52 protein-coding genes and 1 tRNA gene (1 of these 53 cut by a window edge) are annotated in these 57,671 nt (G+C 34.0%); 19 read left to right on the top strand and 34 right to left on the bottom strand.

Annotated features, from left to right (window positions below; translation table 11 throughout):
• Both B8963_RS00785 and B8963_RS00780 read left to right on the top strand, forming a co-directional pair.
• Positions 1-91, top strand: partial view of a GatB/YqeY domain-containing protein gene (locus tag B8963_RS00785; RefSeq protein WP_084059406.1) — the end only. 359 nt of this gene lie to the left of the window's left edge; the window shows 91 of its 450 coding nt (coding positions 360-450); the start codon falls outside the window, past its left edge; it ends in the stop codon at positions 89-91.
• 12 nt (positions 92-103) lie between these two features.
• Positions 104-177, top strand: a tRNA-Arg gene (locus B8963_RS00780).
• Positions 178-476: 299 nt separating this feature from the next.
• On the opposite strand, the gene B8963_RS00775 is transcribed toward B8963_RS00780, so the two are convergent.
• Positions 477-1,430, bottom strand: coding sequence for a hypothetical protein (locus B8963_RS00775; protein WP_084059405.1), 954 nt, complete (start codon positions 1,428-1,430; stop codon positions 477-479).
• Between the two features lie 79 nt (positions 1,431-1,509).
• On the opposite strand from B8963_RS00775, the gene B8963_RS00770 reads away from it, so the two are divergent.
• From B8963_RS00770 to B8963_RS00755, 4 genes are all read left to right on the top strand, one after another.
• Positions 1,510-1,950: a hypothetical protein gene (locus B8963_RS00770; protein ID WP_143312431.1), complete on the top strand. Its 441-nt coding sequence runs from the start codon at positions 1,510-1,512 to the stop codon at positions 1,948-1,950.
• A 242-nt stretch (positions 1,951-2,192) separates the two neighbouring features.
• Positions 2,193-2,576 carry a hypothetical protein gene (locus tag B8963_RS00765; RefSeq protein WP_143312429.1) on the top strand — a complete coding sequence of 128 codons (384 nt, stop codon included), beginning with the start codon at positions 2,193-2,195 and terminating at the stop codon, positions 2,574-2,576.
• Positions 2,577-2,608: 32 nt separating this feature from the next.
• Complete coding sequence (locus tag B8963_RS00760) at positions 2,609-4,102, top strand: APC family permease (protein ID WP_084059402.1); 1,494 nt, start codon at positions 2,609-2,611, stop codon at positions 4,100-4,102.
• A gap of 275 nt (positions 4,103-4,377) precedes the next feature.
• The gene (locus B8963_RS00755; protein WP_234989592.1) at positions 4,378-6,630 is read left to right on the top strand and encodes a transglycosylase domain-containing protein; all 2,253 of its coding nucleotides are present in this window, start codon (positions 4,378-4,380) and stop codon (positions 6,628-6,630) included.
• Positions 6,631-6,638: 8 nt separating this feature from the next.
• Here the strand turns inward: B8963_RS00755 and B8963_RS00750 are convergent, their stop codons facing one another.
• The 13 genes from B8963_RS00750 to tamL form a co-directional block, all read right to left on the bottom strand.
• A complete protein-coding gene (locus B8963_RS00750; RefSeq protein ID WP_084059400.1) occupies positions 6,639-7,055 on the bottom strand; it encodes a hypothetical protein in 417 nt (138 codons plus the stop codon).
• 127 nt (positions 7,056-7,182) lie between these two features.
• A complete protein-coding gene (locus tag B8963_RS00745) occupies positions 7,183-7,827 on the bottom strand; it encodes a response regulator (protein WP_084059399.1) in 645 nt (214 codons plus the stop codon).
• Positions 7,828-7,838: 11 nt separating this feature from the next.
• A complete protein-coding gene (locus B8963_RS00740; protein ID WP_084059398.1) occupies positions 7,839-9,794 on the bottom strand; it encodes a tetratricopeptide repeat-containing sensor histidine kinase in 1,956 nt (651 codons plus the stop codon).
• Positions 9,795-9,914: 120 nt separating this feature from the next.
• The gene (locus tag B8963_RS00735; RefSeq protein ID WP_084059397.1) at positions 9,915-10,883 is read right to left on the bottom strand and encodes a YpdA family putative bacillithiol disulfide reductase; all 969 of its coding nucleotides are present in this window, start codon (positions 10,881-10,883) and stop codon (positions 9,915-9,917) included.
• The gene (rpe, locus tag B8963_RS00730; RefSeq protein ID WP_084059396.1) at positions 10,883-11,542 is read right to left on the bottom strand and encodes a ribulose-phosphate 3-epimerase; all 660 of its coding nucleotides are present in this window, start codon (positions 11,540-11,542) and stop codon (positions 10,883-10,885) included. Before rpe ends, B8963_RS00735 begins: the two co-directional genes overlap by 1 nt.
• 94 nt (positions 11,543-11,636) lie before the next feature.
• Positions 11,637-12,092, bottom strand: a complete 456-nt coding sequence (locus B8963_RS00725; protein ID WP_084059395.1) for a tRNA (cytidine(34)-2'-O)-methyltransferase — start codon at positions 12,090-12,092, stop codon at positions 11,637-11,639.
• Positions 12,092-12,325, bottom strand: a complete 234-nt coding sequence (locus tag B8963_RS00720) for a VF530 family protein (protein ID WP_084059394.1) — start codon at positions 12,323-12,325, stop codon at positions 12,092-12,094. The genes B8963_RS00725 and B8963_RS00720 overlap by 1 nt, the downstream gene beginning before the upstream one ends.
• A gap of 185 nt (positions 12,326-12,510) precedes the next feature.
• Positions 12,511-13,374, bottom strand: a complete 864-nt coding sequence (locus B8963_RS00715) for a sigma-70 family RNA polymerase sigma factor (RefSeq protein WP_013551006.1) — start codon at positions 13,372-13,374, stop codon at positions 12,511-12,513.
• 175 nt (positions 13,375-13,549) lie between these two features.
• Positions 13,550-15,775, bottom strand: coding sequence for a polyribonucleotide nucleotidyltransferase (locus B8963_RS00710; RefSeq protein WP_084059393.1), 2,226 nt, complete (start codon positions 15,773-15,775; stop codon positions 13,550-13,552).
• 229 nt (positions 15,776-16,004) lie between these two features.
• A complete protein-coding gene (rpsO, locus tag B8963_RS00705; RefSeq protein WP_084059392.1) occupies positions 16,005-16,274 on the bottom strand; it encodes a 30S ribosomal protein S15 in 270 nt (89 codons plus the stop codon).
• Between the two features lie 62 nt (positions 16,275-16,336).
• Positions 16,337-17,209 (bottom strand): acetyl-CoA carboxylase, carboxyltransferase subunit beta, encoded by an 873-nt coding sequence (gene accD / locus B8963_RS00700; protein WP_084059391.1) that lies wholly within the window; start codon positions 17,207-17,209, stop codon positions 16,337-16,339.
• Between the two features lie 33 nt (positions 17,210-17,242).
• Positions 17,243-18,310, bottom strand: coding sequence for a class II fructose-bisphosphate aldolase (fbaA, locus tag B8963_RS00695; protein WP_084059390.1), 1,068 nt, complete (start codon positions 18,308-18,310; stop codon positions 17,243-17,245).
• Between the two features lie 143 nt (positions 18,311-18,453).
• A complete protein-coding gene (tamL, locus tag B8963_RS00690) occupies positions 18,454-21,018 on the bottom strand; it encodes a translocation and assembly module lipoprotein TamL (RefSeq protein ID WP_084059389.1) in 2,565 nt (854 codons plus the stop codon).
• A gap of 43 nt (positions 21,019-21,061) precedes the next feature.
• On the opposite strand from tamL, the gene B8963_RS00685 reads away from it, so the two are divergent.
• Positions 21,062-21,784, top strand: a complete 723-nt coding sequence (locus B8963_RS00685; RefSeq protein ID WP_084059388.1) for a TrmH family RNA methyltransferase — start codon at positions 21,062-21,064, stop codon at positions 21,782-21,784.
• Between the two features lie 6 nt (positions 21,785-21,790).
• On the opposite strand, the gene porT is transcribed toward B8963_RS00685, so the two are convergent.
• Both porT and ubiE read right to left on the bottom strand, forming a co-directional pair.
• Positions 21,791-22,489, bottom strand: coding sequence for a type IX secretion/gliding motility protein PorT/SprT (gene porT / locus B8963_RS00680; protein ID WP_084059387.1), 699 nt, complete (start codon positions 22,487-22,489; stop codon positions 21,791-21,793).
• Positions 22,490-22,492: 3 nt separating this feature from the next.
• Entirely contained in the window at positions 22,493-23,221 is a 729-nt protein-coding gene (ubiE, locus tag B8963_RS00675) for a bifunctional demethylmenaquinone methyltransferase/2-methoxy-6-polyprenyl-1,4-benzoquinol methylase UbiE (RefSeq protein ID WP_084059386.1), read from the bottom strand.
• Between the two features lie 265 nt (positions 23,222-23,486).
• Between ubiE and trkA the strand changes: the two genes are divergently transcribed.
• Positions 23,487-24,836 (top strand): Trk system potassium transporter TrkA, encoded by a 1,350-nt coding sequence (gene trkA, locus B8963_RS00670; protein ID WP_084059385.1) that lies wholly within the window; start codon positions 23,487-23,489, stop codon positions 24,834-24,836.
• On the top strand, positions 24,836-26,326 hold the full coding sequence (locus B8963_RS00665) for a TrkH family potassium uptake protein (protein WP_084059384.1): 1,491 nt from the start codon (positions 24,836-24,838) through the stop codon (positions 26,324-26,326). The genes trkA and B8963_RS00665 overlap by 1 nt, the downstream gene beginning before the upstream one ends.
• Before the next feature lie 97 nt (positions 26,327-26,423).
• Here the strand turns inward: B8963_RS00665 and B8963_RS00660 are convergent, their stop codons facing one another.
• Complete coding sequence (locus B8963_RS00660; RefSeq protein WP_084059383.1) at positions 26,424-27,614, bottom strand: pyridoxal phosphate-dependent aminotransferase; 1,191 nt, start codon at positions 27,612-27,614, stop codon at positions 26,424-26,426.
• 18 nt (positions 27,615-27,632) lie between these two features.
• Positions 27,633-28,733 (bottom strand): fatty acid desaturase family protein, encoded by a 1,101-nt coding sequence (locus B8963_RS00655; RefSeq protein WP_084059382.1) that lies wholly within the window; start codon positions 28,731-28,733, stop codon positions 27,633-27,635.
• Between the two features lie 117 nt (positions 28,734-28,850).
• On the opposite strand from B8963_RS00655, the gene rsmG reads away from it, so the two are divergent.
• A complete protein-coding gene (gene rsmG / locus B8963_RS00650) occupies positions 28,851-29,489 on the top strand; it encodes a 16S rRNA (guanine(527)-N(7))-methyltransferase RsmG (protein ID WP_084059381.1) in 639 nt (212 codons plus the stop codon).
• Between the two features lie 386 nt (positions 29,490-29,875).
• On the opposite strand, the gene B8963_RS00645 is transcribed toward rsmG, so the two are convergent.
• The 4 genes from B8963_RS00645 to B8963_RS00630 all read right to left on the bottom strand — a co-directional run bounded on the left by B8963_RS00645 (position 29,876) and on the right by B8963_RS00630 (position 34,065).
• Positions 29,876-30,397: a DinB family protein gene (locus tag B8963_RS00645; protein WP_084059380.1), complete on the bottom strand. Its 522-nt coding sequence runs from the start codon at positions 30,395-30,397 to the stop codon at positions 29,876-29,878.
• A 66-nt stretch (positions 30,398-30,463) separates the two neighbouring features.
• Positions 30,464-32,092 carry an L-glutamate gamma-semialdehyde dehydrogenase gene (gene pruA / locus B8963_RS00640; protein ID WP_084059379.1) on the bottom strand — a complete coding sequence of 543 codons (1,629 nt, stop codon included), beginning with the start codon at positions 32,090-32,092 and terminating at the stop codon, positions 30,464-30,466.
• A gap of 83 nt (positions 32,093-32,175) precedes the next feature.
• Positions 32,176-32,562: a Co2+/Mg2+ efflux protein ApaG gene (gene apaG / locus B8963_RS00635; RefSeq protein ID WP_084059378.1), complete on the bottom strand. Its 387-nt coding sequence runs from the start codon at positions 32,560-32,562 to the stop codon at positions 32,176-32,178.
• A 258-nt stretch (positions 32,563-32,820) separates the two neighbouring features.
• Positions 32,821-34,065, bottom strand: coding sequence for a type IX secretion system plug protein (locus B8963_RS00630; RefSeq protein WP_084059377.1), 1,245 nt, complete (start codon positions 34,063-34,065; stop codon positions 32,821-32,823).
• Between the two features lie 152 nt (positions 34,066-34,217).
• Between B8963_RS00630 and B8963_RS00625 the strand changes: the two genes are divergently transcribed.
• The 6 genes from B8963_RS00625 to nqrF are packed head-to-tail and all read left to right on the top strand — an operon-like array spanning position 34,218 to position 40,307.
• On the top strand, positions 34,218-35,567 hold the full coding sequence (locus B8963_RS00625; protein ID WP_084059376.1) for a Na(+)-translocating NADH-quinone reductase subunit A: 1,350 nt from the start codon (positions 34,218-34,220) through the stop codon (positions 35,565-35,567).
• A 2-nt stretch (positions 35,568-35,569) separates the two neighbouring features.
• Positions 35,570-36,832, top strand: coding sequence for an NADH:ubiquinone reductase (Na(+)-transporting) subunit B (locus B8963_RS00620; RefSeq protein ID WP_084059375.1), 1,263 nt, complete (start codon positions 35,570-35,572; stop codon positions 36,830-36,832).
• 2 nt (positions 36,833-36,834) lie between these two features.
• The gene (locus tag B8963_RS00615; protein ID WP_084059374.1) at positions 36,835-37,584 is read left to right on the top strand and encodes a Na(+)-translocating NADH-quinone reductase subunit C; all 750 of its coding nucleotides are present in this window, start codon (positions 36,835-36,837) and stop codon (positions 37,582-37,584) included.
• Positions 37,585-37,586: 2 nt separating this feature from the next.
• On the top strand, positions 37,587-38,234 hold the full coding sequence (locus tag B8963_RS00610) for an NADH:ubiquinone reductase (Na(+)-transporting) subunit D (RefSeq protein WP_084059373.1): 648 nt from the start codon (positions 37,587-37,589) through the stop codon (positions 38,232-38,234).
• 25 nt (positions 38,235-38,259) lie between these two features.
• The gene (gene nqrE, locus B8963_RS00605; RefSeq protein WP_084059372.1) at positions 38,260-38,997 is read left to right on the top strand and encodes an NADH:ubiquinone reductase (Na(+)-transporting) subunit E; all 738 of its coding nucleotides are present in this window, start codon (positions 38,260-38,262) and stop codon (positions 38,995-38,997) included.
• Between the two features lie 2 nt (positions 38,998-38,999).
• Positions 39,000-40,307, top strand: coding sequence for an NADH:ubiquinone reductase (Na(+)-transporting) subunit F (gene nqrF, locus B8963_RS00600; RefSeq protein WP_084059371.1), 1,308 nt, complete (start codon positions 39,000-39,002; stop codon positions 40,305-40,307).
• Between the two features lie 65 nt (positions 40,308-40,372).
• Here the strand turns inward: nqrF and B8963_RS00595 are convergent, their stop codons facing one another.
• Positions 40,373-40,834 (bottom strand): Na(+)-translocating NADH-quinone reductase subunit F, encoded by a 462-nt coding sequence (locus tag B8963_RS00595; protein WP_084059370.1) that lies wholly within the window; start codon positions 40,832-40,834, stop codon positions 40,373-40,375.
• A gap of 252 nt (positions 40,835-41,086) precedes the next feature.
• On the opposite strand from B8963_RS00595, the gene B8963_RS00590 reads away from it, so the two are divergent.
• Both B8963_RS00590 and B8963_RS00585 read left to right on the top strand, forming a co-directional pair.
• Positions 41,087-41,446: a Na(+)-translocating NADH-quinone reductase subunit F gene (locus B8963_RS00590; protein WP_084059369.1), complete on the top strand. Its 360-nt coding sequence runs from the start codon at positions 41,087-41,089 to the stop codon at positions 41,444-41,446.
• A gap of 4 nt (positions 41,447-41,450) precedes the next feature.
• A complete protein-coding gene (locus B8963_RS00585; protein ID WP_317043666.1) occupies positions 41,451-42,449 on the top strand; it encodes an FAD:protein FMN transferase in 999 nt (332 codons plus the stop codon).
• A gap of 5 nt (positions 42,450-42,454) precedes the next feature.
• On the opposite strand, the gene B8963_RS00580 is transcribed toward B8963_RS00585, so the two are convergent.
• Genes B8963_RS00580 through gpmI form a run of 3 tightly spaced genes read right to left on the bottom strand, consistent with a single transcriptional unit; the run spans position 42,455 to position 45,626 of the window.
• Complete coding sequence (locus B8963_RS00580) at positions 42,455-43,219, bottom strand: class I SAM-dependent methyltransferase (RefSeq protein ID WP_084059367.1); 765 nt, start codon at positions 43,217-43,219, stop codon at positions 42,455-42,457.
• Between the two features lie 55 nt (positions 43,220-43,274).
• On the bottom strand, positions 43,275-44,078 hold the full coding sequence (map, locus tag B8963_RS00575; protein ID WP_084059366.1) for a type I methionyl aminopeptidase: 804 nt from the start codon (positions 44,076-44,078) through the stop codon (positions 43,275-43,277).
• Positions 44,079-44,108: 30 nt separating this feature from the next.
• A complete protein-coding gene (gpmI, locus tag B8963_RS00570) occupies positions 44,109-45,626 on the bottom strand; it encodes a 2,3-bisphosphoglycerate-independent phosphoglycerate mutase (RefSeq protein WP_084059365.1) in 1,518 nt (505 codons plus the stop codon).
• A gap of 225 nt (positions 45,627-45,851) precedes the next feature.
• Here gpmI and B8963_RS00565 point away from each other — a divergent pair, with 225 nt between their 5' ends.
• Positions 45,852-46,250 (top strand): ankyrin repeat domain-containing protein, encoded by a 399-nt coding sequence (locus tag B8963_RS00565; RefSeq protein ID WP_084059364.1) that lies wholly within the window; start codon positions 45,852-45,854, stop codon positions 46,248-46,250.
• A gap of 95 nt (positions 46,251-46,345) precedes the next feature.
• Here B8963_RS00565 and B8963_RS16165 read toward each other — a convergent pair whose 3' ends face one another.
• From B8963_RS16165 to B8963_RS00530, 8 genes are all read right to left on the bottom strand, one after another.
• On the bottom strand, positions 46,346-46,513 hold the full coding sequence (locus B8963_RS16165; protein WP_317043665.1) for a DUF6747 family protein: 168 nt from the start codon (positions 46,511-46,513) through the stop codon (positions 46,346-46,348).
• Between the two features lie 133 nt (positions 46,514-46,646).
• Positions 46,647-47,414 (bottom strand): M48 family metalloprotease, encoded by a 768-nt coding sequence (locus B8963_RS00560; protein WP_084059363.1) that lies wholly within the window; start codon positions 47,412-47,414, stop codon positions 46,647-46,649.
• A gap of 37 nt (positions 47,415-47,451) precedes the next feature.
• A complete protein-coding gene (locus tag B8963_RS00555; protein ID WP_084059362.1) occupies positions 47,452-48,189 on the bottom strand; it encodes a M15 family metallopeptidase in 738 nt (245 codons plus the stop codon).
• A 2-nt stretch (positions 48,190-48,191) separates the two neighbouring features.
• On the bottom strand, positions 48,192-48,650 hold the full coding sequence (locus tag B8963_RS00550) for a GNAT family N-acetyltransferase (protein WP_084059361.1): 459 nt from the start codon (positions 48,648-48,650) through the stop codon (positions 48,192-48,194).
• 55 nt (positions 48,651-48,705) lie between these two features.
• Complete coding sequence (locus B8963_RS00545) at positions 48,706-49,863, bottom strand: T9SS type B sorting domain-containing protein (RefSeq protein WP_084059360.1); 1,158 nt, start codon at positions 49,861-49,863, stop codon at positions 48,706-48,708.
• A gap of 9 nt (positions 49,864-49,872) precedes the next feature.
• Complete coding sequence (locus B8963_RS00540; RefSeq protein WP_143312427.1) at positions 49,873-54,825, bottom strand: beta strand repeat-containing protein; 4,953 nt, start codon at positions 54,823-54,825, stop codon at positions 49,873-49,875.
• A gap of 240 nt (positions 54,826-55,065) precedes the next feature.
• Positions 55,066-56,214 (bottom strand): T9SS type B sorting domain-containing protein, encoded by a 1,149-nt coding sequence (locus tag B8963_RS00535; protein WP_084059358.1) that lies wholly within the window; start codon positions 56,212-56,214, stop codon positions 55,066-55,068.
• Positions 56,215-56,220: 6 nt separating this feature from the next.
• A partial coding sequence (locus tag B8963_RS00530; RefSeq protein ID WP_084059357.1) for a hypothetical protein occupies positions 56,221-57,671 on the bottom strand: 1,451 nt, incomplete at its 5' end.

Genomic DNA, 57,671 nt, shown 5'->3' with positions numbered 1-57,671 from the left:
GGGTAAAGTAATGGGGATAGTGTCTAAAGAATTAGCAGGTCAGGCCGATGGTAAGACTATTTCTATGATTGTAAAAAAGAAATTAGCATAATTTAATAAATAAGGCTGCGTAGTTCAACTGGATAGAATATCAGATTTCGGCTCTGAGGGTTGGGGGTTCGAATCCCTTCGCGGTCACGAATAAATAAAAAGTCTATACGTCAAATCAAGCTTGCTTGAATTTGTAAGTATGGACTTTTTATTTTCAAAGCGGAGCTTTGAGGGATCAACGCAGTTAATCCAACGTTATGTAGAATCTGAATGTCTAGAGTTGCTTGCTTGAATTTGTAAGTATGGACTTTTTATTTTCAAAGCGGAGCTTTGAGGGATCAACGCAGTTAATCCAACGTTATGTAGAATCTGGATGTCTAGAGTTGCTTGCTTGAATTTGTAAGAATGGACTTTTTATATTCAAAGCGGCGCTACCTTGAATCGTATTACGACTTAAAAAAATGAATTAAATACGCAATTAGTATACTTACGATAAGACCAATATTTACTTTGGCTAAATCCTTAATTATAAGCGAATATGTTTTTTTTAGTTCTTTTTTCTCAAGAATATACTTAATTGCTATTTCACGTCCTGCAAGGATCCCTATAAAAGTCCATGTAGTGCTCATAGGTACATTATTAAGCATGGTAAACACATAGAGTAATACTCCATAGCATAAATCAATTATAGTAGCAGAACGTATGTGTTGCGTGTTGGATTTTTGATTCACGATTTTTTGAATGCTACCCCCTTTGGTTTTAAAAATATATGCCATTATTAATAAAATAATAGCCATAGAAATCAAAAGTTCTACTATGCTTAATTGTCTTGGCAAGAACACGAATATATTCGCAAAGTCTTGAATGAGCCATTGCGACCATAAAAAAGCAGTAGAAAACCATTGCGCTACTAGCCAATAGGGTTTTTGCTTTTTAAAATTCATTAATCGTAAAGATGCTCTTGTTTCAAACTGTTTAGCAATTAGTAAGTATAAAACCAGCGCACAAGCAAAAGCAAGCGTATAACCAAAAATAGATTTTAAGATCATTTTTTCAATAAGTTGGCCAGACGAGAATACACTTAATATCATGAATGTGGTGCTCACAGGAATTCCGTATCGAGTAATAACCATTAAACTTATCGGGGCTAGTAAATACCACCAAGGTAATGGGTCCGGTAGTGGAATTTGAGATAATCTTCCATAAGATACATCACCGCCATGAAAATGCCACCCAACTAAAAGCGTAATTGTTAATATAGATCCTGAAAACGCCCACAAATACCACCATTTAATTTTAGAATTAGAAGATATAAATGTGCCCAAGGTTTGGATAACGTCATTGGCTATAACCGAATAGGTCGCAATTAGAAATCCTAAATACAAAATAAGTATGTTCACAGAATATAGAAATAAAAATCAATATTAATTTAAAAAAATCGCGTAAAATTAGATTAATATTTGGCTGACTTATAGAAACTTGAAAAATATTTCTTTGCCAAGAAAATATATGATTGGAGTGTTGATTTTGTTTGTACTTTTATCCCACAATTTCGATTTAAAGAAAATGTCCATATTTAGGATTTTACTTTTTATACTATTTGTTGGAAACTACAATATTAATTTTGCTTCGGTACCTAGTAGTGTAACAAATGATACAACCACCATTCAAGAATCTGTAGATTCTGGTATTGGCAATAAATTTTTTACACTTTCCGAAACTGTAAATCTTTCTGTTGAAAGTAGTTTTTCAAATTATATAGGTAATCCTTCTAAAATTGTTCATCAAACGCTTAAGAATAAATATCAATTCTTATGTGCTCATAAAAATAGAATTGCTTTGCTTTATATTCAAGGCGATATTATTTTCATCAAGTTCAATTCTTGCAGTATTTCTTATCCTTTTCATTACTTCCCTTAGATAATAAATTGAAATATTTTTTGCCTTAATCTTCGATTTAGGGCAATCCTATTTTCTGTTTTATTAATCAATTTTTGTAATAATTGATTAATAAAGCATTGTATATCAATATATTAATCTAAATTAATTTTCTAATGAATACTTCATTAATAATAGTTTGCAGCATCATGGTGTGCGTAATTTTTTCACCATACTTTTTATTCAATATGTCTAAAAACAGTCATAAATCACAAATTAAAGATGTGTTATTAAAAAACAATCTAAAAATTGCTCAATCTGAAACTTGGGCTAGTTTTTATATTGGAATAGATGAAATTCAAAAAAAACTGATTTTTTTAATTTTTAAAGGTAAAGAAGTAGAAGAGCAAATCATTGATATTAAAAATGTCAAAGAATGCCAGATTGTTGAAAAGCGAAAGTTTTTCAAAATAAAAGATAAGCAAGACTCCGTATTGGAGCATTTGAATTTGCATTTAAATTTAAATAACGGAGAAGTATTAGATCTTGTTTTTTTTGATACTAATTTAAATTATAAAGAAGATTTTGAATTAAAGCGAATCGAAAAGTGGAAGTTTATAATCACCTCTTTAATAACTCAAGAGCGAAATGCTAAAAAAGCTGCGTAACATATAAGTATTTAATAAAGTATCTGAGTTATATGGCATATAATTTTTTTCGCAAGAAAACATTAGAGCAACTTCAGACGGAGTCTGAATCCTCTTCACTAAAAAGATCTCTTGGCGTGTTCGATTTAACCATGATGGGTATTGGAGCCATCATTGGCACGGGAATTTTTGTATTAACAGGAGAAGCAGCTGCGGGTACAGAACATGCACTCGGTGCTGGCCCAGCATTAACAGTATCCTTTGTTATTACAGGGTTAGCCTGTTTGTTTGCTGCATTATGTTATGCAGAATTTGCATCTATGATTCCAATATCGGGTAGTGCATACTCGTATTCTTACCACTCTTTTGGAGAATTAATTGCTTGGATAATTGGGTGGGATTTGGTTTTGGAATATGCTGTGGGTAATGTCGCGGTTGCCATTGGTTGGTCTGGTTATTTTAAAAATTTACTGGACGGCTTAGGGTGGCATCTTCCCGGTTGGATGTCGGCATCTACAGGTACTGAAATGGTGTTGTTGCCTAATGGAGCTTGGTCAGCACTTACACCTGCCATAGAATCTAAATATGCAGATATTATTACTACATTTCCGCATACCACGGCCTTAATTAATTTGCCAGCATTTGTAATTACACTTTTAATTACTGCTTTGCTGTATATAGGCATAAAAGAATCCGCTAGGGTAAATGCTACACTAGTAATTGTAAAATTAGTTTTAGTAGGTTTGTTTTTATGGTATGGGATACCACATTTCGACCCAGGTACAAATTGGGAACCTTTTGCTCCAAATGGTTGGAAAGGTATTATGACGGGCGCAGCATTAGTGTTTTTTGCCTATGTGGGTTTTGATGCGGTGAGTACCACTTCTGAAGAGGCTAAAAACCCTCAAAGAGATTTGCCAAGGGCAATGATTATTGCATTGGTGGTTTGTACTATACTTTATATTGTTGTTGCTGCAGTTCTAACAGGTATGGTGCCATTAAATATTCTGGCTAATGAAAAGCCTGTGGCGGATGCCTTAATTGCGGTTGGAGAAGACCAAGTTGCTTTATTAATTGCTATAGGCGTAACTCTGACAATGCCAACGGTTTTATTAGTTATGCAATTGGGTCAAATACGAATACTTTACGCCATGAGTAAAGATGGGTTAGTGGGTAGTAAACTGCATAAAGTGTCTCGTAAATTTTCTACACCTTCTTATGCTACTTTATTAGTAGGATTGTTTGTTGCAATTCTTGCTGGTACTATTGATATTGGTGTTGCTGCAGAGCTTACCAATATTGGAACTTTATTTGCATTTATTATTGTAGCCATAGGTATTTGGATTTTAAGAGTTAAAAGCCCTGAAGCCCCTCGTAAATTTAAAACCCCATACTTTAAAGTCGTTTGCTCTTTATGCGTAATTGTTTGTTTAGGATTAATGGTTGCCTTGCCATTAGTGACTTGGATAAGATTCTTTTTATGGATGTTTTTAGGAGTACTTATTTACTTAGCTTATGGGTATAAAAAAAGTAGATTAAATAATTAGTCAGCAATAATTCTTATATTTATGAAATCCATAGCTAAAACTATGGATTTTTTAATTAGACTATTAATTACATAGCGATAAAAAAATAGACTAATTTTGGCGAAATTTTTTTGCCAGTTGTAATTACTGATTATCATTAAATGAGCAACCAATCACGTTTGAAAAGTATTTTGTTGGGTAGGGTAAAAGGTTTTTTTAAATTTCTTAGAAAACATCCTTTTAAAAGTTTTTTTTATTTAATAGGGTTAGGTATATTTTCTTTAGGAGTTTTTATTTTGTTAATCTATTTCGGAGCTTTTGGAAAACTGCCAACTAAGGAGTATTTAAAGCAATTAGAAAATCCAATTACTTCAACAATTTATGCGTCGGACAATGAGCCTATTGGTTATTATTTTCTACAAAATAGATCCAATGCTGATAGTACTCAAATATCCAAATATTTAAAGGAAGCTTTAGTAGCAACTGAGGATAGTAGGTTCTATACCCATAGCGGAATAGATTATAAAAGCTACGGTCGTGTATTTATAAAATCTATTTTATTAGGTCAGAATGCAGGTGGTGGTAGTACGGTTACCCAACAGGTAGCTAAAAATATTTTTGGTAGGCAAAAGCAATTTTTTCTATCTACACCAATAAATAAAATAAAAGAGGTTTTTATTGCTAAGCGTATAGAGAGTATTTATAGCAAAGAAGAGGTGTTGTTGCTATATTTTAATACAGTTTCTTTTGGAGAAAATATTTATGGCATTGAAAAAGCCGCGTATAGATTTTTTAATAAACCACCAGAAGAACTAAGTTTATCTGAGAGTGCAACGCTAATTGGAGTATTAAAAGCACCATCTTATTATAATCCAAGAACCAATCCAGAGCGAGCAACAACCCGCAGAAATGTGGTGCTTAGTCAAATGGTAAAATACGGTTTTATTACTGAAGAAGAAATGCAGGCCGCTAAAATTCCTTTGGTTTTAGATTATCAGCAACCAAAAAAAGTTGCTTCGTCTTATTTTAAAGATATGGTTGCGGATGAGTTCACCAAATGGGCGGAAGCTAATCCAGCAGAAGATGGTCATATTTATAGCTTAGAGGCCGATGGTTTAAGTATTTATACCACAATAAATCCAACGATTCAGAAATATGCAGAAAAAGCCTTAAATAGGCAGGTAGAGAATCTGCAGATATTAATGGATCAGTATTGGGATGCTGCAACCACCGAAGGAGGTAAAGAAGCGCTATTAAATACATTGGTAGACCAGAATTTAAAAGTTAAAAGTCTACGAAGTCAAGGAAAAAAGGAAAGTGAAATAGAAGCCTTTATTCAACAAAAGAAAAAAAGAAAATATTGGGTTGTTGGTAAAGGATATGAAGGGAAATTACAATCTCTAAAAGACTCGATAGAGAAAAGTATAAATAGACTCCATGGCAGTGTTCTTGTCATGAGTAGTACATCTGGTAGAATTCTTGGATATGTAGGTGGTATAGATTACGGTTTTAGTCAAATAGATAATATTAAAACACCACGACAAGTGGGTTCTACATTCAAACCAATAACTTATTTGGCTGCTCTAGAGGCAGGGCAAGATGTTTGTAGTTACTACAACAATAATCTTGTGACTTATGAAGAATATGAAAATTGGCAACCTAGAAATGCAACTGGCGGTTACGGTGGTAGTTATAGTATGCATGGCGCCTTGGCGAATTCAATTAACACTGTATCTGTTAATATTCAGCTGAAAACAGGTATTGAACGAGTTTTGGCACAGGCAAAAAAAATGGGTATCGAATCTACTTTGCCAGAGGTGCCTTCTATAGTATTGGGCACTGCAGATATAAGCTTATTAGATATGGTTACAGCCTATGCAAGTATATCTAACGGAGGTAATAAAATTAAGCCTTATGCAATAGAACGAATTATTGATGAAGATGGTGTAGTTATTTATGAAGCCAAACCCAAATATGGAGATCGAGTTGCTGGATATACACATGTAAAACAACTTCAAAAAATGATGGAGGGTGTAATTAGAAGTGGTACAGGATTACGTTTAACGGGTTATGGAATACCGTACAATTTAATTGGCAAAACTGGTACTACTCAAAATAACGGTGATGGTTGGTTTATAGGTGCCTCTCCCGAAGTGGTTATTGGTGCTTGGGTTGGAACTTATGATAAAAGAGCGCAATTTTCCACAACAAAAATGGGTTCTGGATCTTACACTGCTTTACCTATTGTAGGTTCTGTTTTTCATGATTTAAGTACTTGGAAAAGACCTATTCTAACCAATTTTATATATGATTTTGATTATTTTCCTTGTCCTCCATATTTAGAAATGAATGCTAAAGAAGCCTTCGAATTTGCTAAATCCGATACCTTATATGTGCAAAACTTAAGAATTCAAGATTCACTTAGAGTATTATCTGAACTGCCGGTACCAATGGATTCTCTTTTAGGGAATAATCCTATTTTGATAAAATCAGATTCTATTTTAAAAGATAGCACGGCAGCAGATATTAATTCATTACTGAAGAATTAATTTAGTATTTAATTCACTATTTCAGCTTTGGCATAAGCGTCTTTTGTAAAATAATTTAAGTAGGAATCGTTTTTAAATAATTTAGAAACAGTTTCTCTAATTTGCACCTCTTGTAAAGAGGAATTTGCGGTTTTGTAATCTGAATGTAGCAATTGAATTGTAGGGATGGTATCGCTACTAATTTGCTTTCCATTAGCACTCGTTACCTTAAAAATGGCTTTACTTTTTAAAAGTGATTTACCATTGATTATTACGGTTAATGTATCTACATTACTTGGATTAGAGAAAAATTTGGTAGCGCTGTTTACCAATAACAAATCTGACTTAGTTTTGACAACTTCTTTAGGTTTTTCTGTAGTTTTTTTGTCGTTACTGCAAGAGATAAATAATGTAGTTAATGCGATTAAAATAATTTTGTATTTCATAGTTGTATTGTTGTTTGTTCAATACAAAAATGATATTATCTGTTCCTAAAAATGTCACCTAAAAAAGTGAAAATTATACTCCCTGAATTCAGGGATGTCAGGTTTTCTTATGCCAATTAGATAGGTTTTATTCGTCTAACAATCCCATCTTTAAGGCATGTTTGGTAAGCCCTGCCAGATTTTTTACATTAAGTTTTGAGATTAGATTTTTTCTATAGCTTTCAATGGTATGTTTACTTAAGAATAGTTCATCTGCAATTTCTTGTGTAGTATATTCTTCTGCAATTAGTTTTAAAACTTCTTTTTCTCTATCGGTTAAATTTATTTCTTCAACTTTCTTGTTGTCAAACATAGCATCTGTGTACGCTTTTTTTATTTCTGAAGAAAAGTATTTTTCACCTTTAATTATAGAGCGGATTGCGGTTAAGAGCTCGTCTTTTTCCGCATTTTTAGGCACATAACCATCAACATTATTTCTAATTAATTTGTCGATCATATTGCCATCAATATGCATACTAACCACTAGTGTTTTTAAACTAGGATAGGTTTCTTTTACAATTTTGTTTAACTCAATACCATCCATTTCAGGCATCGTTAAATCGGTTATTAATAAATGTATATTTTCCACTCCATTAATACCTAAATATTTTACCACTTGCGCGCCATTTTTGGCGGTAAGTATTACTGAAAACTCGGGCGCATCATTTAGTATGCTAATAAGCCCATCGATGAACATTTTATGATCATCGGCAATAATGAGATTGTATTTCATTTATTAATTTTTTAAGTCAGCGGAAATTCCATAGCAATAACAGTTCCTCTATTCTTAGAAGAATCAATATTAAAAGTTCCGTTTAATTTTTTAATCCTACTTTTTATATTTCCTAGTCCAATACCATCTACTAGTTCTAACGCATTAAATCCTTTCCCATTATCTTCAAATAATAAGGATAGTTCATTTTCTATAAGATTTAAATGGATGTTGACTTTTGTAGCCTCCGCATGCTTAAGAGTGTTAGTCATTAATTCTTGAAGAATTTTAAATAATTCCATTTGTAAATTTTCATCTATTTTGTTTATTTCATCCACTGGGTGAGGATAAAAATCTACCAGTATTTTGTCCGATTTTGTAATGGAGTTTGCAAATTCTTTCACTAAATCTGTGAAAGCATTTTGTTTAAATTTTTTCGGAATAAGTGTATGCGAAATGTCTCTAACTAATTGATAAGTTTCATCAATTTGATTATTTATAGTTTTTAAAGCAGGTGAATTTTGAGCAAGGCTGGATAATTGCAATTTTATACCTGCTAGATTGCCACCAATACTATCATGTAATTCTTGAGCAATTCGTTTGCGCTCTTCATCTTGACCATCCATAGAGGCCTTAATTAAGTTTAATTCTTGCTCTTGTAGCAACGATTTTACTTTTTCAGTGTTGTATTCTTCTTGCTTTTTAGCTAATTCGCTTTGCGTTTGTATTTTTTGGTAATACACAAAAAGTAGAGCAATAATCGGAATCAGAATAATTAGAAACCCAATTAGAAAGGCATTTTTTATCGTTTTTTGTCGCTTTAGTTCCGCTTCTTTTAAAAGTTTATCTTCTTCAAGCGTGTTTATTTCTTTCTCTTTTTCAAGAGTTTCATACTGTATTTCTAATTCCCTAATTATGGCTTGCTGTTGTTTAGTAGATATTTCTCTTATAATACCTATTAACTGAGTCATAGCAGCATACGCATTTTCGTAATCTTTTTGTTTAGCGAAACAATTTGCATTTAAAATTAGTGACTCTCTTTGAAAGTCTAAGTTATCACTATCCAGTGCATTTATATAAGCCGTAGATAAACCTAATATTGCCACATCATAAAATCCCTGATTGTAGTAATATTTTGCTAATAATAAAGAACCCTCGTAATAAATGGCATCAAGATCATTTTGCTTTGCTTCATTTCGGATGCTTTCATAAGCCTGAAATGCTTGACCTAAATTTCCATTGGCTTCGTCAAGTTTTGCTATTTCAAGTTTAGAGGTTAGCTTAATTTCTAGATCATCTAGTGTTTCTGCTATGGCAATAGCATGATTATAGTATTTTTGAGCATTTTCATAATCACTGTTAAAACGATAAGCCTTTCCCAATAGTAAATAATTTTCGGCAGTTAAAAGGGGAGATTCTGCAGAATATTCTACTAAGGTTTTGTCTAAAAACTCAATAGCTTTAGTTAAGTTATTTTGGAAAATATAGCATTTAGCAAGACCTAATTTGTTTTTAAATTCAAATTCGGTGTATTTTGTATTTTCTGCACCTTGTAATCCTTGAATATACCATTTAATGGCATTGTCTAAAAGGCCATTCATAGCATTGCCAACACCTAAATAATAATCGGCTTTAGCGGAATAACGTTCTTTTATTAAATCAGATTCATTCCAATTTCTAGTTTCTTTTAAGTATAAATTAGCATAATGCAGTACAGAATCTGTATTGCTTTTTTTAATATGATATTCTATTAATTGATCGAAAATTGAGAATCTTTGAGCTCCATATTTAGCAGATTTTAATTGATCAAAATAGGGTTTTAATGATGTGGAATTTGTTCTTTTGGACCATCCAAAATTAATTGTTTGCATTTTGGTCTTTACAGTATCTTTTTCAGGGTTCTGCGCAAAACCTATAGATAGATACAAACAAAATAAAAACGTGAAAAGTGTTTTGAGTATACTGATGGTCTGCTCCTTTAAATTCATTTCTGAAATATACTATTTTAATAGGTATTTTATAAGAGAATAAATTCTATTATTGTTTCGTCAAATCTATACAGTTTAAAGATGCAATGTATCCCTGAAAACCGTGTTTATAGGCTAGATTTACTTTCTTTTTTCAAGAATTGAGGCCACAATCATTTTTGCATGTATTCTAGAGTTTTCTATAAACCATTTGTGGGTTTCCATACCTCCGCAAATAACACCAGCTAAATACAAATTGGCAATATTTGTTTCCATGGTATTTGGGTCATAAGTTGGTAATTTTTTATCATCATCTGATAAGGTAATACCAAGTTGCTCTAAAAATTTAAAATTGGGTTTGTAGCCAATTAATGCCAGTACAAAATCATTTTTAATAGTGGTCAGGCCATCTGGAGTATTGATTATGATTTCTTGAGGCTTAATTTCATTTAATGTAGCATTATAGAATACCTTGATACTGCCTTCTTCAATACGGTTAATGATATCAGGGCGAACCCAATATTTTACACGTTGCCCCACTTCTGATCCACGAATGATAAGGCTAACTTCGGCTCCTTTCCTATAACATTCTAAAGCCGCATCTATAGCAGAATTACTAGCGCCAACAACTGCTATTTTCTGTTGGGCATAAAAATGTGGATCATTATAATAATGACTTACTTTTGCTAAGTTTTCGCCAGGAATGTTTAATTTGTTTGGTATATCATAAAAACCAGTTGCAATTATTACGTTGATACCTTTGTAGGTGTCTTTGCTTGTGGTAATTTCAAAAAGTGAATTTACTTTTTCTACATGAGTAACATTTTCAAAAAGATGCATGTTAAGCTTATTACTAGTAACTATTCTACGATAGTATTCCAAAGCCTCGCTTCTTTTTGGTTTAGCTTCATTACTAATAAAGGGAATCTCATCAATCTCTAATTTCTCTGAAGAAGAAAAAAATTGCATATTAGTAGGGTAGTTGTATAGCGAATTTACAATAGGACCTTTTTCTAAGATAACATAGCTAAGCCCTTTTTTCTGAGCCTCTAATCCGCAAGCAATGCCGATAGGACCTCCTCCAATAATAACAAGATCCAAAGTTTTCATTAATTGGCACAATTTTTAAGTTCTTTGATGGTTTCTGTAGGATTGGAACTTTTAAAAACAAAACTTCCAGCAACAAGTACATCAGCCCCAGCATCCTTTAGTGCTTTGGCGTTCGATGAGCTTACGCCGCCATCAATTTCAATTAAAGTAGAAGCTCCTTTTTTTACAATTAATTCTTTTAACGCTTTAATTTTAGTGTAGGTGTTTTCTATAAAAGATTGACCTCCAAAACCAGGATTTACACTCATAATAAGCACAACATCGATATCATTGATAACATCTTCCAATAAATTTATATTGGTATGTGGGTTTAAAGCAACTCCAGCCTTCATTCCTGCAGCCTTAATGGCTTGTAAAGTTCTATGAAGGTGTGTACAAGCCTCATAATGTACCGTTAAGATTTCAGCACCTAATTTGGCAAAGGTTTGTATGTATCTATCCGGATCAATGATCATTAAATGCACATCCAATGGTTTGGTTGCATGGGCTGCAATAGCTTTTACTACGGGCATACCATAAGATATATTGGGCACAAAAACCCCATCCATAACATCAATATGATGCCAATCTGCTACACTATTATTAACCATTTCTACATCGCGTTGAAGATTTCCAAAATCTGCTGCTAATAGTGAAGGCGCTATTTTAATGTTACTCATGTGTGGTACGGTATTTTTGTTTTTACAAAAATAGTGAATTAGATGGCTAACTGTAAACGAAAACTTTACAGAAACAAGATGCGTTTTAAATCTTTTATTTTGTTAACTGTCTTAAACCTTCGTACACCACAATGCCCACGGCATTAGATAAGTTAAGACTGCGAATATGATCACTATATAGTGGTATTTTATAAAGTTTAGAATTGTTGATTTCAGTAATTTCTTTGGATAGTCCGCTAGATTCTTTCCCAAAAATTAAAAACATATTGTCTTTAAAATCAATATCCCAATGCGTTTTAGAACCATGACTCGAAAAATAGATAAAGTTTTCTCCTATATTTTTGGCATAAAAATCGTCGATACTTTCGTAAATAGTTAATGAAATGTGCTGCCAATAGTCCAAGCCAGCACGTTTTACGCGTTTATCACTTAGTTCAAATCCAAATGGTTTTACAAGGTGTAAATGGCTATTGGTAGCCAAGCTTAATCTGCCAATATTTCCAGTGTTATTAGGAATTTCAGGCTCGAATAGCACAATATTTAACGGCATTATTTTTTTAAAGATTTTAAATATAAATGTTCTACTTTTTCTCTAGCCCAAGGTGTTTTTCTAAGAAAATTTAAACTAGATTTTATGGTTGGATTGCTTTTGAAACAGTTTATGTTTACCTGCAAGGACATTTCTTGCCAGCCATATTTTTCAACAAGAAACTCTAACATGTCAACCAGTTTTACGCCATGGAGTGGATTATTAGGTTGTTCTTGTTTTAAACTGTCGTGCATTAATCTTTAAAATTTTAGTGGTGTAAGGGGAACTTTTAAATTAAAAACTCCGGTAATCAGCCGGAGTTTATTCATCAATCAAAAAACGAACAGTCATGATAACTGTTGTTACAGTTCACAAATTACAATTTTTAGACCAAATTTCCAATACAGAAATTTTTTAACAGTAATTTATGCTTAGTTTATTAACCAAGATATGTTTTTAATATTTTACTTCTAGAAGTATGTTTAAGTCTACGAATAGCTTTTTCTTTTATTTGACGCACACGCTCTCTTGTTAAATCGAAAGTTTCACCAATTTCTTCAAGTGTCATTGAATGTTGACCAGCAAGACCAAAATACAAACGAATAACATCAGCTTCTCTAGGTGTTAATGTTTCTAAGGCTCTTTCAATTTCAGTTCTTAAAGATTCGTGTAACAACTCTCTATCTGGATTTGGAGATTCACCACTACGAAGTACATCATACAGGTTAGAATCTTCACCATCAATTAAAGGTGCATCCATTGATACGTGACGACCAGAGTTTTTTAATGATTGTTTTACATCTTCAACAGTCATATCTAATTCTTTTGCAATTTCTTCAGGAGATGGCTGACGTTCGTGAGCTTGCTCTAGGAAGGCAAAAGTTTTATTAATCTTGTTAATAGATCCAATTTTGTTCAAAGGTAAACGTACAATACGAGATTGTTCTGCTAAAGCTTGTAAGATAGACTGACGAATCCACCAAACGGCATAAGAAATGAATTTAAAACCACGAGTTTCGTCAAAACGTTGAGCAGCTTTAATAAGACCAAGATTACCTTCATTAATTAAATCTGGTAATGTAAGACCTTGGTTTTGATATTGTTTTGCAACAGATACCACGAATCTTAAGTTAGCTTTGGTTAATTTTTCCAAAGCTGCTTGATCACCTTTTTTTATTCGCTGAGCTAATTCTACTTCTTCATCGGCAGTAATTAAATCTACTTTACCAATTTCTTGTAAATATTTGTCTAACGAAGCGGTCTCCCTATTGGTTACCTGTTTTGTAATCTTTAGCTGTCTCATCTAAATATTCTTTCTAAATTATGTTGTTGTGCATAGACTGCATTAAATTATACGTTGAAAAAATTAAAATGTTACATTTAGGTTAAGTTATTTTACATTTTTTGGTTCAAATGCATAAAAAAAGCCCTAATCTTTAGAATTAGGGCCTTTAGTATTGAGTTAGAATGGACTTTTATTAGTCTCTTCTTGGTTTTCTATCTCTATTATCACGAGAATTATTACGATCATTTCTACCGCCACGATCATTATTTTCTCTTGGTGGTCTTGCTACGTAACCTTCTGGTTTTTCTAACAAAGCCTTACGAGAAACTTTTTCTTTACGTGTTTTTGGGTCTATACCAAAGTATTTTACTTCAAAAACATCGCCCATGTTCACAACATCAGATACATTCTCTGTGCGTTCCCATGCAAGTTCTGAAACGTGCAATAAAACTTCATTTCCTGGTGCGTCTAAATATTCAACAACAGCGCCAAAATCTAACATTTTAATCACTTTTACTTTGTATGAATTGCCAACTTCTGGTTTGAAAAGTAAAGAATCTATTTTTGCTTGTACAGCAGCAATACCTTCTGAACCAACTCCTAAAATTTCAACAATACCCTCTTCAGTAATAGGATCTTCGTTAATAACGATAGTAGTTCCTGTTTCTTTTTGAAGCTCTTGAATAACTTTACCACCTGGACCAATTAATGCACCAATGAATTCATTCGGAATTCTTCTAGTAATCATTTTTGGTGAGTGAGATTTTACATCAGCAGCAGGAGCTGAAATAGTATCTGTAAGTTTCTTTAAAATATGTAAACGGCCTTCGCGAGCTTGCTTTAAGGCGTTTACAAGAATTTCATAAGAAAGTCCTTTTACCTTAATATCCATTTGGCAAGCAGTAATACCATCTGCAGTACCGGTTACTTTAAAGTCCATATCTCCTAAGTGATCTTCATCACCTAAAATATCAGATAATACAGCATATTTACCAGTTTCAACATCTGTTATAAGACCCATAGCAATACCGGAAACAGGTTTCTTTAATTGAACCCCTGCATCCATTAATGCCATTGTACCAGCACATACTGTTGCCATAGAAGAAGAACCGTTAGATTCTAATACTTCAGAAACAACTCTTACTGTGTAAGGGCAATCTGCAGGTACCATGTTTTTTAAAGCGCGTTGAGCTAAGTTACCATGACCAACTTCACGGCGAGAAGTACCTCTTAAAGGTCTTGCTTCACCAGTGGAGAAAGGAGGGAAGTTGTAATGTAAATAAAAACGCTCTTCTCCTTCAAAAGATGGCATATCTATTTGGTTTGCTTCTCTAGAAGTACCAAGAGTTACCGTAGCTAATGCTTGCGTTTCTCCACGTGTAAATATAGAGGAACCATGAGTAGATGGTAAATAATCTACCTCACACCAAATAGGTCTAATTTCATCAGTCTTACGACCATCTAAACGTAAACCTTCATTTAAAGTTAAATCTCTAACCGCAGCCTTTTCAGCTTTGTAGAAATACTTAGAAACTAAATCACCAAAGTCTTCTAATTCTTCCTCGCTAAAGGCAGCTTTTACTTCTTCTTTTATTTCATCAAATGCAGCACTTCTTTCATGTTTTGCTGAAGCTTTTTTAGCAACGGCGTAAACTTTATCGTAAGCTAATTCTCTTACTTTTTTCTCAATTGCTTCATCTTCTCTTTCTGGTTCGTACTCACGTGTTACTTTTTTTCCGAAAGCTTCTGCCAATTTTACTTGTGCAGCACATTGTACCTTAATAGCTTCGTGAGCAAATTTAATAGCATCAGCCATTTCTTCTTCAGAAATTTCTAGCATTTCACCCTCTACCATCATTACTGAATCGGCAGAAGCTCCAATCATCATATCAATATCAGATTCTAATAATTGTGCTCTTGTTGGGTTAATGATAAATTCACCATTAATACGACCAACTCTTGCTTCTGATATAGGAGTTTCGAAAGGGATGTCTGATAATTGTATAGCTGCAGAAGCAGCTAAACCAGCCATTGCGTCTGGCATAACATCATCGTCATGAGACATTAACTGAACCATAACTTGAGTTTCAGCATGGTAATCTTTTGGGAAAAGTGGACGTAAAACACGGTCTACTAAACGCATGGTTAAAACCTCACCATCACTAGGTCTTGCTTCTCTTTTGAAGAAACCACCTGGATAACGACCAGATGCCGCAAATTTTTCACGGTAATCTACTGTTAATGGTAAAAAATCTACATCACTTTGCTTGTAATTGGAAACTACTGTACATAATAACATACATTTTCCAGATTGGACAACCACAGAACCGTGTGCTTGCTTTGCTAATTTTCCGGTTTCGATAGAAATTTCTCTACCATCACCAAGGTCAATGACCTCTTTAAATACTTTTGGAATCATAAAATTGATTTGCAACTTGCTTTTACAAGTTAGTTAAACTTTGATCTTTGTGTCTTTATTCAAGACGGACAGTTGTTGTGCTGTTGTAGTTGTGCGACCAATGAAAAACTATATGCAAGCTTTTTGTCTGCTGCCTTATATTCTTTTGAAATAAAGGACTTTAAAAAAATACACCAAAACTTATTGGGTATATTAAAAAAGGGGGAAGCTAAGCTGTCCCCCTTGAAAATTATTTTCTAATGTTTAATTCCTTAATTATTGCACGATATCTGATGATATCTTTCTTAATTAAATAATCTAACAAGCTTCTTCTTTTACCTACCAATTTTACTAATGAACGCTCTGTATTAAAATCTTTACGATTGTTTTTTAAGTGCTCAGTTAAGTGGTTAATACGGTGTGTAAACAAAGCGATTTGCCCTTCAGCAGAACCAGTGTTTGCTTCAACACCACCGTGTTTTTTAAAAATTTCAGCTTTTACTTCTTTAGTTAAATACATTCCAATATTATTTTAAATGATTTTTATGTATATGATTGATTTTCAATCAGCGTGCAAATATACTATATTTTTTCTAACGACCTAACAGGATTGTTCTGAATTAAATCTATGTATAGATTTATTTTTTTCTTTAAATCTCTTCTGTGTACAATAAAATCCAAAAAACCATGCTCCATAACAAATTCGGCTGTTTGGAAACCTTCAGGTAATTCCTTTCCTGTGGCTTCTTTTACAACTCTTGGTCCTGCAAAACCAATTAAAGCTCCAGGTTCAGAAATGTTGATATCTCCAAGCATTGCATAAGATGCTGTTGTTCCTCCTGTGGTTGGATCGGTACATAATGAAATGTATGGAAGACCTGCTTCAGATAATTGCGCAAGTTTAGCAGATGTTTTTGCAAGTTGCATTAACGATAGCGCTGCTTCCATCATACGCGCACCACCAGATTTTGAAATCATAACAAAAGGTAGTTTCTTTTTGATCGCATAATCTATACCTCTAGCTATTTTCTCACCTACAACACTTCCCATGGAACCACCAATAAAGGCAAAATCCATACAGGAAATAACCACGTCTTTACCATATGATTTGCCAACGGCAGTTCTTACAGCATCTTGAAGTCCGGTTTTTGCTTGAGCAGCTTTTAATCGGTCAGCATATTTTTTGGTGTCTTCAAATTTTAATGGATCTTTAGATGTAAGCTTTGGATCTAACTCTTTAAATTTATTATCATCAAAAAGTATTTCGAAATATTCTTTACTTCCAATACGAACATGATAATCATCTTCTGGACTCACATAAAAGTTTTTTGCCAAATCCTCAGATTCAACAATTTTACCCGTTGGAGATTTATACCATAAACCTTTTGGAGTATCTTTTTTTTGTTCCGTTGCAGTTTGTATTCCTTTTTCCTTTCTTTTAAACCAAGACGACATACATTGAATAGTTAAGTTAAACGGATTTTTATATTATAACGTGTTTACGTTGTTTAAATCAGCAAAGGCCTTCTTTAAACGCTCTACAAAAGTTTTTTCACCTTCACGTAACCAAACTCTTGGATCGTAATATTTCTTATTTGGCTCGTCTGGGCCGTTTGGATTTCCAATTTGCGATTGTAAGAAATCTTTTTTGCCTTGGATGTAATCACGGATACCTTCTAAAAATGCATATTGTAAATCAGTATCAATATTCATTTTAATTACGCCGTAGCTAATTCCTTCGCGAATTTCTTCAACTGTAGAACCTGATCCACCATGGAAAACAAAATCAATATGATTATGCTCAACATTGTATTTTTTAGAAATGTATTCCTGAGAATTTTTCAAGATTTTTGGAGTTAACTTTACATTTCCTGGCTTATAAACACCGTGAACATTTCCGAAAGCAGCTGCAATGGTGAATCTATGGCTAACTTTTGAAAGTTCTTCATAAGCATAAGCTACTTCTTCTGGTTGTGTGTAAAGTTTAGAATCATCTACGTCAGAATTATCAACACCATCTTCCTCACCACCTGTAATACCCAACTCTATTTCTAAAGTCATATCCATTTTTGCCATTCTAGCAAGATATTCTTTACAAATAGCAATATTTTCTTCTAAAGGCTCTTCAGATAAATCTATCATATGAGAGCTGAAAAGCGATTTTCCAGTTTCTTTATAATGTTGTTCACTAGCATCAAGTAAACCATCTATCCAAGGTAATAATTTTTTTGCACAATGGTCGGTGTGTAATATAACTGTTGCACCATAAGCCTCAGCCAATTGATGTATGTGTTTTGCACCAGCTATTGCTCCATGTATTGCAGCTTTTTGTCCATCATTAGATAGTCCTTTTCCAGCATTAAATTGTGCGCCACCATTTGAAAATTGTATAATTACCGGAGCATTTAAACTTGCAGCGGTTTCAAGAACGCCATTTATAGTGTCTGACCCAATAACATTTACTGCTGGTAGGGCAAATCCTTTTTTCTTTGCGTAATTAAAAATTTCTTGAACCTGATCTCCAGTTGCAACTCCTGGTTTGATATTATGAGCCATAATTATATTTTCTTGAATTAGTTATTATAATAGTTGTGGAACAAAAGTAATAAAATAATTAAGAGGGATTCCTATTTTTTATGTGTAATCAAATGGCAAATACCCAGAAAATATTTCGATAACGTTATAGTATATATAGGTTTTTAGAAAGGATAGTTTATGCCAATTTGTAAAACAGAATTTGCGAAATTATAATCTCTAAACCATCTTTGGGATATTTCTTCAGCGGGGTTGTAGGTTTTAAATCCTAGGTCTACGCGTACTACAAAATAGGTAAAATCATACCTAACACCTAGTCCCGTACCAAGGGCAACATCTTTTAGAGAGCTGAATCCATTAAATGTAGCATCTGCATTTTCCACATTGTCAAAAACATTCCAAATGTTTCCTGCATCTGCAAAAACAGCTCCTTTGAAATTTCCAAAAAGTGGAAACCTATATTCTAGATTAAGCGCAAATTTTAAATTAGCTTCATTAAAATCATTTAAATTATCTGTGCGTCCAGGCCCTAAAGAATAAGGGCTCCAAGCTCTATTGTCATAAGCGCCACCAGCAAAGTAACTCTTAACAAAAGGAATGCTATTTGCATTTCCATAGGGAATAGCTATACCTAAAAAGCTTCTAAATGCTAGAATATTGGAGTGTTTTAAATCCCAATGTTTAACATAATCGAACTCTGTTTTAATATATTGAGAATAAGGAACACTGAAAACTAATTTTTGCCCATCATCGGTATTAAAAGGAATAACATTAGAGATTAATGAAAGAAAATTACCAGCACTTTCTATCTTAAATTTAAATTGATGAAAATCAGTATCTGAAATAGTAGTCTTGCTACTTTTTGAAAACGTATAATTTGTAGCAAAAATTAAGTTGTTTTGGGTTAAACGTATTCTTCTTTCTTCAATACTACTAACTTCATCATATTCATCGGAGGTGGAAACAATTGCCCTGTCTAAAATAGCTTTGGTAAATGCGGATGTCCCAGAGGGAATTGTAAGTTGTAAATCGCCATTGTCATTTGGCTCAAAATCATTTACAAAGCTTGGTTCGCTTTCAAAATTATCTGCAACAGCATCTAATCTATTATAAGTGGTTTGGTAAACATTGTAGAAATTATCTGTTCTTAAATTGCTTACAAATTGCAAATTTAAAAGCTCTATGGTATTGCTTACGCCATCTTTTGGTGTCCATTTATATTCTAAAATAGAATTTAAAGATTGCTTATCTAGTCCAATATTTTTTTGAAAACTTGTTCCAATAGATATTCTTGTTCTAGGTAACATATAATAAGGAATGATTTTCTTTTTATTTAAAAAGGGAAGCCACATTCTTGGAAAATCTAGGGCTACATCTCCGCCAAATTCTTGAACATTAAAAAATTGATTATCATTTATACTATTATCGCTTGATGCTCCTACATTTGCTCTGGCAGAGACACTTAAGTTTTCAGCACCTCCAAAAACATTTCTTATACTCAAGGTCGGAGAAAAGGATAATCCTGCATATTGGATGTTGGAACGAGAAATATCGGTATCAAACGCTAAAGAATATTTATCTCTCGCAGAAAGATATATATTAGATTGTAAAGTTGCTGTGGTACTATCAGCAATTATTTCTATGTTAGGGTATTTAAAATTATTTAAGTTATTTATTTGTCGATAGGTACGTAATCTATTTACATCTCTATAAACACTATCTTTTTCAATAAAAATAGCATCGGTCAATGCTTTGGGTTTGTATCTGAGTTTATCTTTATAATAAATGGTAAAACCATTATAATTTATAGAATCTAACTCGTTAGGATTATTAGCAAATAAATGATCCGCAAAAATATTTATCTTACTAAATTTATAAACTTTGTATTCGGTTTTTGCAGAGTCGCCGCGTTTTTTTAAATTTTCAATATTTAATTCAACATTCATTTTTTGATCATTCCTTGCTGCTGTCGTATCTGCAATTATATCGTAGTAAATTGAGCTTTCTTGAAAATTGTAAATTCCAGAATTACGGAAAACATCGGTTAAACGTGCTCTTTCATTATTAAAGTTGTTAAGATCAAATTGTGTGTTGCTTTTAATATAGGATTTATCCTTATTTAATCTATAAAGCGAATCTATTGCTGTAGAAGCAATTGCGCTAAAGGTAGAATCTACCATAAAAGGTTTGCCAAGGTCTAAGTTGTAGTTGATTTTTGCGCGTTGTTTTCGTTTGGTACTGTTTATAGTATAGCTGCCTGTTGCATTAAAATACCCTCTATTGCCGTAATATGCTTTTATTCTTTGCAGTGATTTGCTAGTCTTTGCTGTGTCTATGATTACGGGAGCTTCTCCAATTTTTTTTAGCCATTCACTATATCCTTTTACTAAAAAAGATTCCCCTAAACTGTCAAACTGTTTTTTAGATAAAAGTTTTATTAAGCGTTCTTCCCTTTTCTCTTTTTTGTTCAGCCAAGCTTGGTAGGTGGAATCTGGATTTTTTTTAGCTAAGTTGTAAAGGTTTAATCGCAATGGATAGCCTAACAAAGTACTGTTAGGTTTTTGGGCAATTAGGCTATTTATATTTTCATCTGTTACTTTTGCACTATCTGCAATAATGGTGTTTCCAACAAGTAAAAGTTCATTTTCTTCTACTCTTTTTAATGCATTACAAGAGGTGATGATAATACCTAAAAATAATAAGACTATTTTTACAGTGTTTTTTTTCAAACTAGATTGCGATTCTCTTAGAAATCAAAAATACGTTATTTGTATGGTTGGTAAAAGCCAAATAAAACTTATAAAAAGCTTACAACAAAAAAAAGTTAGAAGCCAGCAACAATTATTTGTTGTTGAAGGCAGAAAAACAGTTGAGGAGCTTATTAATTCTACTATAAAAACTAACAAAATATATACCACAAATGAAGAATTTGCTTTGGCGTATAATACTATTTCTGAATTAATTTCATCAGCTGATTTAAAAAAGATAAGCTCGTTAGCTACTCCAAATGGGTATTTAGGTGTTTTTGAAATTCCAAAACCTAAAAAAATAAATTTTGATGATTGGATTTTGGTATTAGATTTTGTGCAAGATCCAGGGAATTTAGGAACAATTATTCGTTTGTGCGATTGGTTTGGAGTGCGAAGTCTTGTTTGTTCTACAGATACAGTGGATTGTTACAATCCAAAAGTTTTGCAAGCAACAATGGGTTCTATTTCTAGAATAAATATGGTTTATGTTGATTTGCCCGAATTTCTAGAAACAACAAATCTGCCAATTTTTGGAGCTTTTATGGAAGGTGAAGTAGTATATAAATCAAATTTACCTAAAAAGGGTATATTGGTTATGGGGAATGAAGCAAATGGGGTATCCGATAAGGTGTTAAATGTTATTAATCAAAAAATTAGCATACCTCAGTTTGGTGAAAAAACCACTGAAAGCTTAAACGTGGCAACTGCGACCGCTATTTTATTGAACGAAATAAGAAGAGCTTAAATACCTTTATTCAAAAGTAAAATTCACGAATATTCCACGTGTTCGCATTCCTGCCAAATTACTTGTCCAAGGACTATTAGGGTCATTATCCGGAACCAATTCATTATTTATTGCGAAAACACCACGTATTGAAGGGGAGAATTTAAAATATTCTGTATAAAAATCAATTCCAAATCCGAGTTCCCAGTTGTAGTTGTTCTTGGTCATTCTAAACGTATTTGTAGAATTGTCTTCTAAACTATCTTCATTGCTTCCTAAATTTAGGGCATATGCGGCACCACCAACTAAAAAAGGTTTCCAGTTACCTAATCTTTTGGTGCTTACTTTTAATAAAATCGGAAAATTTATATACGTAGACTTAACTTCTCTAAGTGCGTCATTTGGATCAGTAAAACCTCTGAATCCTATAGTTCTTTGTGCGTAGAATAAGCCAGGTTCAAAACGTACATCCATGAATTGGTTTAATCGCAACTCACCTATCAGACCAACGTTAAAACCTGTTGAAGTAGATACTAAAATATCTCCATTATCTGGAATATCTCTATAGTCAAATTTAAAATCATATTGATTAAATCCTAAGAAATAACCCCAATTTAAAAGCGCTTCATCTTCATTTTCTAAATTGATGATAGGTTTTTCATTAAACTGACAATGTGTAGATAAGCCTATAAATAAACCTATAAACAGTAAAAAAATATTCTTCATACTTTATTTTGTAGCTACATAAATGGAAGCTACCCCAAATGTTTGGGGTTTGTTCTCTATATCTATAAACCCAATTTTTTGTAAAATATTGTTGAAGTCTTTTCCATGAGGAAAAACAGCAGCTGATTCTGATAAATATTCATATGCGGAATTGTCTTTTGAAAACATTCTTCCTATTCTTGGAAGCACATGTTTTGTATAAAGACCATATCCTTGTTTGTATGGCGATTTTGTTGGAACCGATGTTTCTAAAACAACCAATGTGCCCCCAACTTTTAGAACTCTAAATATCTCCGAAAGACCAATTTCTAAATTTTCGAAGTTCCGTACGCCGAAAGCTACAGTAACTGCGTCAAAAGTGTTTTCTTCAAATGGAAGTTTTTCACTATCGCCAACAACCATTTCAATAGTGTTGTTAAGTTTTTTTTCTTCAATTTTTTTCTTTCCAACAGCCAACATGCCAGGTGAAATGTCTAACCCTATTATTTTAGAGGCGCCAGTTTTAGTAAGATTAATTGCTAAATCTCCTGTTCCGGTAGCAATATCTAAAATAGTATCAGGCTTTTTTGTCTTTAGAATAGCTACAACTCTTTTTCTCCATTTCACATCAATTCCGAAAGAAATTACTCGGTTTAGCCCGTCGTAATTAGTAGAAATTGTGTCGAACATTTGAGTTACCTGTTCTTTTTTACCTAATTCAGAATTTTTATAAGGAGTAACTTTTTTACTCATGATCGCAATTTTTGGCAAAGATACAATTTCGAATTTGCATCACAGGGTTAAGTTGTACAATAAACTCGGTGATTTTAAGATTTTTATTCTTTTTAATTCAGGAACAACAAAATAAAATTATGTAATTTTGCTACGCAAAATATTGCAAACTTTTCACAATATGGGCTTGAATAAATTTTTGCCTTTCTGGTATATTCCAAATTATACAATTTCTTTACGTCTATTGAAGCGTCTTAGATTAATGAAAAAATATTTTTATAATTAGATGAAAATTATAATAGCAGGAGCGGGTGAAGTAGGGTTTCATTTAGCTAAATTACTGTCCTATGAATCTCAAGATATTACTTTAATAGATACTGTTAAGGAAAGTCTAGCCTATGCCGACACACATTTAGATATTAGAGTTTTAAAAGGGGATGCTACTTCTATTGCGGTTTTAAAAGATGCACAAGTGGATAGATCCGATTTGGTTATTGGAGTTACTGCTTCGGAAACTACCAATTTAACCTTATGTATGCTAGCAAAACAGTTAGGTTGTAAAAGAACTATTGCAAGAATATCAAATACCGAATTCAAAAAAAACAAAGATCTTATAGATTTTAAGAAATTAGGAATTGATGAGCTAATTTCACCTGAAGAGCTAGCGGCAACAGAAATTCAATTACTTTTAAATCAGTCTGCATTTAATGATACTTATGAATTTGAAGAAGGCGCCTTAATAATGGTTGGTGTTTCACTGCCAAAATCTGCACCTTTTGTTGGTAAAATGGTGAAAGAGGCTGCGCAAATTTTTCCAGAACTTCATTTTATGCCAATTGCATTGCAACGAGCAGGTACACAATTTACGCTAATACCTAGAGGTGATACTGTTTTTGAGGAAGAGGATCAAGTGTATTTTATCACTGCAAAAGGTGGAGTTGAAGAGTTGTATAAGCTCACTGGAATGACTAAAAAAGACATCAAGAACGTTATGATTCTTGGTGGAAGTAAAGTGGGGTACAAAACAGCTCGTGATCTTTGCAATAAAAGGTTTAATGTTAAGCTCATTGAAAAAAATAAAGAAAAAGCATTCGATTTAGCAGATCAATTACCTAATGCCTTAATTATTAACGGTGATGGTAGAAATGTTGAGTTGCTAGAAGAAGAGAGTTTAGAGTCTATGGATGCTTTTATTGCCGTAACAGGTAATTCTGAAACCAATATTATGTCTTGTTTAGTGGCTAAATCTAAACAAATAAAAAAGACAATTGCTTTAGTGGAAAATATGGATTATTTTCAACTTTCACATTCCATTGGTATAGACACGTTAATTAATAAGAAACTTTTAGCTGCTAATAATATATTTAGGCACATAAGAAAAGGAGAAGTGGTTGCCTTAACCCGCCTCAATAATCTAAATGCTGAAATTTTAGAATTTATTGTAAAGCCAGATTCGGCGGTTAATGGTAAAATCATTAGAGAACTTAATTTCCCTAGAGAAGCAACAATTGGTGGTGTTATTCAAAACGGTACCGGAATAATTGCTTTAGGAGATTTTAAAATAACCCAAGGCGATAGAGTCGTGGTTTGTTGTTTGCCAAGTGCAATTCCTAAAATTGAAAAATTGTTTCTTTAATGGGATTAAATTACAAGATAATCTTTCATTTAATGGGGCTTCTATTGCTATGTAATGGAGGTTTTATGGTAATTGCTGCGATCTTAAGTGGTTTTTATGCGGATGGTGCTACAATTGCAATTTTATTAGCCGCAATAGTTACCATGATTATTGGTACCTTTTCTATGTTTTTTACAAGAGGACATAAGAAAGAAGTGAATCGTAAAGAAGGTTACATAATCGTAACTTTTGGATGGTTAGTAATGTCATTGTCAGGTGTTTTGCCTTATATGTTTTCTGGTTCCATTCCAGATTTTACCAATGCATTTTTTGAGACTATTTCTGGTTACACCACAACGGGAGCTTCTATTTTAGATGATATTGAAATTTTGCCCGAGGGGATTTTATTTTGGCGTAGTCTAACCCATTGGATTGGAGGAATGGGTATTATTGTTTTGGCAATTGCTATTTTGCCTTTATTAGGTATTGGTGGAATGCAATTATTTGCTGCCGAAGCACCTGGTCCGAGTGGTGATAAACTTCATCCAAGAATAACAGATACTGCTAAACGATTATGGCTTATTTATTTTGGCTATACCGTGGCAGAAACAATTTTGCTACAACTAGCAGGTATGTCTTTTTTTGATGCCATAAATCACTCTTTAGCGACCTTATCAACTGGTGGGTTTTCAACAAAGAATTTGAGTACTGCGTATTGGAATGACCAGCCTTTAATTCAATATATTATAATTTTATTCATGTTTTTAGCGGGTAGTAACTTTGTATTGAGTTATTATGCTTTTAAAGGTAAAGTGCAAAAGGTATTGCATGACGAAGAATTTAAATATTATACAGGCTTCGTAGTTTGTTTTACAATTGTTGCAGCATTGGTGGTTTACTTTAAAGCTAATGTTCAGGTTTCAGAATATTATCCTATGGTACTTGGTGAAGGAGAAAGTGCATTTAGGCATTCGCTATTTCAGGTGCTAACCGTAATTACAACTACAGGTTTTGTAACTGCCGATTTTACTAATTGGACACCCTTTTTAACTATTTTCTTTTTTGGATTAATGTTTTTAGGAGGATGCGCAGGTTCCACAGCGGGTGGGATTAAAGTGATGCGTCATTTATTAATTATAAAAAATGGATTGCTTGAATTCAAGAGAACAATTCATACCAATGCAGTAATTCCTGTTCGATACAATACAAAAACAGTAAGGGAGCATATTGTTTATAATATAATTGCCTTCTTTGTGCTTTATATGTTGACCTTTATTATAGGCTCGTTAGTCCTCGGGGCTTTAGGGTTGGATTTTGAATCTGCCATTGGTGGTGCTGCATCTTCACTTGGGAATGTAGGTCCTGCTTTGGGGACTTTAAATCCGCTAAGTAATTTTAATAGTCTGCCAGATTTAGGAAAGTGGTGGTGTGGTTTTTTAATGTTGTTAGGCAGACTTGAGCTTTTTACAGTTTTAATATTATTTACGCCTTATTTCTGGAAGAAGATATAAGTTATAGTAAGGTGCTATTAAGTTTTGTCTATACTTTTCATAAAAAAAAGCGCTTCAATAACTATTGGAGCGCTTTTGCAATAAATAAAGGGTATTGTTAAGAAACGGCTTTCTTTATTCTAGCCATTGCTTCAGTAATTTGTGCTTCACTTGCTGCGTATGATATGCGTATGCAATTATTGTTTCCAAAAGAATCTCCTGCTACCGTAGCAACATTTGCGGCTTCTAACAAATACATAGACATGTCAGATGAATTATTAATTTTTCTACCGTTTAATGTTTGGCCAAAAAATGCAGTAACATCAGGAAAAACATAAAATGCACCTTCTGGTTCGTTGCATTTAAATCCAGGAATTTCTTGAATTAAACCTAATATTAGTTTTCTACGTTCTTTAAACTTGTCGACCATATATTGTATGCGGCTTACAGGTTCTAATAATGCTGTGATAACTGCTCTTTGAGCAATACAGCTAGCACCACTGGTTACTTGACCCTGTAACTTGTTGCAGGCACGTGCAATGTATGTAGGTGCGCCTATGTAGCCAATTCTCCATCCTGTCATTGCAAAAGCTTTTGCTACTCCGTTTACAGTAACTGTGCGCTCATACATATCAGGAAATTCTGCCATAGAGGCATGTGCAGTTACACCATAGTTTATATGTTCGTAGATTTCATCACTTACAACTACTATTTGTGGGTACTTTTGTAAAACATCTGCAAGTGCACGTAATTCTTCTTTACTATAAATAGATCCTGTTGGGTTGCATGGTGAGCTATACCATAACATTTTTGTTTTTGGTGTAATAGCTGCTTCTAATTGCTCAGGAGTCATTTTAAAATCGTTTTCCAATGAAGTCTGTACTTCTACAGGAACACCATCTGCAAGCTTTACAATATCACTATAACTTACCCAATAAGGACATGGTAAAATAACCTCGTCACCTTTGTTTAAACAAACTTGAGCCACATTGTATAAAGATTGTTTTGCTCCCGTTGAAACTACAATTTGTGGTTGCGTATAGGTTAAATTATTATCGCGCTTAAACTTGGTAATAATGGCTTCTTTCAAATCAACATAACCATCAACTGGAGAGTAAGAATTGTAATTGTCGTTTACGGCTTGTATTGCGGCTTCTTTTATGTAATCAGGAGTGTTGAAATCTGGTTCTCCTAAACTAAGACCTATAATGTCTTTTCCTGCTGCCTTTAATTCTCTTGCTTTTGCCGCCATTTCTAAGGTGGCTGATATTGCTAAACTGTTAACGCGATCAGATAATTGGTTGCTCATTACGATAAATATAATTTTCTAATATTGGATGGCAGGTTCCTTGCCAAGTTCTTTTAAATGATTAAAGTGCGAAATTATAGCTTTTCTAGTGGTTTTGTATTCGTGATAAGGTAAATTAAACTCATTTGCCGTCTCTTTAACAATTTTTGCAATTTTTGTGTAATGTACATGGCTGATGTTAGGAAAAATGTGATGTTCTACTTGGTGATTTAAGCCACCTGTAAACCAATTAACTATTCTGTTTTTAGTGCCAAAATTTACTGTAGTGAATAATTGATGTATAGCCCATGTATTTTTCATTGTACCAGTTTCATCAGGTAAAGGTGTCTCTGCATCTTCAACCACATGTGCCAATTGGAAAACTACACTTAATATCACTCCAGCCACATAGTGCATGATAAAAAAGCCTAATAATATTTTCCACCAAGCTATATCTAATACCAACATTGGTAGTACGATCCAAATGGTTAAATAAATAATCTTTGTAATCACTAGTTTACTCCAATTTAAGAATGGGTTTGGTAATTTACCATAAGATAATTTTCTTTTGGTATATCGATACATTTGCTGAAAATCAGTAGTAATTGCCCAGTTGAAAGTTAATAAGCCATAAAGGAAAACAGAATAATAATGTTGAAATCTGTGGTGTTTTCTCCACTCAGAATGCTTAGTAAAACGTAGTATTCTACCAGCTTCTAAATCTTCGTCGTGCTCGTGTATATTGGTGTACGTATGGTGTAAAACATTGTGCTGTACTTGCCAGTTATAAACGTTACCAGCTAGTATGTAGATGCTGCTCCCCATTAATTTATTTACCCATTTTTTGTTGGAATAAGATCCATGGTTACCATCATGCATAACATTCATGCCAACACCTGCCATTCCTACGCCAATAGTAATAGTTAATAGTAAATTTGCCCAATTAGGCAAACCTAATGTTAAAATTAAGAAGTATGGTGCTAGAAAAACAGTAAACATGATTGCAGTTTTTAAATGCAATCTCCAATCGCCTGTTTTTTTTAATTTGTTTTCTTTGAAATAATTATTTACCCGACTATTTAAGGTCTTGAAGAATTGGGTAGAATCCTTTCTGGAGAACCGAATGGTTTCTGTACTCATAATATTGTTTTTAACAAAGATAGTTTAATTCAAAATGTTATATTCTAAATACCTTCTTAAAAAAACAAATAATTATGATTTTTAAAGTCTTATTTTTGCGTAAATTTTCAATACAGTATGGAGGTAGAGGTGTTATTTCAGTATTTTCCGAATTTATCAAAAGAACAAAAAGAACAATTTATTTTGTTAGCTGATTTGTATAAAGATTGGAATATGAAAATTAATGTAGTTTCAAGAAAAGATATTGATGAGCTATATTTAAGACATGTGTTGCATTCTTTAGGAATTGCAAAAATTCAAAATTTTCTTCCAAATGCTTCTATTATTGATGTGGGAACAGGTGGCGGATTTCCTGGTGTTCCTTTAGCTATTCTTTTTCCTGAAACTAAATTTACTCTTGTTGATGCTATAGGAAAAAAAATCAAAGTTGTTGATGAAGTGGTTGCTGGGTTAGGGATTAATAATGTAACTACTGTTAATGATAGAGTTGAAAATGTAAAAGGAGAGTTTGATTTTATAGTTAGTAGGGCGGTGGCTGCCATGCCTACCTTTGTGCATTGGACACGAGGAAAAATCAAAAAAGAATCTGTTCATGAACGTAAAAACGGAATTCTTTATCTTAAAGGAGGTGACCTTACGGAGGAATTAAAAGAATATAGAACAGCTGAATTATTTAGCCTTTCTGATTATTTTAAAGAAGATTTCTACGAAACTAAAAAAGTTGTTTACCTGCCATTAAAATATAGAGGAAAATAAAAAAAGTTCCATTTAAAATCTTAAATGGAACTTTTTTTTACTCAAAAATAATGGGTTAAATACTAAGCAATCTTAAGTAAGATTGTCTGCAAGTCTTGGCATATCTTTTTATATACTGAACAAAACCTTTGTAACCCGATTCTTGAGTAGTTAATTGTGAATTGTTGTTTTTTCTTTCTTTCATGGCTCCATCTATTTTTGTGAAAAGTAAATTTACAACATTACTTTTAGTTTACAATTAATTAACGTTAAATTTACATAAAAAGTATTTCTAGTTGCTATTTTTTTGTTTTGAATATACATCCGATATTGGGAAGGTTTTATAAGCATAAAAAAGCCGATATCAATTGTTGTGATATCGGCTGCTTCTTAATTTTTATGTTTAACTATTGTAAACTCCAAGGTGGTGCAATGCCGTTGGTTCGGGCATAGGCGATAAGCTGTCCTTTGTGCTCACCATTATGTTCCATAACCGCCAAAAGGCCTCCCATGGTATTTATTTTCATGAACCCAAAATCCACTTCTTCACTAAGTTTGGAGTCCTCAATTAACGGAATCTTCTCCAGAATAAAAGCATTAGAAGCTTTTAAGGCTCTTATAACATTTTCCTTGCCTGTAATAGCTGATAAATTCATCATGTCCACATCTTCAGGCGGAGCAAAACCCATTTTAGTCATAAGAAAGTAATTTGCACCTGCAACATGTAATAATGCCTCGCGTACTGAGTAAACACCGTCAGCAGGTCTCCAGTCATATTTGTCTTCCGGAAAAGCTTCAGCTAGCTGAACTACCTGACTTTGATTGCCGTTTAAAACACCAATTATGGTATTTTGTGCCAATTTTTCTTGGGCGTATGTGCCCAAGAACGGTAGCATAATGCCTAGTAAAACAATAATCTTTATTTTCATATTTATAGTATTAATTATTTGACTTTTAGTTGATTAAGTATTAAAGATAATCAAAAGTTCTTTAATTTACCCTAAAAATGGATACCTATAATCAGTAGGTGTTACAAAAGTTTCCTTAATTAATCTTGGAGAAACCCATCTTAAAAGATTTTGAGCTGACCCTGCTTTATCGTTAGTACCTGATGCTCTCGCGCCACCAAATGGTTGTTGGCCTACTACAGCTCCGGTTGGTTTGTCATTAATATAGAAGTTACCAGCACAATTTTCTAATGCCTTGGTTGCTTCATCAATAACATAGCGGTCAGTAGCCAAAACTGCTCCAGTTAATGCATACTCCGATGTTTCATCAACTAATTTTAATGTTTTAGCCCAATCAGCATCCTCATAAACATAAATAGTAACTACTGGGCCAAATAATTCAGTTTCCATGGTAGTGTACTTTGGATCGGTAGTTAAAATAACCGTAGGTTCTATAAAGTAACCTTTAGATTTATCATAATTACCACCAGCAATGATTTCTGCATTTTTATCAGCTTTTGCTTGATCTATATACTTTGCCAATTTATCAAATGAGCCTTCGTGAATAACAGCAGTAATAAAATTCGACATGTCTTCAGGTGACCCTGGTTTGTTCATAGATTGTAAATCGCTCTTTACTAAATCTAAAATTTCTTTAGAGAGTGATTTAGGTAAATAAACTCTAGATGCTGCACTACATTTTTGACCTTGAAATTCAAAAGCACCACGAACAATAGCGGTAGCTACTTGATTTGGATTAGCGGTTTTGTGTGCAACTATAAAATCTTTACCGCCAGTTTCTCCAACTATTTTAGGATAGGTCTTGTACGTGTGTATGTTATTGCCAATTTGTTTCCACAATTCTTTAAATACATGGGTAGATCCCGTAAAATGAATTCCTGCAAAATCAGGACTCGCAAGCACTGTTTCTGTGATCATTACAGGATCACCATAAATTACATTAATCACACCATCCGGTAAGCCTGCTTCTTTAAAGACATCAACAATAACCTTCGCTGAAAATATTTGACTGTCACTAGGTTTCCAAACAACTACATTACCCATCATAGCAGCACTTGCTGGTAAATTACCTGCAATTGCTGTAAAGTTAAAAGGTGTTATTGCGTAAACAAACCCCTCTAAAGGTCTGTATTCTACACGATTCCAAATGCCAGGTGCAGAGGAAGGTTGTTCATTGTAAATCTCTGACATGTATTCTACGTTAAAACGTAAAAAGTCGATAAATTCACAGGCGGCATCAATTTCAGCTTGATGTATGGTTTTAGACTGCGCTATCATCGTAGCGGCATTTATTTTTGCTCTGTACGGACCAGCGATTAGTTCAGCTGCTTTTAAAAATATAGCTGCTCTTTGCTCCCAAGTTAAATTTGCCCATGCTTTTCTAGAGGCTAAAGCATTAGAAATTGCTTTTGAAACATGGCTTTTCTCCGCTAAATGGTATGAGCCTACTACATGTTTGTGGTCATGAGGAGGGGACATTGGTTTTGTGTTTCCAGTTTTTATCTCCTCGTTTCCTATATATAAAGGAACTTCTACATTTCCGTTAAAATATGATTTGTATTGTGCTAATACTTCGTTTCTTTCTTGAGATCCTGGAGCGTATCCTTTTATAGGTTCATTTACTGCCTTTGGAACGTGAAAAAATCCTTTACCCATTCGATTTATTTTTTAATTAAATAATGACAGTAAAGGTACTAAAACTTATAGGGTGAAAAAAGTAATTAAAAGGTAAATGAAAGTTAATTTAGTGTGAATGGCGTACTAAATTTAAAAGTGGGTATATACACTCTAAACTTTTCATTATTTTCAAAATTCACCATGTTATAATGGCCTTTCATGGCGCCAATGGTAGAGGTTAGTAGGCATCCAGAACTGTAGGTGTGTGATTCTCCTGGTTTTATAACAGGTTTTTTGCCAATAACACCTTCTCCATCTAAAATTTCAAGTTCATTTAATGAATCGTAAATTTTCCAATGGCGCGAAGTAAGTTGCACAGAATCTTTACTCTGGTTTTCAATGGTAATTGTATAGCCAAAGGCATAATGTGTTTTGTAATTTTTGAAAAATGTGCCTTCAAAACTTGTAGTAACCGAGATTTTTATTCCTTTTGTTATCTGAGTTGTCATTGCCTTCAAATTCTAAGTATTAAAAATAGCTTCGTTTCTTTTTTTTTACTTGGTCTTAAAAATATGAAATTCCTAACAAGTAGTTTAATTTTTTAAAAAACTTTATAAGTTTTACTTTCTATTTTTATTTAAAAAGACCTTAAAACGCACTATTATTTTGCGCCAAGATAAAAAAGATATTATTATTTGGAGTAGACATGGGTTTAATCTCGGTGTAATATTCCTTTTTGAGGGTATTTGGTCAATAAATCGATGAAATTAATTGCTGATATCGCTAGAATTTGCAGACCCAATTCCAATTAGACTGTCGTATAAATCACCGAAATTTCTGTAATACACAAGTATTAAATAATTATTCTCAGTAAAATGAAAGTTACCTGAAACTTTATTTAAATCTATTTGATTATCAGAGTTTTTTAAAACGTATTTATAATTGTAGAAGCCTTGTTTCATTTTTATGGTTGCTTCCATTAGTCCGTTTTCTGCATTAAAAGTCATTTTGTTTTCATCGGTTAAATTGTAATTATTGAATTTTCCGAAAACATATACATCATTTAAGCCAATTTCTTCTTTATAGGGTAGGCTAAAATGTACATAGCTGTATTCTGCTTCTCTTGAAGAATCATCGCCTTGTAATGTTCTTACAACAAAATCTCCATTAATATCTGGGAAGTAAGTGTAAGGTCTGTCATATCTAAAAATATCAGTAAATAAATAATGATTGTAAAGGTCTGTTAAATTTACAGATGATATTGCGGCTGATGGCGATCTTAGATCTTTGGTGTCAAAATTTAAATATTCATTTCCGCCAAAAAAACTTATTTCATCATCGTATTTATAGACCAATTCATTGCCTATGGTAAACTGAGGCGCAACATCATTTATAACCGATGGCCAATAATAATTTTGTAAAACGGCAACCTTTACTTCTTTTTTAGGATTAACTAATTGAAAGTCGCTATAATTAATTCTTATTTGGACTACCTGTTTTTCATTGATAAAATTAAAGTCTCTCGATCGCTTTACGGTGCCAGCAACAGTTACTAAATTTTGATAAACCAAAAATCGTCTAGAAAACTGTAATTCATAATTACTATCGTAAACCTCAAGAATATAATTGCCACTCACCTTTAGTTTAACATTATCATTCGGAATAGTTAATCGGTAATTGGAATAAGGTTGTAAAGTGTTGTAGCTATTTTGATAATCTATTATTCTTTGATTGTCAATGCCATTTAAATATTGTGATTTAAGTAAATCTGATGGAGTCCAATCATAATTACAATGTACTATTTTGTAATAAAAATCTTGTTCGCTAGCGGTAATGTCATCAAAATCTAAATATATAGGATCGCCAATTTGTACAATAGGGAATTGATCGTCTGTGTTTCCTTTAAAAACTATAGATTTTATGTTTGATGGTGCATTTACCTCTTCTTGTATTTGAGCAAATAGTGAATGAAAGAAAAGAAGTGCAGCAATAAAAATTATGTTTAAACGCATTTGGTTATTGTATTTGTTGCAAAGTTAAACAAAAAGCATTCCCAAAAATAGATCCTGAATAATAGCTATAAATTTATAGATAATAATTATGAAAACTTTTTATTAAGTACTACTTTTGCGCTAAATTTTGTTAACCTAAGGTCTACATTAATATGTCTAAAGACATCAGAATTAAAAAAGGCTTAAACATTAATTTGGTAGGGAAGGCTGAGTTAGCCACTTCCAAAGCTCCAGCGAGCAATGTTTATGTTTTGAATTTGCAGGATTTTCATGGAATTACTCCAAAAATGCTTGTAAAAGAAGGCGCAGAAGTAAAAGCAGGTCAGGCGCTTTTCTATAACAAAAATCATGAAGCTATGGTTTTTGTTTCCCCTGTGAGTGGTGAATTGGTTGAAATTAAGCGAGGAGATAGGAGGCGTATTTTATCTTTGAAAATTTTAGCAGATAAAACCCAAGAGCAAATTGAACATACTGTTCCAAACTTAAACAATGCATCTGCATCAGAAATAAAAGCAATTTTATTGAAATCTGGTTGCTGGCCGTTTGTAAAGCAGCGTCCGTATGATGTAATTGCTAATCCAGAGGTAACTCCAAAGGCTATTTTTGTTTCAGGTTACGCTTCGGCACCATTGGCTGCGGATTTGGATTATGTGCTAAAAGGAAAAGAAAGTGAATTGCAAGCAGCCATTTCAGCTGTTGCTAAACTTACACCGGGTAAAGTACATGTATCTTATGGTGGATCTAATTCTCCAATGTCTAATTTAAAAGGGGTAGAACTTCATAAAGTTTCTGGACCACATCCTTCTGGGCTTGTTGGGACTTTAATTAATAAAGTTGATCCTATTAATAAAGGTGAGCTAGTTTGGGTAATTACACCTCAAGATTTAATCATTATAGGTGAATTGTTATTAACTGGTAAGTTCAATGCAGAAAGAACAGTAGCGTTGGCAGGGTCATCAGTTAAAAAACCTCAATACTATACTACTAAAATAGGTTCCGAAATCGCTACGTTTTTATACGCTAGTGGAGTGAACGGGGAAAAGTTTAGAGTTATAAATGGCGATGTTTTAACTGGATCAAAATCTAAGCAAGATGGTAATTTGGGATATTACAATAATGTGGTAACCGCTATACCAGAAGGTGATGATTACGAATTTTTTGGTTGGAATAAACCTATTTTCAATAAAATATCAACAACTAGAGCACTTACCTTCTCGTGGTTGAACCCTAAGAAAAAGTACGATTTAACTACTAATACTAATGGGGAACATCGTGCATTTGTGGTAACTGGTCAATATGAAGAGGTATTTCCTTTAGATATTTATCCAATGCAGTTGTTAAAAGCATGTATGGTAAAGGATTTAGATGAAATGGAACAATTAGGGTTATACGAAGTAGCTCCTGAAGATTTTTCATTGACTGAGTTTATCTGTATATCTAAACAGCCACACCAGCAAATTATACGTGAAGGATTAGACTTATTACAAAAAGAAATAGGATAACTATGAGCCTAAAAAGTACATTACACGATTTAAAAGAAAAGTATAAAGGCAAAAAAATGGCTCCAGCCTTTAATGCCATACATACTTTTTTATATACGCCAAACGAGACTACACACTCAGGCGGACATGTTAAAGGAGCAGATGATTTAAAGCGTACCATGAATACCGTAATTATGGCACTTGTGCCTGTGTTGCTTTTTTCTATGTTCAATGCTGGTTACCAGCATTACGCTGCAGTCGATGCTGCCAATGGAATTATTAGAAAAGTTTCTTTATTTGAAAACTTTTTGACTGGAGAAAATTTCTGGATTGGAGTTATTAAAGTACTTCCGCTATTAATTGTTTCTTATGGTGTTGGACTTATAGTTGAGTTCATTTTTGCTGTAATAAAAGGACATGAAGTAGAAGAAGGATATCTTGTAACGGGGATGTTAGTTCCATTAATTGTTCCTATTGATACACCTTTATGGATGCTAGCTATAGCAGTAGTATTTGGTGTTGTTATAGGTAAAGAAGTTTTTGGAGGAACAGGAATGAATATCTTGAACCCAGCATTAACTATTAGAGCATTTTTATTCTTTGCGTATCCAACTTGGATGAGTGGAGATAAGGTTTGGGTTTATGATGCTGTAAACATGGCAGGTAAACCAGATGCTATTTCAGGAGAAACCATACTAGGGTATTTAGCACAAGGTAAAGTATCCGAAATTACATACTCTGTATCAGATATGTTCTTTGGATTTATTCCTGGTTCAGTTGGAGAAACATCAACATTTTTAATTCTTTTAGGAGGATTATTCTTAATCTTTAGCAAAATTGCAAGCTGGAGAATTATGGTGAGTGCTGTTATTGGTGCTTTAGTAATGGGTGTTATATTTAACGGTGTAGTAGATGCTGGTTGGATTACAGAAACGAGTAAATTCTACGGCCTAATGAGCTTTACATTCTGGAAACATCTAATTGTTGGAGGTTTGGCTTTTGGTATAGTTTATATGGCAACCGATCCAGTTACTGGTTCTCAAACTAATAAAGGAAAATGGTTCTATGGATTCTTCATAGGATTTATATCCGTAATGATTAGAGTGTTTAACCCTGCGTATCCAGAGGGCGTGTTCTTAGCAATTTTATTAATGAACGTATTCGCTCCAACAATTGATCATTATGTTATTCGTGGCAATGTTAATAAAAGATTGAAGCGATTAAAGAATGCTACTGCTGTAGCTACAGGTAATAAATCAGAAAAATTAAAAGCTGAAACCGTTTAATTATGGCAATTAACACAGATAAAAACGTATACACCGTAGTTTTTGCGGCTGTAATGGTTATAGTAGTTGGATCCGTTTTAGCACTTACAGCGTCAGGCTTAAGTGATAAAATAAAGGAAAACGAACGATTTGAAAAGCAACAGAATATTCTTTATGCCATGGGTGTAAATGAAAATGTTGATGAAGGAACAGTGAATTTTATACCAGCTGATAAAGTTGAAGCAGAGTTTACCAAATATATTAAGGAGCAACTAGTTATTGAGGGTGATAAAGTTACTCCTGATCCTAACGCCTACCTTATTAATATGAAAAAAGAGGTTGCCGTTGCTAAAAGCGGTGGCACTCCAAAACTTCCTTTATTCGTTGGTGAAAAAGACGGAAAAAAATTCTATATCATTCCAATGTATGGAAAAGGATTATGGGATGCTATTTGGGGATTTATTGCTCTTGACGATCAAATGGTTGTTCAAGGAGTGTATTTTGACCATAAAGGAGAAACTCCTGGATTAGGCGCTAACATAAAACAACGTTATTTTATGGATGATTTTGTGGGAGAAACTATTATGGCAGGCACAGAGTATGCTGGAATTGAGGTTGCTAAAGGTAATAATGATCCAACAAACCTTATTAAAGATGATAACGAAGTAGATGCACTTGCGGGTGCAACTATCACAGGTAATGGTGTTTCTGCAATGATTTCAGAAACTATGAACCTGTATAAAGACTATTTAAAAACCATTAGAACTAACTAGTTATGGGATTACTTTCAAAAAAAGATAAGGGATTAATTTTAGATCCTCTTGCGGATAACAACCCTATTACCATTCAGGTTTTGGGTATTTGTTCTGCACTTGCGATTACTGCAGAGTTAAAAGCATCAATCGTTATGGCATTGTCTGTACTATTTGTATTGGCTATGGGAAATGTTGTAATCTCACTTATGAGAAACATTATTCCTTCAAAAATTAGAATTATTGTACAGTTAGTAGTAGTAGCTGCTTTAGTAATTATTGTGGATCAGGTATTAAAAGCCTTTGCTTATGAATTGAGTAAAACACTTTCAGTATTCGTTGGTTTAATTATTACCAACTGTATCATCATGGGACGTTTTGAGGCATTTGCATTAGCAAATGGACCTTGGAAATCTTTTTTAGATGGAATTGGAAATGCTGCGGGTTACGGTTTAATACTTGTTATCATTGGGTTTTTTAGAGAATTATTAGGGTCAGGTACCTTATTAGGCTTTAAAGTTTTAGGAGATCCAATAGCAAAAACTGGATTGTATGCTTTAGGTTATGAAAACAACGGATTTATGTTGCTTTCGCCAATGGCATTAATTGTAGTTGGAATTATAATTTGGGTACAGCGTTCAAGAAACCCAGCATTAGTAGAAGAAAATTAAGTAGTCATACCAAGAAAATAGTATTATGTTAGAACATGTAGAATTATTCTTTAAATCCATATTCATAGACAATATGGTATTTGCCACATTCTTGGGGATGTGTTCTTATTTGGCTGTATCTAAAAAAGTAACAACAGCTGTTGGTTTAGGGGCTGCGGTAATTTTTGTATTAGCAGTAACTGTGCCATTAAACTGGTTATTGGATCAGTATCTTTTAAGAGATGGTGCTTTAGCTTGGTTAGGTCCAGAATATGCAGATTATAATTTAAGCTTTTTATCATTCATTTTATTCATTGCTACTATTGCAACAATGGTACAATTGGTAGAGATCGTGGTAGAAAAATTTTCACCATCACTTTATAATTCATTAGGTATATTCTTGCCACTTATTGCGGTGAACTGTGCTATATTAGGTGGATCGCTTTTCATGCAATCAAGAGATATACAAACTTTAGGTTTGGCATTTAACTACGGACTTGCATCTGGAATTGGATGGTTTTTAGCTATTTTGGCTATTGCTGCTATTCGTGAGAAAATTAGATATTCTAATGTTCCTGCTCCTTTAAGAGGATTGGGAATTACTTTTATAATCACTGGTTTAATGGCTATTGGTTTTATGAGTTTTGGTGGTATGCTAACAGGTGGAGATGATGCTGCACCGGCTGAGCCTGTTGAAACAGCTTCTAAGAAGTTGAATGAAGAAAAGAAATTAAATAAAGAGAATGATAAAGAAGTCTCTTTTAATGATGTTTTAAATAAATAAGAATGATTTTAGCTACAAGTACAGGCGGAACAATAGCAATTACAGTAATTGCTTTTATGATTCTTTTATTAGTATTAGTTGCACTTTTGCTATTTACTAAAGAAAAATTGTCGCCATCAGGTCCAGTAACCATTACCATTAATGGGGAAAAGAAAATTGAAGTTGCTTCGGGTAGTTCTTTATTATCTACACTAGGAAATCAGAAAGTATTTTTACCATCTGCCTGTGGTGGTGGTGGAACATGCATCCAATGTGAATGTCATGTATTATCTGGTGGAGGTGAAGCATTACCAACTGAAACACCACATTTTTCTAAGAAAGAACTTTTACATGGTGCGCGTTTAGCATGTCAGGTAAAAGTAAAGCAGGATATGGAAATTACGATTCCAGAAGAAGTTTTCGGAATAAAAAAATGGCCTGCTAAAGTGGTTCGTAATTATAACGTAGCATCGTTCATTAAGGAATTTGTTGTTGAGATTCCTGAAGATATGGGTTATAAGGCAGGTGGATATATTCAAATTGAGATTCCTCAGTGCGAAGTAAAATATGCAGATATAGATATTACAGCACACCCTGAAGAGCATGAAACTCCAGATAAGTTTAAAGCCGAATGGGATAAATTTAATCTTTGGCCTTTAGTGATGAAGAATGCAGAAACTGTGGAAAGAGCTTACTCTATGGCTTCTTACCCAGCGGAAGGAAGAGAAATTATGTTAAACGTGCGTATTGCAACTCCACCATGGGATAGAGCTAAGAATGGTTGGATGGATGTAAACCCAGGTGTAGCATCATCTTATATATTTGGATTAAAACCAGGAGATGACGTGGTTATTTCTGGACCTTACGGTGAATTCTTTATCAATGAATCTGATTCAGAGATGTTGTATGTTGGTGGTGGAGCAGGAATGGCACCAATGCGTTCTCACTTATATCACTTATTCAAAACATTAAAAACAGGTAGGAAAGTTACTTATTGGTACGGTGGACGTTCTAAGCGTGAGTTATTCTATTTAGATCACTTTTATAAATTGGAAAAAGACTTTCCTAATTTTAAATTCTATTTAGCGCTTTCTGAGCCTATGCCAGAAGATAATTGGAAGGTAAAAGAGTCTATAGATGCTCCAGGTGATGGTTTTGTTGGATTTATTCATAATTGTGTTATCGACAACTATTTGAGTAAGCACGATTCTCCAGAAGACATAGAACTTTATTTCTGTGGACCTCCATTAATGAACAAAGCTGTTCAGAAAATGGGTGAAGATTTTGGAATACCAGATGAGCACATTAGATTTGATGACTTTGGTGGTTAATCAATAATCAAAAGATGAAGTTTCATCTCACGAATAAAAAATGCAGCCTTAAAAGCTGCATTTTTTTATTTCAGTATTTCGTTTATTTGGTAGCGAGGCTTTTCTTCTTCGGTTTCAAATAACTTAGCATATTCCATCACATTTGGAATATTATCTAATTCGCAAAGTAATTTTACAGTATTGCAAAGCCCATTAAATAACACGCTTTTACTGGTAGGATTTTTCGGTTTTTTATGGCCCACTTTAAAAGGTAATTCGTAACCACAACCCTTTAAAAATGCAACTTCTATTTGCAATAATTCTATGGGTGAATAGCCAAAGTAACGTTTGCCAAATTTTTGGTTAACTAAACCAACATAATTAAGTCGCCCAGCACCATGTGCATCCGTTAAATGTTGCCAAAAATCCAAGTTATCACAAATATTGCCTACAGCACATTGAGTGCAGTATTCCGGATTTAATTTGTTTTCATGGAAAGCGGTATAAAGTTTACGCAATGCAGATTCTAGTCTAAATGATAATTCCATGGCTTCATAGTTTTAAACTAAAGATATGAAAATTAGTCCTTTTTTGCTAAGTGCTAAAGCTTTTGTTAAATATAGATAGTCTTATTGATTAAAGTAAATTTAGATTTTAGGGGATACTGTGTGCTCAAGAAGAGATTGACTTGAGCACAAAATTTAGTGTGGTAGTATCTTGATTTATTTTGCCTTTACATTCCTGTTGAAAGTGCGTTAAAATGTATCTTAGAATTCTTTTTTGTACTACTTTTGTATACTATGAGTAAGCCACTTTCCGAACAAGAATTGCACAATCTCGCAATGAATATTGTGGGTAAGCAATTAGAGGCAGACGGATATGAATTTTTGTCTGTTAACAGTAAGCTGAAAAAAAATCCACAATTTGTATGTCTTAAAAACAAACAATTACATTTTGTGGTGGTAAAAAGTATTTTATATCCTAACGATCCAAAAGATTTAGATTGGGATAGTTTAACAAAAATAAAAGAACACGCCTTGAAGTTTGAGGCAGAAACTTTTTACGCAGGAGTTGGTTTGGTCAATGCTGCGGATTACCATAAGCCAGTTAGCTTAAATGAAGATTATATTGTTGACTATGACGGACTTGTTAAAATTTAATAAAGTGGCACAAATATTAGGAATATTTCTGCTGCTTTGCGCATCTTCTTGTTCCAATGATTTAGTAGAATCCAGAAATTCTGGTTCTGCACTTGGAACCACCTATTCTATTATTTTTTATGATTCAGTTGCAAGGGATTACCAAAAGGAAATAGATTCGGTTTTTAATGCGATCAATCAGTCTATGTCGACTTATATTCCAACATCAGATATATCAAGAATAAATGCTGGCGATACTACCGTAATAGTTGATGCCATGTTTAAAGAGGTTTTTGAAGAATCTATGAAAGTGTATACGCAAACTAACGGACATTTTGATCCAACTGTAGGTGTTTTGGTTAACGCTTGGGGATTTGGTCCTGGAAAACAGATTGCCTTAGATAGTGTAAAAGTAGATAGTTTATTGGCCTATGTAGGGTTTAATAAACTAAAGTTAAATATTGATAACACCCTTTATAAAGCTAATGCTAATATCGTATTAGATTTTAATGCCATAGCTAAAGGGTATGCCGTTGATCGGATAGCCGCATTATTAGATCAAAAAAAAGTAGAAAATTACCTTGTTGAAGTGGGTGGGGAGCTTGTTGCAAAAGGGGAAAATAAAATAAAAAATAAAAGCTTTGTTGTTGGTATTGATGATCCAGTTGCCAATGACAGAAGTGTGCCTGCGGCAAAAGTTCATTTAGTGAATAAAGCTTTGGCTTCTTCTGGTAACTATAGACATTTTAGAGAAGATCCAGTTACGGGTAAAAAATATGTACACACTGTAGATCCAATTACTGGTTATACAAAAAATTCTAATGTGATTGGGGTTAGTGTTTTGGCTAATACATGCGCCGAAGCAGATGCCTATGCAACGGCCTTTATGGCGATGGATTTGGATGAGTCTATGCAATTATTATTAGCTGATAAAAATATTGATGCGTATATCATTTACATTACTGTAAACGGAGAGATTAGCCATTTTAAAACAGATGGTTTTTCAAAAATAATGATAGAATAAAAATACTATTTACGAACCAGAGGGATAATTTCTCCTTTTGCAAGTCTATAGGTATTTACTTCGTCCGGAGATAATGTAGCGGTATAATCTATTTCATCCACTGAAAAACCAATTTTTCTTAGTTTGTTAAAGTAGTCTCTGCCATACACCCGAACATGGTCATATTGACCAAAAATTTTAGCTCGTTCACGTTTATCGGTGATGCTATTATCTTCATAAGTGAATTCTCTTGCTAGATCTTGAGGAATTTGGAATATTCCCCACCCATCAGGTTTAAGTATTCTATAAAGCTCCTGCATAGCTTTAGTGTCATCTGGGATATGTTCTAAAACGTGATTGCAAAATATAACATCAAAACTATGATCACCAAAGGGTAAATTGCAAATATCAGCTTTCACATCTGCTAAAGGAGAATCTAAATCAGTCGTGGTATATTCTAAATTTTTTAAATTTCGGAAACGTTTGTAAAATGCTTGTTCTGGTGCAAAATGTAGCACTTTGTAATTTTTGCTAAAAAAATCGGTTTCATTTTTTAAGTATAGCCAAAGTAGCCGGTGTCGCTCTAATGATAAGGTTGACGGTGAGAGTACGTTTTCTCTGGGACTTTCATAGCCATAAGGAAGAAAGCTTTTGAAACTTTTTCCATCAATTGGATCAACATAATTTGTTCCTCTCATAGAAAAAGCTAAAATAGGTCTAGCGACATAGCTTAGTTTAATAAGCAATGGACGTGGTACCGCATTAAGTATATACTTAAATAACTTTTTCATGCTATTGGTTTCTTTGTAATAAAACAAAGAATATTAGGATTGGAATTTTTATGGGTTATTGTCTAAACTCGTCTTCTTCATTGCTTACAATGCCTAAAGCATCATAAATGTATTTAAACGTAGATAAAAGCTCTGGCTTACCATTAACAAGGGCAACATCATGTTCAAAATGTGCACTCGGCTTATTATCCGCTGTTAATATTGTCCAACCATCTTTAAGTTGTTTAATTCTATGAGTACCTAGGTTTGTCATAGGTTCTATAGCGACTACCATGCCTTCAACAAACTTTTTTCCTCGACCTCTTTTGCCGTAATTTGGCATTTCTGGATCTTCATGCATTTTACGACCTAAACCGTGCCCTACAAGTTCACGAACTACTCCGTAGCCATGATCTTCAGTGAATTTTTGTATTGCATAACCAACATCACCAACTCTATTACCTAATTTAAATTCTCGAATACCGATATAGAGTGATTGTTTTGTAATATCAAGCAGTTTTTTAACTTCAGGAGCTACTTCACCTACTTCAAAGGTGTAGGCATGATCACCGTAAAAATCATTTTTTAGCGCACCACAATCAATAGATATAATATCGCCTTCTACTAATGGGGTGTTATTAGGTATGCCATGTACTACTTGAGCATTTGGACTCATGCAAAGGGTGTTTGGAAAATCATATAAACCTAGAAATCCTGGAATAGCTCCGTGATCACGAATAAAAGTTTCGGCAAGGGTATCTAATTGTAATGTGGTTACTCCTGGTTTTACTTCACCAGCTAACATTCCTAAAGTCTTTGAAACGATTAATGCGCTTTCGCGCATTAATTCTATTTCTTCTGCAGTTTTTACTATTATCATAGTTTGCAAAGATATTATTTTTGATTCACTTTACACCAATGGTTTTTGAGTCATTAGCGCAGGTTGTTTAACACCCATTAGTTTTAAGATGGTTGGTGCAATATCACCTAAAACACCATTCTTTATTTTAGTATGCTCTTTGTCTACCAAAATTAATGGCACTGGATTAGTAGTGTGGGCTGTGTTTGGAGAACCATCAGGATTTATCATGGTATCGCAATTGCCGTGATCTGCGATAACGATAGTAGTATACCCGTTTTCTAATCCTGTCTTTACCACAGCTTCAGCACAACTATCAACAACCTCACATGCTTTTATGGCCGCGGACATTACTCCAGTATGACCTACCATATCTGGATTAGCAAAATTTAAACAAACAAAATCTACCTCACCTTTTTTAAGTTCAGGGATAATGGTATCTCGAATGTCATATGCGCTCATTTCTGGCTGTAAATCGTAGGTAGCTACTTTTGGTGAAGGGCAAAGTAATCTCTTTTCACCCTCAAACGGAATTTCTCTTCCTCCGTTAAAGAAAAAGGTAACGTGTGGATACTTTTCTGTTTCGGCAATTCTAATTTGTTTTTTACCTGCTTTTGCTAAAACTTCACCTAATGTTTCTTCAATATTATCTTTATCATAAACCACATGAACTTTTTTATAGGAATCATCATAATTAGTCATGGTTACATAATAAAGATCCAGTTTGTGCATGTTAAGTTCATGCATGTCTTCTTGACTTAAAACCTGTGTTAATTCTCTTCCGCGATCGGTTCTAAAATTAAAAAATATAAGGACATCGCCATTTTCTACTTTTGCCATCGGAGTGCCGTCTGTTGCGGTTAATACTATCGGTTCAATAAATTCATCGGTTACTCCAGCATCATAACTTTTTTGAATTTCATTAGCAATGGTACTTGTCTTAACACCCATATTATTAACTAAAAGGTCGTAAGCCAATTTAACACGTTCCCAACGTTTATCTCTATCCATGGCGTAATATCGACCTATTACAGTGGCTAATTTTGCCTTTTTGTCGCTGCAAAATTTAATGATATCTTCTAAGTAACCTTTGCCACTTTTTGGATCTACATCACGACCATCTGTAAAGGCATGAATGTATACTTTATCTAGATTGTAAGCTTCACTAGCTTTTATTAATCCTTTTAGATGCGAGGTGTGACTATGTACGCCACCATCACTTAAAAGACCAACAAAATGTACTGGTTTATTATGCTCTTTTGCGTATAAAAAAGCTTCTTTCAAAACTTTTTCATCTTTAAGAGTATCTTCTTTAACTGCCTTATTAATTTTTGCTAAATCTTGGTATACAATTCTACCTGCACCCAAATTCATATGTCCTACTTCACTATTTCCCATTTGCCCTTCCGGAAGTCCAACATTCATGCCATCCGTTAAAAGATTGGCATTAGAATATTCCTTTAAAATGGAATCTATAAATGGAGTGTTAGCGTTATCTATTGCAGATACTTTTGGATCTGGAGATTTTCCCCAACCATCCAAAATCATCAATATTACTTTTTTATTCATGTGACTAATTATTTTCTTTAACAAAAATAGTATGATTTGGCTGTTTATTCTAAATATTCTGGGCTTCTTTTTGGTAGAATTTTTAAACTAGTGTTCAATTACATTTTTAATAACGAATACTGTTAAATATTTGTTATTTAATGGTTCTTAGTGAAACAAATTACGAATAGCATCGTCTTTTTAATTGTAATAACAATTAGTATTCATCATTTAAAAATCAACATCATGAAAAAAACAATCACAATTGCAGTTATGGCTATTGCCTTAATGAGCACAACAGTTCAGGCTAAAACTTCATCTAATTTACCATCTGATGCAAAAATTGAAACCTATAAACCGATAGCTGGTTTAAGTATATTTTGCAATGCTATTTTAAAAGGGGAGATAGAAACAGTAAAAAGCATGATAGCACTTGGGGAAAATGTTAACGAAAAATCTTTAGGTATGACACCTGCAATTTTTGCTGCTCGCTACAATAAGGTAGAGATTTTGAAAGTATTAATTGCTAATGGGGCTGATCTTACCGTTAAGTGTGACAAAGGTTTTAGCATTAAAAAGCATGCAGAAATGTCTAATGCGAAAGAGGCGTTAATCGTCATTAACGAAAATTGGAAAAAGAAATAACAAGCTAAACTGTGTTATGCAAAAAGCCCTTTAAGTTATTACTTAAAGGGCTTTTTAATTTTGTCTTCTAGTGTTCAAGTAAAAGAGTGAAAATTTTAAAATTCGAATCCATTAAAGGCTCTGTGAATGAATGCATAAACCGCCATAAAGATCATTATTAATGAAAATAATGAATAAATTTTTAGTAAAACTACAATAAATGTAGGTCTACAATTTTCAAATGCTTCTAAGTAAACATTTTTGAAGTTTACAAGTGTTCCCATATAGTTTCATTTAAATGTTTATAAATCAAAGCTATAATGGTTAAATAAATTATGTAAAAGATGGGGATACTACAAAGCTAAAAAAATAAAGGAGATTTTCGATATATTCTCTAAATAATAGACGAACTGCACTTTATTGTCCTTTGTATTTTTCTATGGCCTCTTTTATTTTTTCAATTCTATTTTCAGGATCTGGATGTGTGCTTTGGAATTCTGGAACTCTATCTGGTCCTCCAGCAGCTTTTAAAATCTCCATTACCTTTATCATTTCATAAGGATTGTATCCTGCTTGAATCATGAATAGCACTCCCAATTCATCGCTTTCTAGTTCGTCACCACGACCGTTTTTTAATAATGTATTTTGACCAATACCACCAACAATGTTACCTAAATCGCCAGCGCCAACAGTAGCACCCATGGTTGCAGTTTGCCATGTTTGCGAATCAGCAATACGTTCTGCAGAATGTCGCCCAATAACATGACCAATTTCATGGCCTAAAACTCCAGCTAGTTGAGATTCATTCAATTTTGAAAATAGGGCATAGGTAATAAAACATTGTCCACCAGGTAAGGCAAATGCATTGATAGTTTGGTCATCTGCCAATAAATGAAAATCGTATTTATAAGGCGTTTCTCTGGCAATACTATTATTTACAAGTTTATTGCCTACTTGTTTTACAAAGGATTGCAAGCGTTGATCAGGGTAAAGACCACCGTGTTGTTGCGCCATTTCAGGAGCACTTTGTAAGCCAATGGCAATTTCTTGATCCGAAGACATCGTAATGTGTTGTTTACGTCCTGTATACGGATTTTCTTCGGTGTTATTGCATTTTTGAATAAAGGCAAATGCTACAATAGCAAGACCAATAAATATTCTAATTTTCCAACTTCCTCTGTTCATGGTTAGTAATTTAAGAGGATCCTAAAGTACAAAAAGCTTATAAAAGTTTAGGGTTAATGTCTAAAATATTGTCTGTTATGTATGTTCTTAGAAAACCTGATGTAAAATATTCACTACCTAAAAAATCTTCTTTTTTATAAATTTGCATGATATTTTTACTTCTGTAGGTTTCTAGCATAGGTATGGATAAGGGTGCATAACTGTAATGCCACGGTTCATATTTAAAACCTCTTCTTTTGGGAGTATCCGTATAAACAAGATAGAAACCAAATTTCTGAGAATTTTCATCCATCCACTTTTTAAAATCTGCAAAAGGTTGCCCTTCGCCATATTTAGAAGGTACAAGTACATCACCATCCACTTTTCTATAGCCATCAATTACATCAATATCTGTTCCCCAGTGATGTCTGCTGGTTCCTGGAATTGTGGAATATTCTATAATTTTATTTATGGCATCAATTGGTGCCATACCTTCATCGGAATATTTTTGAAACTTACGTTCAAAAATGACTTGTTGCCGGTCAAAACTACGGTAGCTAGACACTATTTTTAAATCTATACCACTGGAATAAGCAGCTCTTTTCATAGCTACAAATGCTTCATGTGCCTCTTTTCTTAATTGATACCCATCGCCATACAAATCTATAGTGGTTTTGCCCATAAGCTCAACTAATGAATATTCTTCTTCTTGAGACTGAGCTAAAGTAATGCTTGGAACAAGCGTAAGTGCAAGTCCGGTTATCCCCGTTTTTTTAATAAATGATCTTCTTTGCATTTTTAAATATTTTTAAACATTACATAATGTTCACCTACCATAGGTATGTCAAAAACAGTACCAATTGTTTTGTAATTTAATTTAGTGTAAAAACCAATAGCTACTATTCTAGCGTTCATCCAAATGGTTTCCACCTGTTTATCAAGCAAAAGCTTTTCTCCAAATTCGAGTAACTGTTTTCCATATCCAAAATGATGATGGGATTCTAAAACAGCCATTCCCCTTAGTTGATAGGCGTTTTTAAATTGATATTCCTTATGTTCTGCTTTGAAAAATGAAGCTATTGCTACTAATTTGTCATCAACAAAACCTCCCAAATGAAAAGTTGTTGCTAAATCGTCTCCTTCAAAAGCACAAGTTTCAATTGGTCTTCCTTTTCTAAGTACAGCATGCCTAACTGGAAAAGTTTCTTCTGCTGTAATTAGTTTAGGTACTAAAGTAGTAACGGAATTTTTATGCATTATTGTCTAAATAAATAACAATAATAAAGATACGAGTTAAAGTTTATTTAATTGCTTATTGATTTATATAAAGATACCCTTGATGTTTTATATCAATATCATATAAACTTATAATGTAGAAATAGATGCCATCAGGAAGTCCATTTTTCTTTGATACCGTAAATTCATTATTGGCAATACCATTAAATCTGTTTTTGTAATTCACTTCTGAATAAACAATTCTTCCCCATCTGTTATAGATTTCTAATTTATTATTTGGAGACAAGGCAACAGCATCAATTTCTAAGTAATCATTTATACCATCACTGTTGGGAGTAAGAATATAATTGTCAAGAGTGATGCTTTCAGTGCTTAAGCTTTCACCAAATGTGATGATATCATAATCCTCTGGTATAAATTCGTTTGAAGTAATGGTACCAGCATTAAAATCACCTGAAAATGTTGAATTTCCAAGATCTACCCACATGTTTTCATCACGATTCCAACCAACTACTCTTAAATCTTCTAGTGTATTAACTATTTCATTTATTTGACTCTCGGAGTCCCAATGTAACTTTACGGTAGACAGTACTTCTCCATCAAGATCCCAAAACTCAAAATTGCTCAGTCTCAATAAAATATCGCTCTTAGAATTGGTATTGAAATTGGTTGCAAACGTAGAAGGGTTGTTCGGATCTTCATAAAAATACGCGGCTTTAGCATACATATTAGTATTGGAAGATAACAGTTCTAAGGGTCTAATTTTGTTCGTATTCCCGATAGGGAATAAAAAGTTTTGTTTGTTTGTTATGGCAGAATAACCATCTACTTTGGTGGCAGCAGTTTCTCCTGTATAAAAAGCATTATTATTATAGTCCAATGTAATATTTAGTTGCTCTCTTGGAGTAACAATATTACCTATTACAAAATTGCTATTATTAGTTATGCCAACGCCAACTTCAAGTTCTAAATGATTGTTTACAACAACCTCTAGGTCATTAAAAATTGGTCTGAAAGCCCCTGAAATAATAGCATTGTTTTCATTGTAAAATCCAGCTAAACCTAAATTTTCATCAAAAGAGCCATCATTAATTAAATCGCCATGAAAACCTAAACTTCCAGTATCATGAATTTTTAATGTGCCAAAATTATGTACGGCTTCTTGAGCATTCAAATATAGTATGCTAAAAAGTAGACTTGAAATACAAGTTGCTAGATGCTTTTTTAAATTCATAATCATATCTTATAAATCTAAAATTGTAAACATAAATTCTGAGTCAAACCTATCACGATCTGTTCCACCATTATCATTGTCACCGATAATTACTTCGAAGCTAGAAAGACTTTGGTTATCATATGATATTCCTGGATCATCATTTCCAGCACCTCCACGCCCAGGTTGTGTTAATTGTATAATGTAATTGGAATCACTTGTGGTACCCGTAGGAAGATTAACTCTGTAATGGCCATCACCTGTGAGTTTAGTTACTGTTATTCCAGCGGTTGATTTTATAATCCCGCCGGTGGCAGAAATTTTCCCAAAAGCTTTAATAGGACTTTCATAAAAAATACCTGAGTCAGAACCTAAAGAAACACTATTGCCAGCATCTGCACTAACCGTTGCAGAAGGAGCTGGGTCTACCCAATCTGTTCCCGTAGCGGTTGAGCTTAAAATTTGTCCTGCAGTACCAGCATCACCATCTTTATCTTCAAAACTACCATTTAAGCGCATATTCCCTCCAATATGTAATTTTTCATCTGGCACGGCAACACCAATACCTACATTTTGAGAAGCATTAATTCTAATTGCTTCTGTTCCTCCGGTTGAAAAGCCCAATTGATCTGCTGCTTCTCTATACATTCCTGTGTTGGCATCATCATTAAATCTGTAAGACGGAGAGTTGGCTGTACCATCTGCATTGGCAAATGAAGTGGCTCGTACTTGTCCACTTACTTGTAGTTTGTGTGTGGGTGAATTGGTACCTATTCCTAATCTATTATTTGTATTGTCCCAGAAAATTTGCGAGTTATTTTCCGTAGGAGCACCTGAAGCTCCCGCAAAAAACAAAGAGCCTTCTGTTCCGGAGTGATTTAGTTCATCAGAATCTACCCAAGTAACAGTACCGGTGTTATCGGTTATTAAAGATTGATTATTGCTGCCTGGAGCAATTTTATTAGTAGTTACATTGGCATTAGAAATTTTAGCAGAAGTAATTGCATTGGTGGCAATATCATCTGTTGTTACACCTCCATTGGCAATTTTAGCTGTCGTAACGGCATTATCTGCTATGGTTAAACCTACATTGGTAAATGTTGCATTTGCACCACCACTAACGATTAGATCTAATGAGGTTATGGAACCACTTGCTAGTGCATCAACATAATTTTTTGTTGCCGCATCTTGCGCATTTGTTGGGTCGTTAAGATTTGTAATATTAAAATTACCCATGGCTAATGGACCCACCATGGCATCGCCATTTACATTTACGTATCGTGCATCATTGGTAGATAAATCGGTAGTGACTTCTTGCCATCCTGTTAAATCATCATAAATAAATGCCACTCCATTACGGTCTGCATTGGGTGCTACTTCACCCGAAACAATATAAATGTCTGAATCTACCGCAGTTGCTGGTATATCTGCTTCAAGACCTGTACTGGTGCTGGACAGTATTACGGCTACATTACCGTTGGATGCAGGTGCAACTCCATTTACTGTTCTAACGATATTTGGAATGTCATTAAAACCTCCTGCTTCATTTGTAAAACGCAGACTGGCATCATTACCTGGAGTCACAGATAAAGCGGTTATAGTTTCATCTATTTCAACACTTGTTCCGTTAGTTTCGGTAATGGTAGCTATTCTATTTCCGACAATAACATTAGTAACTTCTAGTGCGTCAACATCTAGAGCACCTGTTGTTGTATTTTGTGATAATCCTACGCCTGCAACATCTGCATTTATTTTCGCTGCAGTAATAACATCATTAGAAATGGTAAGTACTCCTGTGTTTGTTAAAGTGGCATCACCACTAAGGGTTGCTCCCTGTGCAGTATTGGATCCATTGCCAATATAAATTTGACCATTGTTTAATGTGCTAACTGAATTTATTGAATTGTCTACATAGGTCTTAACGGCTAATTCTGTTGGGAATTTTACGTTAGTTGCATCTGCTAAATTCACATCAGTAGATTTGTTAGCGGTGTCTTCTTTATTATTTTGCAATGCTAAAATATCAGCATCGTTTAAAATAATATTTGCTTCGTTGGCATCTTCGGCTGCAGTAGCTCTTGTTTCTTCATTAGCAATTGCAGTGGCATTGGCTTGCTCTGCATTTGTTGCTCTGGTTGTTTCAGCAGCAATAGCAGCAGATTCTTCTAAGTCGGCCAGACTTACTGAAATTTCGGTAGCACCTTCGTATATAGTAAACAGGCTACTGGAGTTAAGTGTAGCAGCCGTAATATCATCATCTTGATTAATTGCATTAAATTGATTATCAACATAGGTCTTAACCGCTAATTCTGTTGGGAATTTTACGTTAGTTGCATCTGCTAAATTCACATCAGTAGATTTGTTAGCGGTGTCTTCTTTATCATTTTGCAATGCTAAAATATCCGCATCGTTTAAAACTATATTTGCTTCGTTGGCATCTTCGGCAGCGATTGCTCTTGCCGTTTCTGTAGCGATGGCAGCAGAATCATCAAGGTCCGATAAATTTACATCAATGGAGGTTGTGCCTTCTTCTAAGGTTAAAATATTAGTTGTAGCATCAAGAGTAGCAGCCGTAATATCATCATCTTGATTTACGCCTGTAATTTGGTTATCAACATAGGTCTTAACGGCTAATTCTGTTGGGAATTTTACGTTAGTTGCATCTGCTAAATTCACATCAGTAGATTTGTTAGCGGTATCTTCTTTATCGTTCTGCAATGCTAAAATATCAGCATCGTTTAAAACAATATTTGCTTCGTTGGCATCTTCGGCAGTGATTGCTCTTGCTGTTTCTGTAGCGATGGCAGCAGAATCGTCAAGGTCCGATAAATTTACATCTATGGAGGTTGCGCCTTCTTCTAAGGTTAAAATATTAGTCGTAGCGTCAAGTGTAGCAGCGGTAATATCATCATCTTGATTTACACCTGAAATTTGGTTATCAACATAGGTCTTAACGGCTAATTCTGTTGGGAATTTTACGTTAGTTGCATCTGCTAAATTCACATCAGTAGATTTGTTAGCGGTATCTTCTTTATCGTTCTGCAATGCTAAAATATCAGCATCGTTTAAAACAATATTTGCTTCGTTGGCATCTTCGGCAGCGATTGCTCTTGCCGTTTCTGTAGCGATGGCAGCAGAATCGTCAAGGTCCGATAAATTTACATCTATAGAGGTTGTGCCTTCCTCTAAGGTTAAAATATTAGTCGTAGCATCAAGGGTAGCAGCCGTAATATCATCATCTTGTTCAATGGCTAGTATTTGGGTATCAACATAGTTTTTGGTTGCAGCATCTTGCGCATTGGTAGGATTGTTTAAGTTGGTGATGTTGTAATTGCCCATAGCTAATGGTCCAACCATGGCATCTCCATTGGCGTTTACATAGCGAGCGTCACTTGTAGATAAATCAGTGGTTACTTCTTGCCATCCATTTATATCATCATAAATAAAAGCAACACCATTACGATCGGCATTAGGAGCAACTTCACCAGATACGATATAAATATCAGAATCTACAGCAGTTAAAGGTCTGTCTGCCTCCAATCCAGTGGAAGTGCTTGAGAGAATAACAGCTACGTTACCATTAGCTGCCGGGTTTACTCCATTTACACTGCGAACAATATTCGGTATGTCATTAAAACCGCCAGCTTCATTGGTGAAGCGTAAGGTTGATTCTGCACCTGCTTGAACAGATAAAGAGGTTATTGTTTCATCTATTTCAACACTAGTACCATTAGTTTCAGTTATGGTAGCTATTCTATTTCCATTAATAACATCAGTAACTTCTAGTGCGTCAACATCTAGAGCACCCGTAGTTGTATTTTGTGATAATCCTACGCCGGCAACATCTGCATTTATTTTTGCAGCTGTTATTACATCATCAGTAATCGTTACTATACCGGCATTACTTAGGGTAGCATCACCGCCAATAACAATTTCTTGGGCAGTATTGGTAGCGTCCCCTATATAAATGGCACCATCTGCCAGCGTATTTACAGTAGCAACTTGCGAATCTACATACGTTTTTACCGCTTGTTCTGTTGGGAAATCTATATCAGAATTGTCGGCTAAAGTACCATCGGTAGATTTGTTAGCAGTGTCTTCTTTATCGTTTTGCAAGGCTAATATATCCGCATCGTTTAAAACAATATTTGCTTCGTTGGCATCTTCGGCAGCGATTGCTCTTGCACTTTCTGTAGCGATGGCCGCAGAATCATCAAGGTCCGATAAATTTACATCTATGGAGGTTGTGCCTTCTTCTAAGGTTAAAATATTAGTCGTAGCATCAAGAGTTGCAGCCGTAATGTCATCATCCTGATTCACGCCTGTAATTTGATTGTCTACATAGGTTTTTACCGCTTGTTCCGTTGGGAAATCTATATCGGAATTGTCGGCTAAAGTGCCGTCAGTAGATTTGTTAGCGGTGTCTTCTTTATCGTTTTGCAAGGCTAAAATAGCAGCATCATTTGCAGCTTTTAATTGGTCTATAGCTTCTTGTACGGTAATAGCAGGTAAACCAGATATGGCATTATCATATGGGTTAGCACTGGCATTCGTATCTATTAAAATAGCGGTAGTTCCGTTGGAAAAAGAATAGGTGCCATCATTATTGTCTGCTAGGTTGGCTTTGGTAATTACTACCTCGGTATTGTCTTCATTGGTGTAACTAAATGTACCATCGTTATTGTCAACAATGGTGGTTACAGTTTGCCCTCCAGCAACATCTACACATAAGCTGTGCCACGTGTTGTTGCGGTATTGAAAGAGGCAGTTTTCGTCCGTATTATAGGCTAGTGCACCATTTATGGGTGTAATAGCATTCATTTGCGCATTGGATAGGCGCGTAACTACTAATACTTTGGTATTGCTTTCTAATTCTAAGATGGAATTGGAGTCTATAGTGTTAATATTGTCTCCAACTTTGACTTGACTATAAGATGCGCTGGCGCACATCAAAATTATAGCTAGGGGGAATATAATTTTCATGCTTTTAATGGTGTGTTTCGATAAAATTACCACTACAGCTTGAAAATCACAAAGAAATGTTGTGAAAATCAGTTATTTACATCATGAAAAAGTAAGAATAAATTACTGTTAAAAGTAAGAATAATATTACAATACACCTCTTGAACTATTGTATTTACTGCATTTTTGAAGTGCTGTTGTTTTGTAAGATTTTACGTTTACTTTATATTCCCCATTTTTTGCAGTTAGCCAAGGCTATAATTACTGCGCTAAATACAAAAATCCTTGAAATTCGTATCCTAGATCATACATGTTTACAATGTAAAAATACACCCCGCCTGGTAAACCAGCTTCACGATTAATCACCAGATTATCTACATTGGAAATTCCGGTGAATTCATTGGTATAATTTTCTTTTTGAAAAACCAGCAACCCATTACGATCGTAAATTTTTAACTCGTTTTGACTCGAAAGTGCTAATTCTTCAATAACTAGGGCGTCATTAATGCCATCACCATTTGGTGAAAGGTAAAAATTATCAATTGTAAGTCGGTCTTGCGGAACTAATAAGCTACCTATAGTAATAATATCATAGTCATCTGGCACAAAAGTCCCTGAAGTAATAATCCCGTTTGAAGCATCGCCACTCACTGCCGAATTTCCTAAAATAGACCATTCACGCAATGTTTTATTCCAACCAACTACCAATAGATTTTCTGTTTCTTCCGTAAGATTAGCAATTTCGCTACGCAAATTCCAAGAAAGGGTAACTGTGGAAGGAACACTGCCTTCTACACGCCAAAACTCTTTGGTGTTTACCAAATCTAATTGGCGTTCACGCTCGCCAGTATCAAAAATATCGGAGAAGGATAGGGGCGAATTTGGGTTTTCAAAAAAGTAAGCACAACGTGCGGTTAGATTTGCACTATTAGAATTAAGGATTAAAGGTCTTAATTGGGTTTCGTCACCCACAGGAAAAGAATACGCTTGTTGATTGGTGATAAGTGCGTAACTGTCTATTTTAGAAACATTGCTTTCGCCAGTATACATAGCATCTGCTAGTAGGCCAAAGTAAATGTCTTGTAATGATTTTTGAGAAATAATATCGCCATAAATAAAATTAACACTATTGGTGGCGCTAGCTGCCGTATTTAAAATAAGCCCATTATCGGCGTTGATTTCAAAATCGTAAAAAACAGGGGAGACGCTACCTTGAATATTTAAAAAATTAGACCCGTAAAAACCTGCTAAACCTAAGTTTTGATCAAAGGGAGCATCATTAATAAAACTGGTATGAAAACCTACTTGCGCGCCGGCATGAAACTGCATATCTCCGGTATGGTAGAGTGCGGTTTGTGCATTGGCTAAACAACCAACAAGAAAACAAATACTGTAGAAAAAACTCTTCATATTTTTTTAGTTGTTGATTTGTTGCCAGTTAGCACCGTCGCTTTGGAGTTGTAATACTCCAGGATTAAATATTGTTGAAGAAGTTCCAACATTATTAATATACGAGGTTATCGATGCAGTTGAACCCGTTGGTTTTTTTATAATATAAATACGACCAGTACAGGTGTTTGCTGATGGTAATGTTATGTTGTGGTTCCCAGTAATTACAATTGTATGATGGGCAGCAGTTAAAGTAAGGTTGGCTGTGGTTAATAAAATTGCTGTAGAAACTGAACCCTTTACTTCTAATGTTGAATTTGGATTGGTGTTGCCTGTAGGAGTAAAATTGCCTATTCCTACATTTTGATTATTACCTATTCTAATTGCTTCAATTCCGTCACTCATTAAAGTTATTTGATCTTGATAAGGGCTATAAACGCCCGTATTTAAATCATCCTCAAATCTAAGAGCTGGTTCTCCTATGGTTCCATCATTTAAAACGACTCCTCTTTGAACTCGAATTGATCCAGTAGAATGTATTGAGTGTGTAGGGCTAGTAGTTCCTACACCAATGCTTCCATTTATAAAACTGAAAACTCCACTATTTATATCGTAAGTTCGAGGTGAAGCTGTTTGAGTTAAATTTGTATTTGATAAATTCTGACTTGTAGGCAGCGAAGCCCAAGTTGCAGCACCTACACCGTTAGTGGTGAGTACTTGGTTGGCTGTGCCAGTAGTTGTTGGTAATGTTGTTGCTCCCGCTGTGCCAGAATTTAAGGTTGTTTGTCCTGTTACTGCAAGAGTACCTGTTATCGTTGTGTTTCCTGCTGCTAGCGTACCAGTTGTGGAAACATTTGCGGTAAATGTTGGATTAATTTTAGAACCTGCAATACCTGCGGCTGAATTTATATCGGCATTAACAATTGTGTTATCTAATATTTTTGCTGAAGTTACTGCATCATTTGCTAATTTGGCAGAAGTTACATTTAGGTCAGCAATTTTTGCAGTCGTTATAGCATTATTTGCAATAGTTAATATTCCTGTATTTGTTATGGTAGCATCACCACCAATAGATTGCGATTGGGCTGTTCCAGATCCATTTCCAATAAATATTGTGCCGTTGGCTAAATTATTTGATGTGGTAATTTGCGTATCAACATAAGTTTTTACTGCATTCTGAGTTGGGAAGAGAGTTGCTGAATTTCCTAGTGCTACCGCATCTGATTTGTTGGCAATATCTTCTTTAGTAGCGATAAGAGCCAACGCGGCATTTATTGCAGTAGGATCAACTTCGAGTGCGCCAGTTGTGCTATTTTGCTGTAAACCAGCACCTGCAACATTTGCATTTATCTTTGCTGCTGTTACAGCATCATCAATTATTTTACTTGTAGTAATTGCATTATTTGCAATAGTGAGGGTCCCATCATTTGCTAAAGTAGCATCGCCTGAAATAGAGACAGCATTTGCACTAGTTCCAT

The sequence above is a fragment of the Cellulophaga tyrosinoxydans genome, assembly GCF_900176415.1.
In the GTDB taxonomy this organism is placed as follows: Bacteria; Bacteroidota; Bacteroidia; order Flavobacteriales; family Flavobacteriaceae; genus Cellulophaga; species Cellulophaga tyrosinoxydans.
The sequence above is the reverse complement of the archived record's forward strand: the minus strand, read 5'-3'. Positions and strand labels throughout refer to the sequence as shown.

Coding starts and splice junctions, on each gene's coding strand:
- B8963_RS00760 (WP_084059402.1), top strand. CDS start 2,609: ATGGCATATAATTTTTTTCGCAAGAAAACATTAGAGCAACTTCAGACG.
- B8963_RS00750 (WP_084059400.1), bottom strand. CDS start 7,055: ATGAAATACAAAATTATTTTAATCGCATTAACTACATTATTTATCTCT.
- B8963_RS00745 (WP_084059399.1), bottom strand. CDS start 7,827: ATGAAATACAATCTCATTATTGCCGATGATCATAAAATGTTCATCGAT.
- B8963_RS00740 (WP_084059398.1), bottom strand. CDS start 9,794: ATGAATTTAAAGGAGCAGACCATCAGTATACTCAAAACACTTTTCACG.
- B8963_RS00735 (WP_084059397.1), bottom strand. CDS start 10,883: ATGAAAACTTTGGATCTTGTTATTATTGGAGGAGGTCCTATCGGCATT.
- rpe (WP_084059396.1), bottom strand. CDS start 11,542: ATGAGTAACATTAAAATAGCGCCTTCACTATTAGCAGCAGATTTTGGA.
- B8963_RS00725 (WP_084059395.1), bottom strand. CDS start 12,092: ATGCCGTTAAATATTGTGCTATTCGAGCCTGAAATTCCTAATAACACT.
- B8963_RS00720 (WP_084059394.1), bottom strand. CDS start 12,325: ATGCACGACAGTTTAAAACAAGAACAACCTAATAATCCACTCCATGGC.
- B8963_RS00715 (WP_013551006.1), bottom strand. CDS start 13,374: ATGAGACAGCTAAAGATTACAAAACAGGTAACCAATAGGGAGACCGCT.
- B8963_RS00710 (WP_084059393.1), bottom strand. CDS start 15,775: ATGATTCCAAAAGTATTTAAAGAGGTCATTGACCTTGGTGATGGTAGA.
- rpsO (WP_084059392.1), bottom strand. CDS start 16,274: ATGTATTTAACTAAAGAAGTAAAAGCTGAAATTTTTAAAAAACACGGT.
- accD (WP_084059391.1), bottom strand. CDS start 17,209: ATGTCGTCTTGGTTTAAAAGAAAGGAAAAAGGAATACAAACTGCAACG.
- fbaA (WP_084059390.1), bottom strand. CDS start 18,310: ATGGCTCATAATATCAAACCAGGAGTTGCAACTGGAGATCAGGTTCAA.
- B8963_RS00685 (WP_084059388.1), top strand. CDS start 21,062: ATGGTTGGTAAAAGCCAAATAAAACTTATAAAAAGCTTACAACAAAAA.
- porT (WP_084059387.1), bottom strand. CDS start 22,489: ATGAAGAATATTTTTTTACTGTTTATAGGTTTATTTATAGGCTTATCT.
- ubiE (WP_084059386.1), bottom strand. CDS start 23,221: ATGAGTAAAAAAGTTACTCCTTATAAAAATTCTGAATTAGGTAAAAAA.
- trkA (WP_084059385.1), top strand. CDS start 23,487: ATGAAAATTATAATAGCAGGAGCGGGTGAAGTAGGGTTTCATTTAGCT.
- B8963_RS00665 (WP_084059384.1), top strand. CDS start 24,836: ATGGGATTAAATTACAAGATAATCTTTCATTTAATGGGGCTTCTATTG.
- B8963_RS00660 (WP_084059383.1), bottom strand. CDS start 27,614: ATGAGCAACCAATTATCTGATCGCGTTAACAGTTTAGCAATATCAGCC.
- B8963_RS00655 (WP_084059382.1), bottom strand. CDS start 28,733: ATGAGTACAGAAACCATTCGGTTCTCCAGAAAGGATTCTACCCAATTC.
- rsmG (WP_084059381.1), top strand. CDS start 28,851: ATGGAGGTAGAGGTGTTATTTCAGTATTTTCCGAATTTATCAAAAGAA.
- B8963_RS00645 (WP_084059380.1), bottom strand. CDS start 30,397: ATGAAAATAAAGATTATTGTTTTACTAGGCATTATGCTACCGTTCTTG.
- pruA (WP_084059379.1), bottom strand. CDS start 32,092: ATGGGTAAAGGATTTTTTCACGTTCCAAAGGCAGTAAATGAACCTATA.
- apaG (WP_084059378.1), bottom strand. CDS start 32,562: ATGACAACTCAGATAACAAAAGGAATAAAAATCTCGGTTACTACAAGT.
- B8963_RS00630 (WP_084059377.1), bottom strand. CDS start 34,065: ATGCGTTTAAACATAATTTTTATTGCTGCACTTCTTTTCTTTCATTCA.
- B8963_RS00625 (WP_084059376.1), top strand. CDS start 34,218: ATGTCTAAAGACATCAGAATTAAAAAAGGCTTAAACATTAATTTGGTA.
- B8963_RS00620 (WP_084059375.1), top strand. CDS start 35,570: ATGAGCCTAAAAAGTACATTACACGATTTAAAAGAAAAGTATAAAGGC.
- B8963_RS00615 (WP_084059374.1), top strand. CDS start 36,835: ATGGCAATTAACACAGATAAAAACGTATACACCGTAGTTTTTGCGGCT.
- B8963_RS00610 (WP_084059373.1), top strand. CDS start 37,587: ATGGGATTACTTTCAAAAAAAGATAAGGGATTAATTTTAGATCCTCTT.
- nqrE (WP_084059372.1), top strand. CDS start 38,260: ATGTTAGAACATGTAGAATTATTCTTTAAATCCATATTCATAGACAAT.
- nqrF (WP_084059371.1), top strand. CDS start 39,000: ATGATTTTAGCTACAAGTACAGGCGGAACAATAGCAATTACAGTAATT.
- B8963_RS00595 (WP_084059370.1), bottom strand. CDS start 40,834: ATGGAATTATCATTTAGACTAGAATCTGCATTGCGTAAACTTTATACC.
- B8963_RS00590 (WP_084059369.1), top strand. CDS start 41,087: ATGAGTAAGCCACTTTCCGAACAAGAATTGCACAATCTCGCAATGAAT.
- B8963_RS00580 (WP_084059367.1), bottom strand. CDS start 43,219: ATGAAAAAGTTATTTAAGTATATACTTAATGCGGTACCACGTCCATTG.
- map (WP_084059366.1), bottom strand. CDS start 44,078: ATGATAATAGTAAAAACTGCAGAAGAAATAGAATTAATGCGCGAAAGC.
- gpmI (WP_084059365.1), bottom strand. CDS start 45,626: ATGAATAAAAAAGTAATATTGATGATTTTGGATGGTTGGGGAAAATCT.
- B8963_RS00565 (WP_084059364.1), top strand. CDS start 45,852: ATGAAAAAAACAATCACAATTGCAGTTATGGCTATTGCCTTAATGAGC.
- B8963_RS16165 (WP_317043665.1), bottom strand. CDS start 46,513: ATGGGAACACTTGTAAACTTCAAAAATGTTTACTTAGAAGCATTTGAA.
- B8963_RS00560 (WP_084059363.1), bottom strand. CDS start 47,414: ATGAACAGAGGAAGTTGGAAAATTAGAATATTTATTGGTCTTGCTATT.
- B8963_RS00555 (WP_084059362.1), bottom strand. CDS start 48,189: ATGCAAAGAAGATCATTTATTAAAAAAACGGGGATAACCGGACTTGCA.
- B8963_RS00550 (WP_084059361.1), bottom strand. CDS start 48,650: ATGCATAAAAATTCCGTTACTACTTTAGTACCTAAACTAATTACAGCA.
- B8963_RS00545 (WP_084059360.1), bottom strand. CDS start 49,863: ATGAATTTAAAAAAGCATCTAGCAACTTGTATTTCAAGTCTACTTTTT.
- B8963_RS00540 (WP_143312427.1), bottom strand. CDS start 54,825: ATGAAAATTATATTCCCCCTAGCTATAATTTTGATGTGCGCCAGCGCA.
- B8963_RS00535 (WP_084059358.1), bottom strand. CDS start 56,214: ATGAAGAGTTTTTTCTACAGTATTTGTTTTCTTGTTGGTTGTTTAGCC.